This window comes from Zoogloea sp. 1C4 (genome assembly GCF_009469605.1).
Taxonomy (GTDB): domain Bacteria; phylum Pseudomonadota; class Gammaproteobacteria; order Burkholderiales; family Rhodocyclaceae; genus Zoogloea; species Zoogloea oryzae.
Genome location: NZ_SSXU01000014.1, coordinates 55,769 through 111,122 on the forward strand (window position 1 = coordinate 55,769; position 55,354 = coordinate 111,122).

Annotated in this window: 58 protein-coding genes (2 of these 58 cut by a window edge); 24 read left to right on the forward strand and 34 right to left on the reverse strand. The window is 67.9% G+C overall.

Annotation, left to right across the window (positions count from 1 at the left end; genetic code table 11):
• The 3 genes from GH681_RS16145 to GH681_RS16155 form a co-directional block, all read left to right on the forward strand.
• A protein-coding gene (locus tag GH681_RS16145) for a hypothetical protein (RefSeq protein ID WP_153162525.1) crosses the window boundary here: on the forward strand, positions 1-342 show its 3' portion. 51 nt of this gene lie to the left of the window's left edge; the window shows 342 of its 393 coding nt (coding positions 52-393); the start codon falls outside the window, past its left edge; its stop codon occupies positions 340-342.
• Positions 343-593: 251 nt separating this feature from the next.
• Entirely contained in the window at positions 594-923 is a 330-nt protein-coding gene (locus tag GH681_RS16150) for a transcriptional regulator (protein WP_153162526.1), read from the forward strand.
• Positions 920-1,327: a hypothetical protein gene (locus GH681_RS16155; RefSeq protein WP_153162527.1), complete on the forward strand. Its 408-nt coding sequence runs from the start codon at positions 920-922 to the stop codon at positions 1,325-1,327. The genes GH681_RS16150 and GH681_RS16155 overlap by 4 nt, the downstream gene beginning before the upstream one ends.
• Here the strand turns inward: GH681_RS16155 and bluB are convergent.
• From bluB to GH681_RS16220, 13 genes are all read right to left on the reverse strand, one after another.
• On the reverse strand, positions 1,316-1,981 hold the full coding sequence (gene bluB / locus GH681_RS16160) for a 5,6-dimethylbenzimidazole synthase (protein WP_153162528.1): 666 nt from the start codon (positions 1,979-1,981) through the stop codon (positions 1,316-1,318). The two genes, GH681_RS16155 and bluB, sit on opposite strands and share 12 nt — an antisense overlap.
• Positions 1,982-2,013: 32 nt before the next feature.
• Positions 2,014-3,474, reverse strand: a complete 1,461-nt coding sequence (dbpA, locus tag GH681_RS16165; RefSeq protein WP_153162529.1) for an ATP-dependent RNA helicase DbpA — start codon at positions 3,472-3,474, stop codon at positions 2,014-2,016.
• Between the two features lie 55 nt (positions 3,475-3,529).
• Positions 3,530-4,339: a DnaJ domain-containing protein gene (locus GH681_RS16170; RefSeq protein ID WP_153162530.1), complete on the reverse strand. Its 810-nt coding sequence runs from the start codon at positions 4,337-4,339 to the stop codon at positions 3,530-3,532.
• A gap of 105 nt (positions 4,340-4,444) precedes the next feature.
• Positions 4,445-5,725: a TRAP transporter large permease gene (locus GH681_RS16175; RefSeq protein WP_153162531.1), complete on the reverse strand. Its 1,281-nt coding sequence runs from the start codon at positions 5,723-5,725 to the stop codon at positions 4,445-4,447.
• Complete coding sequence (locus GH681_RS16180; RefSeq protein WP_153162532.1) at positions 5,725-6,207, reverse strand: TRAP transporter small permease; 483 nt, start codon at positions 6,205-6,207, stop codon at positions 5,725-5,727. Before GH681_RS16180 ends, GH681_RS16175 begins: the two co-directional genes overlap by 1 nt.
• Before the next feature lie 131 nt (positions 6,208-6,338).
• Positions 6,339-7,388, reverse strand: a complete 1,050-nt coding sequence (locus GH681_RS16185) for a DctP family TRAP transporter solute-binding subunit (RefSeq protein ID WP_228111940.1) — start codon at positions 7,386-7,388, stop codon at positions 6,339-6,341.
• A gap of 103 nt (positions 7,389-7,491) precedes the next feature.
• Positions 7,492-7,923: a hypothetical protein gene (locus tag GH681_RS16190; RefSeq protein ID WP_153162533.1), complete on the reverse strand. Its 432-nt coding sequence runs from the start codon at positions 7,921-7,923 to the stop codon at positions 7,492-7,494.
• Positions 7,924-7,985: 62 nt separating this feature from the next.
• A complete protein-coding gene (locus tag GH681_RS16195; RefSeq protein ID WP_153162534.1) occupies positions 7,986-8,444 on the reverse strand; it encodes an NUDIX hydrolase in 459 nt (152 codons plus the stop codon).
• A 100-nt stretch (positions 8,445-8,544) separates the two neighbouring features.
• Positions 8,545-11,247, reverse strand: coding sequence for a DEAD/DEAH box helicase (locus GH681_RS16200; protein WP_153162535.1), 2,703 nt, complete (start codon positions 11,245-11,247; stop codon positions 8,545-8,547).
• Positions 11,244-11,456, reverse strand: a complete 213-nt coding sequence (locus tag GH681_RS16205) for a hypothetical protein (RefSeq protein WP_153162536.1) — start codon at positions 11,454-11,456, stop codon at positions 11,244-11,246. The genes GH681_RS16200 and GH681_RS16205 overlap by 4 nt, the downstream gene beginning before the upstream one ends.
• On the reverse strand, positions 11,453-11,977 hold the full coding sequence (locus GH681_RS16210) for an AAA family ATPase (RefSeq protein ID WP_153162537.1): 525 nt from the start codon (positions 11,975-11,977) through the stop codon (positions 11,453-11,455). Before GH681_RS16210 ends, GH681_RS16205 begins: the two co-directional genes overlap by 4 nt.
• 2 nt (positions 11,978-11,979) lie before the next feature.
• Positions 11,980-13,590, reverse strand: a complete 1,611-nt coding sequence (locus tag GH681_RS16215) for a site-specific DNA-methyltransferase (protein WP_153162538.1) — start codon at positions 13,588-13,590, stop codon at positions 11,980-11,982.
• Positions 13,591-14,132: 542 nt separating this feature from the next.
• Complete coding sequence (locus GH681_RS16220; RefSeq protein WP_153162539.1) at positions 14,133-14,594, reverse strand: hypothetical protein; 462 nt, start codon at positions 14,592-14,594, stop codon at positions 14,133-14,135.
• Between the two features lie 374 nt (positions 14,595-14,968).
• On the opposite strand from GH681_RS16220, the gene GH681_RS16225 reads away from it, so the two are divergent.
• From GH681_RS16225 to GH681_RS16255, 7 genes are all read left to right on the forward strand, one after another.
• Complete coding sequence (locus GH681_RS16225; protein WP_153162540.1) at positions 14,969-15,385, forward strand: YciI family protein; 417 nt, start codon at positions 14,969-14,971, stop codon at positions 15,383-15,385.
• Between the two features lie 26 nt (positions 15,386-15,411).
• Positions 15,412-15,873 (forward strand): VOC family protein, encoded by a 462-nt coding sequence (locus GH681_RS16230; protein WP_153162541.1) that lies wholly within the window; start codon positions 15,412-15,414, stop codon positions 15,871-15,873.
• A gap of 1 nt (position 15,874) precedes the next feature.
• The gene (locus tag GH681_RS16235; protein WP_153162542.1) at positions 15,875-16,237 is read left to right on the forward strand and encodes a YciI family protein; all 363 of its coding nucleotides are present in this window, start codon (positions 15,875-15,877) and stop codon (positions 16,235-16,237) included.
• Between the two features lie 138 nt (positions 16,238-16,375).
• Entirely contained in the window at positions 16,376-17,209 is an 834-nt protein-coding gene (locus tag GH681_RS16240; RefSeq protein WP_153162543.1) for a DUF4440 domain-containing protein, read from the forward strand.
• A gap of 15 nt (positions 17,210-17,224) precedes the next feature.
• Positions 17,225-17,572, forward strand: coding sequence for a GFA family protein (locus GH681_RS16245; RefSeq protein ID WP_153162544.1), 348 nt, complete (start codon positions 17,225-17,227; stop codon positions 17,570-17,572).
• A 21-nt stretch (positions 17,573-17,593) separates the two neighbouring features.
• Entirely contained in the window at positions 17,594-17,995 is a 402-nt protein-coding gene (locus GH681_RS16250; protein ID WP_153162545.1) for a VOC family protein, read from the forward strand.
• A complete protein-coding gene (locus GH681_RS16255; RefSeq protein WP_153162546.1) occupies positions 17,992-19,278 on the forward strand; it encodes an RNA polymerase sigma factor in 1,287 nt (428 codons plus the stop codon). The genes GH681_RS16250 and GH681_RS16255 overlap by 4 nt, the downstream gene beginning before the upstream one ends.
• 121 nt (positions 19,279-19,399) lie before the next feature.
• Here the strand turns inward: GH681_RS16255 and GH681_RS16260 are convergent, their stop codons facing one another.
• From GH681_RS16260 to GH681_RS16275, 4 genes are all read right to left on the reverse strand, one after another.
• The gene (locus GH681_RS16260) at positions 19,400-20,107 is read right to left on the reverse strand and encodes an ABC transporter ATP-binding protein (protein ID WP_153162547.1); all 708 of its coding nucleotides are present in this window, start codon (positions 20,105-20,107) and stop codon (positions 19,400-19,402) included.
• Positions 20,104-21,324 carry an FtsX-like permease family protein gene (locus tag GH681_RS16265; protein ID WP_153162548.1) on the reverse strand — a complete coding sequence of 407 codons (1,221 nt, stop codon included), beginning with the start codon at positions 21,322-21,324 and terminating at the stop codon, positions 20,104-20,106. Before GH681_RS16265 ends, GH681_RS16260 begins: the two co-directional genes overlap by 4 nt.
• Before the next feature lie 148 nt (positions 21,325-21,472).
• The gene (locus GH681_RS16270; protein ID WP_228111941.1) at positions 21,473-22,711 is read right to left on the reverse strand and encodes an efflux RND transporter periplasmic adaptor subunit; all 1,239 of its coding nucleotides are present in this window, start codon (positions 22,709-22,711) and stop codon (positions 21,473-21,475) included.
• The gene (locus GH681_RS16275) at positions 22,708-23,202 is read right to left on the reverse strand and encodes a peroxiredoxin (protein WP_153162549.1); all 495 of its coding nucleotides are present in this window, start codon (positions 23,200-23,202) and stop codon (positions 22,708-22,710) included. The genes GH681_RS16270 and GH681_RS16275 overlap by 4 nt, the downstream gene beginning before the upstream one ends.
• Positions 23,203-23,240: 38 nt before the next feature.
• Here GH681_RS16275 and GH681_RS16280 point away from each other — a divergent pair, with 38 nt between their 5' ends.
• Together GH681_RS16280 and pxpB are read left to right on the forward strand one after the other, a co-directional pair.
• On the forward strand, positions 23,241-23,924 hold the full coding sequence (locus GH681_RS16280) for a DUF4197 domain-containing protein (RefSeq protein ID WP_153162550.1): 684 nt from the start codon (positions 23,241-23,243) through the stop codon (positions 23,922-23,924).
• A gap of 12 nt (positions 23,925-23,936) precedes the next feature.
• Entirely contained in the window at positions 23,937-24,632 is a 696-nt protein-coding gene (gene pxpB / locus GH681_RS16285; RefSeq protein ID WP_153162551.1) for a 5-oxoprolinase subunit PxpB, read from the forward strand.
• A 3-nt stretch (positions 24,633-24,635) separates the two neighbouring features.
• Here pxpB and GH681_RS16290 read toward each other — a convergent pair whose 3' ends face one another.
• Positions 24,636-25,076, reverse strand: coding sequence for a PEP-CTERM sorting domain-containing protein (locus GH681_RS16290; RefSeq protein WP_228111942.1), 441 nt, complete (start codon positions 25,074-25,076; stop codon positions 24,636-24,638).
• A 107-nt stretch (positions 25,077-25,183) separates the two neighbouring features.
• Here GH681_RS16290 and GH681_RS16295 point away from each other — a divergent pair, with 107 nt between their 5' ends.
• Entirely contained in the window at positions 25,184-26,245 is a 1,062-nt protein-coding gene (locus GH681_RS16295; protein ID WP_153162553.1) for a biotin-dependent carboxyltransferase family protein, read from the forward strand.
• Positions 26,242-27,000, forward strand: coding sequence for a LamB/YcsF family protein (locus tag GH681_RS16300; protein WP_153162554.1), 759 nt, complete (start codon positions 26,242-26,244; stop codon positions 26,998-27,000). Before GH681_RS16295 ends, GH681_RS16300 begins: the two co-directional genes overlap by 4 nt.
• A gap of 34 nt (positions 27,001-27,034) precedes the next feature.
• Here GH681_RS16300 and GH681_RS16305 read toward each other — a convergent pair whose 3' ends face one another.
• The 3 genes from GH681_RS16305 to GH681_RS16315 are packed head-to-tail and all read right to left on the reverse strand — an operon-like array spanning position 27,035 to position 29,203.
• Positions 27,035-27,481, reverse strand: a complete 447-nt coding sequence (locus GH681_RS16305; protein WP_228111943.1) for a DUF6691 family protein — start codon at positions 27,479-27,481, stop codon at positions 27,035-27,037.
• A complete protein-coding gene (locus GH681_RS16310; RefSeq protein ID WP_153162555.1) occupies positions 27,478-27,930 on the reverse strand; it encodes a YeeE/YedE family protein in 453 nt (150 codons plus the stop codon). Before GH681_RS16310 ends, GH681_RS16305 begins: the two co-directional genes overlap by 4 nt.
• 16 nt (positions 27,931-27,946) lie before the next feature.
• On the reverse strand, positions 27,947-29,203 hold the full coding sequence (locus tag GH681_RS16315) for an OmpP1/FadL family transporter (protein ID WP_153162556.1): 1,257 nt from the start codon (positions 29,201-29,203) through the stop codon (positions 27,947-27,949).
• A gap of 301 nt (positions 29,204-29,504) precedes the next feature.
• On the opposite strand from GH681_RS16315, the gene GH681_RS16320 reads away from it, so the two are divergent.
• Positions 29,505-30,791, forward strand: a complete 1,287-nt coding sequence (locus GH681_RS16320) for a Glu/Leu/Phe/Val dehydrogenase (RefSeq protein ID WP_153162557.1) — start codon at positions 29,505-29,507, stop codon at positions 30,789-30,791.
• 12 nt (positions 30,792-30,803) lie between these two features.
• Here the strand turns inward: GH681_RS16320 and GH681_RS16325 are convergent, their stop codons facing one another.
• From GH681_RS16325 to GH681_RS16335, 3 genes are read right to left on the reverse strand one after another with little or no spacing between them, the layout of a single operon-like run.
• Positions 30,804-31,373 carry an SCP2 domain-containing protein gene (locus GH681_RS16325; protein ID WP_153162558.1) on the reverse strand — a complete coding sequence of 190 codons (570 nt, stop codon included), beginning with the start codon at positions 31,371-31,373 and terminating at the stop codon, positions 30,804-30,806.
• 23 nt (positions 31,374-31,396) lie between these two features.
• A complete protein-coding gene (gene ubiE, locus GH681_RS16330; protein WP_153162559.1) occupies positions 31,397-32,134 on the reverse strand; it encodes a bifunctional demethylmenaquinone methyltransferase/2-methoxy-6-polyprenyl-1,4-benzoquinol methylase UbiE in 738 nt (245 codons plus the stop codon).
• 23 nt (positions 32,135-32,157) lie between these two features.
• Positions 32,158-32,583, reverse strand: coding sequence for a gamma-butyrobetaine hydroxylase-like domain-containing protein (locus GH681_RS16335; protein ID WP_153162560.1), 426 nt, complete (start codon positions 32,581-32,583; stop codon positions 32,158-32,160).
• Between the two features lie 180 nt (positions 32,584-32,763).
• Between GH681_RS16335 and phoB the strand changes: the two genes are divergently transcribed.
• Positions 32,764-33,471, forward strand: a complete 708-nt coding sequence (gene phoB / locus GH681_RS16340; protein ID WP_153162561.1) for a phosphate regulon transcriptional regulator PhoB — start codon at positions 32,764-32,766, stop codon at positions 33,469-33,471.
• A gap of 75 nt (positions 33,472-33,546) precedes the next feature.
• Positions 33,547-34,821, forward strand: coding sequence for a phosphate regulon sensor histidine kinase PhoR (phoR, locus tag GH681_RS16345; RefSeq protein ID WP_194271258.1), 1,275 nt, complete (start codon positions 33,547-33,549; stop codon positions 34,819-34,821).
• 53 nt (positions 34,822-34,874) lie between these two features.
• On the opposite strand, the gene GH681_RS16350 is transcribed toward phoR, so the two are convergent.
• The 3 genes from GH681_RS16350 to GH681_RS16360 all read right to left on the reverse strand — a co-directional run bounded on the left by GH681_RS16350 (position 34,875) and on the right by GH681_RS16360 (position 37,898).
• Positions 34,875-36,485, reverse strand: a complete 1,611-nt coding sequence (locus GH681_RS16350) for a hypothetical protein (RefSeq protein ID WP_153162563.1) — start codon at positions 36,483-36,485, stop codon at positions 34,875-34,877.
• Positions 36,486-36,502: 17 nt separating this feature from the next.
• Complete coding sequence (locus tag GH681_RS16355; protein WP_153162564.1) at positions 36,503-36,946, reverse strand: HIT family protein; 444 nt, start codon at positions 36,944-36,946, stop codon at positions 36,503-36,505.
• 130 nt (positions 36,947-37,076) lie between these two features.
• Positions 37,077-37,898 (reverse strand): class II glutamine amidotransferase, encoded by an 822-nt coding sequence (locus GH681_RS16360; RefSeq protein WP_153162565.1) that lies wholly within the window; start codon positions 37,896-37,898, stop codon positions 37,077-37,079.
• A gap of 115 nt (positions 37,899-38,013) precedes the next feature.
• On the opposite strand from GH681_RS16360, the gene GH681_RS16365 reads away from it, so the two are divergent.
• From GH681_RS16365 to GH681_RS16375, 3 genes are all read left to right on the forward strand, one after another.
• On the forward strand, positions 38,014-38,826 hold the full coding sequence (locus GH681_RS16365; protein WP_153162566.1) for an NAD-dependent deacylase: 813 nt from the start codon (positions 38,014-38,016) through the stop codon (positions 38,824-38,826).
• Positions 38,827-38,896: 70 nt separating this feature from the next.
• Entirely contained in the window at positions 38,897-42,253 is a 3,357-nt protein-coding gene (locus GH681_RS16370; RefSeq protein ID WP_153162567.1) for a DEAD/DEAH box helicase, read from the forward strand.
• A gap of 130 nt (positions 42,254-42,383) precedes the next feature.
• Positions 42,384-45,563: a response regulator gene (locus GH681_RS16375; RefSeq protein WP_153162568.1), complete on the forward strand. Its 3,180-nt coding sequence runs from the start codon at positions 42,384-42,386 to the stop codon at positions 45,561-45,563.
• Positions 45,564-45,575: 12 nt separating this feature from the next.
• On the opposite strand, the gene GH681_RS16380 is transcribed toward GH681_RS16375, so the two are convergent.
• The 6 genes from GH681_RS16380 to GH681_RS16405 all read right to left on the reverse strand — a co-directional run bounded on the left by GH681_RS16380 (position 45,576) and on the right by GH681_RS16405 (position 52,106).
• On the reverse strand, positions 45,576-47,873 hold the full coding sequence (locus GH681_RS16380) for an ATP-binding protein (protein WP_153162569.1): 2,298 nt from the start codon (positions 47,871-47,873) through the stop codon (positions 45,576-45,578).
• Positions 47,874-48,391: 518 nt separating this feature from the next.
• Positions 48,392-49,393, reverse strand: coding sequence for a hypothetical protein (locus GH681_RS16385; protein ID WP_153162570.1), 1,002 nt, complete (start codon positions 49,391-49,393; stop codon positions 48,392-48,394).
• 156 nt (positions 49,394-49,549) lie between these two features.
• Complete coding sequence (locus tag GH681_RS16390) at positions 49,550-50,176, reverse strand: hypothetical protein (RefSeq protein WP_153162571.1); 627 nt, start codon at positions 50,174-50,176, stop codon at positions 49,550-49,552.
• 115 nt (positions 50,177-50,291) lie between these two features.
• A complete protein-coding gene (locus GH681_RS16395) occupies positions 50,292-50,636 on the reverse strand; it encodes a hypothetical protein (RefSeq protein ID WP_153162572.1) in 345 nt (114 codons plus the stop codon).
• A gap of 241 nt (positions 50,637-50,877) precedes the next feature.
• A complete protein-coding gene (locus tag GH681_RS16400) occupies positions 50,878-51,276 on the reverse strand; it encodes a hypothetical protein (RefSeq protein ID WP_153162573.1) in 399 nt (132 codons plus the stop codon).
• Between the two features lie 497 nt (positions 51,277-51,773).
• Positions 51,774-52,106, reverse strand: coding sequence for a hypothetical protein (locus tag GH681_RS16405; protein ID WP_153162574.1), 333 nt, complete (start codon positions 52,104-52,106; stop codon positions 51,774-51,776).
• A 42-nt stretch (positions 52,107-52,148) separates the two neighbouring features.
• Here GH681_RS16405 and GH681_RS16410 point away from each other — a divergent pair, with 42 nt between their 5' ends.
• The 4 genes from GH681_RS16410 to GH681_RS16425 all read left to right on the forward strand — a co-directional run bounded on the left by GH681_RS16410 (position 52,149) and on the right by GH681_RS16425 (position 54,698).
• On the forward strand, positions 52,149-52,841 hold the full coding sequence (locus tag GH681_RS16410) for a sigma-70 family RNA polymerase sigma factor (protein WP_153162575.1): 693 nt from the start codon (positions 52,149-52,151) through the stop codon (positions 52,839-52,841).
• A 2-nt stretch (positions 52,842-52,843) separates the two neighbouring features.
• A complete protein-coding gene (locus GH681_RS16415; protein WP_153162576.1) occupies positions 52,844-53,659 on the forward strand; it encodes a cupin domain-containing protein in 816 nt (271 codons plus the stop codon).
• A gap of 104 nt (positions 53,660-53,763) precedes the next feature.
• On the forward strand, positions 53,764-54,342 hold the full coding sequence (locus GH681_RS16420) for a ferritin-like domain-containing protein (RefSeq protein WP_153162577.1): 579 nt from the start codon (positions 53,764-53,766) through the stop codon (positions 54,340-54,342).
• The gene (locus tag GH681_RS16425) at positions 54,342-54,698 is read left to right on the forward strand and encodes a cytochrome c family protein (RefSeq protein ID WP_153162578.1); all 357 of its coding nucleotides are present in this window, start codon (positions 54,342-54,344) and stop codon (positions 54,696-54,698) included. The genes GH681_RS16420 and GH681_RS16425 overlap by 1 nt, the downstream gene beginning before the upstream one ends.
• Positions 54,699-54,711: 13 nt before the next feature.
• Here GH681_RS16425 and GH681_RS16430 read toward each other — a convergent pair whose 3' ends face one another.
• On the reverse strand, positions 54,712-55,354 hold the 3' portion of the coding sequence (locus GH681_RS16430; RefSeq protein WP_153162579.1) for a D-2-hydroxyacid dehydrogenase. The gene runs 311 nt beyond the window's last position; 643 of the gene's 954 nt are visible here — the last part of the coding sequence; the start codon falls outside the window, past its right edge; its stop codon occupies positions 54,712-54,714.

A 55,354-nucleotide genomic window follows, 5' to 3' on the forward strand; every position in this document is an offset into this window, starting at 1 on the left:
GCCGGCATTCCCCCCGGTGGCGACGAGATGGCCCGCCTGCCGGTCGTGCGCTTCGGCGACACGCCGCCTGCCGACCAGCCCTTCATCCTGCTCTACCCCGCCGGCGCGCCGCTGCCGGTGGAGACGCGCATCCACGGCAGCCTGCTGCAGGAAGAAGCCCGCGGCGTGCTCACCGTGCGCACCAAGCAGGATCTGTACACCTACAAGCACTGGGCCAGCCTCGACGGCAAGACCTGGAAAGCCGGCAACCAGGTGGTCGGCGGCCACTTCGAGATCGCCGTGCCCGGCGAGAAGGACGGGCGCAATCCGGGCTCGATGCGTGCAGAATTCAATCTGAAGTGAAGGATGCCCCCCGAAGCGCCTGCGGCGCGGAGGGCCGGCTTTACACAGCCGGCCCGTTCGGCAGGCATGGAGCCATGCTCCAAGAAGTCCCTGCCTCACCCCCCCCACAGGGGGCGGGCCGGCCGCTTCGGGGCGGCCGTGCGCGTCCGGCCAAAGGCCCGTATCCCCTGCTTCCCGGGATGCAAGCGGTACCCGGCGCACCAGAAAACTGAAACACCCCAACCGACGCCCGCCACCCGGCGGGCCGCCCCATGGACAACCTCGACCCGCTCCTCCACCAGCCCCTGCGCACCCAGATCGCCGCTTTCCTGGCCGGCTGCGACGAAGCCAGCTTTTCCGAACTCAAGCGCAACCTGCAGGTTTCCGACGGCAACCTCGAATCGCACCTCAAGAAGCTGATCGCCGCCGACTACGTGAGCCTGCGCCGCAGCGAAGGCCCCGGCCGCGCCCAGACCAGCTACAGCCTCACCCCCACCGGGATGGGCGCCCTGCAGCGCTACATCCAGACCCTGCAGAAACTCCTGCCGCTCGGCACGCAACCGGCCGCCGACCCGCTGGGCGGCGTGGTTGCCGGCTCGTGAGCCGCGCCGACGTCGCGCTAAGGGTGGCCCTGCTGCCGGTGGTGATGCTGGCGGGGGTGATGTTGTACGGCCAGGCGGTGATCGTGGCGACGAAGCTGATGCCGGTGCCGGAAACCGGGCCGCTGACCATCGCAGTACAGATCAGCCAGGGATTCCTCGCGGCCACGCTCAACGCGGCGCTGGCCTGCTACCCGCTGGCCCGCCTGTATGGCCGGGCGGCGACGGGCGTGGCGGCGCTGATCGCGCTGGCGGTGGCCGCCGGCGCGCTGCACGGCAGCGGCGATGAGGCCGACGCGACGGCCCTGCTGCTGCGCGGCTGGGCGCTGCTGTGTTGCGTGGTGCTGCTGATGGGCGGCACCTGGCTGGTCGCCCGGCGCCGACTGGCCGGCGCTTCAGCCCGCTGAAGGCTCGGGCCAGACGTTCTCGGCCAGCACCGTCTCGATGGGCATGCGCTCGGCCCAGTGTTCCATCTCCAGCATCGGGCGCGGGTAGAACTGCTCCACATGGCCGATGCACAGGATCGCCACCGGGCGGGCGCCTTCGGGCATGCCCAGCAGCGCGGCCAGCTCGACCGGATCGAAGATCGACACCCAGCCCAGCCCGATGCCCTCGGCGCGGGCGGCCAGCCACATGTTCTGGATCGCGCAGGCCACCGAGGCGAGGTCCATCTCGGGCAGCGTGCGGCGCCCGAAGACATGCTTCTCGCGGCCGTCCGCCAGGGCCACGACGATCACCTCGCCAGCCTCCAGCAGGCCCTCCACCTTCAGCCGCATGAAGTCGTCCTCGCGCTCGCCCAGGGCCTGGGCGGTGGCGCGGCGCTCCACCTCGACGAGTTCGTGCATCCGCTCGCGCAGGGCGCGGTCGGTGATGCGGATGAAGCGCCAGGGCTGCATGTAGCCCACGCTGGGGGCATGGTGAGCAGCCCACAGCAGGCGATTGAGCAGCGCCGGATCGACCGGATCAGGGCGGAAGTGACGCATGTCGCGCCGCTCGGCGATGGCCCGGTAGACGCCGGCGATCTCCGGCTCGGTGAAGCGATGGGATGGGGTGTCGGCCATGATGGAAGCGATGTCTGGCGAAGGCGCGAAGTTTACTCGTCGAGCAGGAAGACGCGGACCTTCTTGCCCTTGATCTTGCCGTCGGCGAGGCGCTTCAGGGCCTGGCGGGCGATGCCGCGCTCCACCGCCACGTAGGTGGATTGGTCGTTCACGTTGATCTTGCCCACCTGGCTGGCGCTAAAGCCGGCCTCGCCGGTGAGGGCGCCGAGCACGTCGCCGGGGCGGATCTTCTCTTTGCGCCCGCCGAGGATCTGTAGCGTGACCATCGGCGGCTGGGGTACCGGCTGGTCTTCGGCGTGGAGCTCGGCGAGGGATTCCCACTGGGGCTCGAAGCCGTTGGCGCGGGCGATGGCGGCGACGCGGTTTTTCTCGGAGGGGCCGACCAGGCTGAGCGCCCAGCCGTTCTCGTCGGCGCGGCCGGTGCGGCCGATACGGTGGACATGCACCTCCGGGTCCGGCGTCACGTCCACGTTGATGACGGCTTCCAGCCCGGCCACGTCGAGGCCGCGGGCGGCGACGTCGGTGGCCACCAGCACCGAGCAGCTGCGGTTGGCAAACTGCACCATCACCTGATCCCGATCGCGCTGGTCGAGCTCGCCGTGCAGCGCCAGCACGTGAAAGCCCTGGGCGTGGAGCACGTCGATGAGATCGCGGCACTGCTGCTTGGTGTTGCAGAAGGCCAGAGTGCTTTCCGGGCGATAGTGGCGCAGCAGCAGCCCGACCGCGGCGAGGCGCTGGTCCGCCGCCACCTCGAAGAAGCGCTGGCGGATCTTGTCGGCCTCGTGCTGCTCGGGCAGCGCGATCTCCTGGGGCTGGCGCATGAACTGGCGTGCCAGGCGCACCACGCCTTCCGGGTAGGTGGCCGAGAACAGCAGGGTCTGGCGATGCTTCGGGCAGGCCTTGGCGACGTAGGCGATGTCGTCGAAGAAGCCCATGTCGAGCATCCGGTCGGCCTCGTCGAGCACCAGCGTGGCCAGCGCGTCGAGCTTGAGGCTGCCGCGGGAGATGTGGTCCATCAGCCGGCCGGGCGTGCCGACCACCACGTGGGCGCCGTGGGCGAGGCTGTCGGCCTGGGGGCGGATCGGCGAGCCGCCGCACAGGGTGAGGATCTTGATGTTGTCTTCGGCGCGGGCGAGGCGGCGCAGCTCCTGCCCGACCTGCTCGGCCAGCTCGCGGGTGGGGCACAGCACCAGGGCCTGCACCGCAAAGCGGCGGGCGTCGAGGCGCTGGAGGAGCGGCAGGCCGAAGGCCGCCGTCTTGCCGCTGCCAGTTTTAGCTTGGGCGATCAGATCGTGACCGGCCAGCGCCACGGGCAGGCTGGCGGCCTGGATCGGCGTCATGGTGTGGTAGCCGAGGCGGGCCAGATTGGCGAGCACCGCGGGCGGCAGGCCGAGCGTGTCGAAGGGCGCCGCGGCAATGGCGGCGGGGGGCGGAACGAAGCTGGGGTCGGAGCCGGAAGCGTCGTCCGGCGGCGGGAGCGGCGTGGAAGTCATGCCGGATTATCCCGCAAAGCCGCCCCGCGCGCCCCGAAACCGGCGGGGCGAGGTGTCAGTAGCCGGAACCCATTCCCAGCCGGGCGCGCTCGCGGGCAAGGCGCTGCTCCAGGCGGGCCTGTTCACGGGCTTCTTCCGCGCGATCGCGGGCTTCCTTCTGCTGGCGCTCCCATTCGGCCTTGCGGCGGGCCTCTTCTTCGGCGCGCTCCACGCTGTTGGTGATCTGATCGGCGTACTGCTTGCGCTCGGCCAGGGCCATCTCGTGGCGGCGCTCGGCCTCGCGGCGTTCGTATTCGGCGCGACGCTCGGCCTCGGCCTGCTGATAGGCCTCGCGGCGACGGCGCTCCTCGGTGGCCTGGCGGGCGATCTCCTCGTCGGTGAGATCGCCGTATATCTGCCGCCGCTCGGCCGCCGCGGCCCTGGCCTGGGCGGCGTTCATGGCGCCGTTGTCGGCCGGGGACATCTGGCGGAAGGCAAAGATGGACATGAAGATCTGGATGCCCACCGCCACCGCGAGCAGCCCGCCAATCACGGTGAGCATGGTGCGCAGGGGCGGGCGCGGCTTGAAGACGCGGGGCGGCGGCAGATCCACCGGCAGCACGCCGGCAGGCACGCCAAGCCCGGGCGGAAGCTCGGGCTGGGTGGGCGCCAGGCTGGCGTCATAGGCGGCGCGCCGGCCGGGGTCGGACAGAATCCAGCAGGCCTCCTTGACCACCTTGATCTGGTTGTCGGCGTCCACCTGGTCCATGCCGTGGGGGCCGGACTGATAGTGGCGAACCAGCCGGAGCTGGGCAGCATGGATGTCGGCCTCGGTTGCCGTGGGTGGCAGTCCGAGCAGATCGTAGAGTGTGGTCCTGGTCTTCATGGCAGGCGTGAAGGGGAAATACGCATTCCGGGCCGATTATAGCGACGTGATGTGCCGCAACTTTACGGCCCGGTGCGATTTTCTGCTACGCGCTTGTGCACTGCATTACAGATACCCCAGGTGGCGCGGCAGCCACAGGGCGATGTCTGGCACGAAGGTGACCAGGAGCATGGTGCCCGCCATCGCGGCGATCATCCACAGCACCCACGGCACGGTGGATTCCATCGTCACGTTGGCCATCCGGCAGGTGACCATCAGATTGACGCCCAGCGGCGGGTGGAACTGGCCCAGCGCCATGTTCATGGTGATGATGACCCCGAACCACACCAGATCCCAGCCGAAGTGAGTGGCGATGGGCACCAGCAGCGGCAGGAAGATGAAGTAGATCGAGATGGCGTCGAGGAACATCCCGGCAATCAGCAGCAGCAGCTGGATCGACAGCAGCATCGGGATCTCCGACAGCCCGGTGCCGAGCAGCGCGGCGGCCAGGTGGTCGAAGGTGCCGAGGGTGTTGCTGCCCCACGCGAAGACACTGGCCAGCGCCACCACGGTGAGGATCACCGACGATATCTCGGCGGATTCCACCAGCACGCCGTACACATCCTTCCAGGTGAGCGAGCGGTAGATCACCATGCCCACCACCAGGCCGTAGAACACCGCCACCACCGCCGCCTCGGTGGGCGTGAAGAAGCCGCTGCGCATGCCGCCCAGGATGATGACCGGCGCCGCGAGGCCCCAGCCGGCGTCCTTGAGGCTCTGCCAGAAGGGCGGGCGGGCTTCATCCACCTCGGCCTCGAAGCCGTGCTTCACCGACAGCGCCCAGGCCACCAGGATCAGCGTCAGGCCCGACAGGATGCCGGGGATCATCCCCGCCGCGAACAGCGCCGGCACCGACGCCTGGGGCACCAGCAGGCTGTAGATCACGAAGGCGATCGACGGCGGGATCAGGATATCCGTCGAGCCCGCCGCGGCGATCACCCCGGCGGTGAAGGAGCGCGGGTAGCCGGCCTTGAGCATCGACGGGAGCATCACAGCCCCCACCGCGGCCGAATCCGCCGGGCCGGAGCCCGAGATGCCGCCCAGGATCATCGCCACCAGGATCGCCACGATGGCGAGGCTGCCGCGCCGCTGGCCCACCAGCGCCGACGCGAAGCGCACGATGGTCGCCGCCACGCCGGCGCGCTCGAAGATGAGGCCGGCGATCACGAAGACCGGGATCGCCATCAGCGGATACTTGGCGATGCCGGTATAGACATTGGTGGGCAGCGACAGCATGCCCAGGTCGGCCGCGGCCACCACCGCCACGCCGGCGAGGCCCATCGCCACCGCCAGCGGCACGCCGGCCAGCATCAGCCCCGCAAAAAGCCCGAAGAGCAGCCAGTCCATCACTTGGCCCTCCGCAGCAGCAGCGCCACGAGGCGCAGCACGATCAGCATCGACAGCACCGGCAGCCACACCGTGTACCACCACTGGGGCACGCCCAGCGACGGCGAGGTGACCTCGAAGCTGTAGTCATCCCAGGCCATCAGCACGCCATACCAGGCCAGCAGCCCGAACATCACCAGCGAGCACAGCATCGCCAGGCGGTGGGCCAGCGGCTTGATCGCCGGCCAGCGATCGACGAAGAAGGTGATCGCGATGTGGTGGTTGCTGGCAAAGGCGTGGGACGCGCCCACCAGCGTCATCACCACCAGCAGCGCCACCGAGATTTCCTCGGTGAAGGCGAAGGAGATGTCGGTGAAATAGCGCACCAGCACGTTGGCCATGGTGAGCAGGCACAGCACGCCCATCGAGGCGGCCATCAGAAAGCGCTCGATGGCGCCGAGGGAGAACTTGCCGCCTGGGGCGGTCTTGTCGGGTGGGGACATGAGGGGGAGGGAAAATCGTGGATGGGGGGAGATCAGGGGCCGAACGATCCTGTAGGTCGGACTTCAGTCCAACAAACGCCTTGTTCAGCCCGTGATGTCGGACTGAAGTCCGACCTACAGGGGCAACCGGCTCAGCGCTTGGCGATGGCCGCTTCGGCCTTCTTCACCAGATCGGCACCGATCTGCTTGGACCACTTGTCGTACACCGGCCGGGTGGCCTGGACGAAGGCGGTGCGCTGCTCGGGCGTCAGGCGGGTGACGGTGACGCCGGCCGCCTCGATCTGCTTGAGCACCGCGTTGTCGGTGCCGGCGATGCCCTTGCGGGCCTTCTCCACGTTCTCGCGGCCGGCCTGCAGGGCGGCCTGCTTCACGGCCTCGCGGTCGGCCGGGGTCCAGCTGTTCCAGACGTTCTTGTTCACCACGAAGATCAGCGGATCAGCCACGTAGTGCCACAGGGTCAGGTGCTTCTGGCCGACGGTGGGCAGCTTGGCGCCGACGAACACCGACAGCGGGTTCTCCTGCCCATCCACCGCGCCCGAGGCCAGCGCCGGCTGCGCATCGGCCCAGCTCATCTGGGTGGGGTTGGCGCCCAGCGCGGTGAAGGTCTCGTTATAGAGCGGCGAGCCCACCACGCGGAACTTCATGCCCTTCAGGTCGGCCGGGGTGGCCACCGGGCGCTTGGAGTTCGACAGCTCGCGGAAGCCGTTCTCGCCCCACGCCAGCGGGATCACGTCGCGCTTCTCGAGCACCGCGAACAGCTCCTTGCCCACCTCGCCCTGGGTCAGCACGTCCATCGCCTTGTAGTCGGGCATCAGGAAGGGCAGCGAGAAGAGGTTGAGCTCCTTGATCTGCGGCGACCAGTTGATGGTCGAACCGATCGACATGTCGATCACGCCCTGGCGGATCGCGGTGAATTCGCGGGTCTGGTCGCCGCCTACCAGCGAGTTGCCCGAATACAGCTTGATGTTGATGCGGCCCTGGGTCTTCTCCTTCACCAGCTCGATCCAGCGCTCGCCCGCCTGGCCCCACGGAAACGCCGTGCCCAGCGTGGTGGACAGCCGGTACTCGGCGCGGTAGGCCGGGGTCTGCGCCTGGACAACCCCGCTCCCCAGCAAACACAGCGCACCGGCGGCGAGGGAAAGGACGGCAAAACGGCGACGGGCGGGGGTTGTGGGTTGCATCGAAGCGCTCCTGGTAAGGGAAAGAGGCATCGATTATCGGAGCCGGCCCGCTGCGGGGCAAGCCGCGTGCGCTGGATGCCGCCGGAAAAGCCCCCCCGCCGCCTCAGAAATTCAGCGTCGCAAAGCACCGGGCGGCGGCCATCGAGTCAAAACGCCGGCACGGCACCCGCCCGCAGCCCAAGCGGGTAAAAGCCTCGATCAGCTTATGGACTACCGGCTGATCGCCCACAAAGGCAATGCGGATCACCACGTTGCTTTCCAGCGCCACCACCGCCCGCATCGCCATGAACTCGATGTCATCGTCCAGCACGTCGATGTCGGTGGCGTCCCGGAAATCATGGATGCCATAGCGCAGGCGGCCGATCCGCTTGTCGGCCAGGATCTGCGCGGCGGACACGTCCAGGTCGTCGATCGTCACCACCCCTGACAAGCGGCGCACGACACCCGACCCCTCCCACTCCACCTCGACCAAACCCCGCCCCTTCAGCATTAACCCGATGACATGGGCGGGCAGTGTACTGAAGGGGGAAGCCACCAACAACGACAAACAAATACCCACAGCCAATAAAGGGGCTTTAATTCACCCAAAACGGGTAACTAGGCACCCCCGACCCGCCCTCGGGCCTCGGCCAGCACGCCCTTCCCCAGCAGCAGTCGACGCATGCTCGCCGCCAGCCGCAGCCCTAGCACCTCGTCATCCGCCCAGGCGAAGGCATCGATCTCGGGCAGCCGGCACCCTGTGCGCTCGTCATCGAAGAAGCTCGCGCACACGCACGCCTCCGGCCGCGTGGCCGCCGAATCGGTGCGCACCGCAAACAGATGCAGATCCTTGCCCCGGTAATAGGCATGACGCCCCAGATCCACCAGCCGCCCCGGCCCGAAGGTGAGCCCGAACTCCTCCCGCGCCTCCCGCAGCGCACACGCGATAGGCGTCTCCCCCGGATCGATCAAACCCTTGGGCAGATCCCAGTGGGTGCTCCCGGTGGAATGCCCGACCAGCAGCTCACCCCGTTCGTTGATGACCAGCAGACCGCAGGACAGAAGCGTGGAAGACATGGGAAGCGCATCGCAATGAAAACAGGCGCCCATTCTGGGGGATGAAGGCGCGGGCGGGAACGGGCAGAAGCGGCATCCCTCAGCTGCGCGGCTCGAACTACTACGTCAGCAGGCCTTCGATCCAGTCCCAACGCTTATCCCGCACCATCACAAACCGGCAGCGGCCATCGGAAAGGTTCGCCCACAGGCCACCGATCAGACGATCATCTTCGGCTGCATTCCAGCGATCGGCGCCTTTGTATTCCACTGCCAGCACGGGCCCCGGCTGACCATCTACGCCCGTCAACTGGCAGAGGAAATCCGGGTAGAAGCGCCCATCTGCCTTCTGCAGGAAGAACGCGCAGCCTTCACGTCGCACCAGATTGCGTACCCAGAACTGGATGCGGCCCTGCTGGGCAAGCATGTCCAGATGGCACGCACACTCGAACTCTTCCTTGCTGTCGAAATCCCCGATGCGGCCATAGAAGTGCTTGCGGAAATCGAAGACACCGAAGCGGCCATCGTAGTCCCGGCTCGGCGCATAGGCCTGGGTGTGAAACTCGAAAACGTACTGATCGGACACCACCACCCGGCTGGCCGCAGCTTCGCCGAACAGCGTCTGCTGAAACGCCTTTCCCACCGCCTGTTTGCGCAGCGCCCTGATGCGCGCCTCCAGCAGATTGCGCAGCAGGAACTTCTGCAGATTGGCCCGCGCCAGGGAGAACCCATCGCGACTCAGCAAATCGGCCAGCCACGCCGCCACGAAGGCCTGCTTGCTGGCATGGGTCAGCGACGGCTCGGGCAGATTCCGGCAAAGCCATGTCGCGAGCCGTAGCGCATCCCAATGCTCAGGCTGATAGACCAGCCCCAGATCGCGCTGCAGTTCCGGAAGGAACCGCGACACCACGTGTCCACTGCCATCCACATCGATCTCGCCGCCTTCCGACACCTTCAAGCCCGCGCCCAGAACGGACAGATCGTCCGCCGACGGCGCAGCGTCGTAGGGCGACAATTCCCACGGGTACTCCAGCACCTCGGGGTCGTCGAACAGCTGCAATTCGCCCTGCACGCGCAGTGCCAGTTGCGGCACCCGGAAGCGTTCGCCCAACTCTGCCGGCGTCTGGAAAAACTCGATGGCGGTCGTGCGGCTCACCTCGGCGGCCTCGACGATGGCATGGGCCGCCGACTCCGAACTGACTGATGTCTTCAGTACCTCCGCCTCGTCCTCGGTGAGGGGCGTGGTGATCGTCAGCGTATTGAGCTTGCCGTCCCAACTCACCTTGTCCCGCACCGCTTTGGGCACGGCCTTCAGGTTGGGCTTTTCCGACAAGGGCACGACCACCGGCTTCACCACCACGCGCCCGCCGTAGCCCTCAAGATCGAGCCGCGACTGCTCCGCACGAGCGGCAGTCACAAAGTCGGCCACCTCGCGCCGCTCAAAGCCGGCGCCGGCCACCAGGCGGTCGCGCAGCGCGCCGGCCGTCTCGGCAAAGTTGCGCGACACCACAAACGCGTAGGACTGATTCAGCGCCTTCGCCTGTCGGTGACTCGCCCCCGGCTGACGCAACACGCGCCCCAGCAATTGCTCGACCGCCGTCGCCGACGACAGCGACGCCATGCTCACGAGAATGTAGGCAAACGGGCAATCCCACCCTTCGGCCAGCGCCTTCTGGGTGATGACGAACTTCACCGGACAGGCGGGATCTGCGATGCCAAGTCTGAAGCCGACGTCGATCTGCTCCAGCCCCTTCTCCTCACCGGTGGCCACCACAATCTCGTCGGGCGGAATACCGTGATTGGTGATCAGTTCGTTCCGCACCCGCTCGAAATCCAGCGTCTCAACGCCGGCGCGGCGCGGCTCAGACTGGATCAGCACCAGCGGTCGCAGATAGGCGGCGCCCCCGCGACGCTCCTCGTCGGCCAACTGCTGCAACGCCTCCCGGCGGCCGATGGCGTCGGCCAGGCATTGTTGCCAGTTGGGCTCGGTCTCCAGCACCACCGGCAACTTGATCATCTCTTCCGCCTTCAGCTCGGCAGCCGAGACGCTGTGCAGCACGTTGCTGGGCGTGCGCTCCATGTCCGGGGTAGCCGTCAGCTCCATCACCCCGCTGGGGCGAAAGCGCGCCAGCATGTCGAAGGCCAGCTCGGTGCGGCTGTTGTGGGCCTCGTCCACCACCACAAACGGCCGGCGCAACCGCAGCACGTTTGCCAGCGAATACGGCACCGTGCGTTCGCCGCCCTCGCCGTCGCAAAGCAACGCATCGCGCTGATCCGGCGACAGGTTGTCGAAGTGATGCATCAGCGCCCCGCTGCTCTGATACACCTTGCGGCATTCCTCCTCCTCCACCTGGAAGGCCTGCCGTGTCGCCACGATCACCGTGGTCGATGTATCCAGCGTGGCACGGGTGACGCTCTTCGCCTCCTCCAGATCCATCACCGTGACCGGGCCGGCCTCGCGCAGGGCGATGTGGTACGGGTGCTTGCGATCCTTCAGCGCCTTGATCGTCTGCTCGCGGATCGGCTTGCTCGGCACCAGCCACAACACCACGCAATGTTCGCTGCGCAGCAGATGGGTATTGACCAGCGCCACGCTCTTGGCCGCCAGCCAGGTCTTGCCGCCGCCGGTGGGCACCCGCAGACAGAAATACGGCATGTCGGCCGGAAATCCCGCCAGCGGGTTGTACGGATTACCGCGCCCCCACAGCCGCTCGGTGGTGGCGGTAAAGGCGATCGACGCCGACGGCAGCTCATGGCAGGCCTTGAAATAGGCCTCCACGCTTTCCAGCACCTGCTGCTGGTAGGTCTTGGCAGCAAACGCGGTCATGGGGCTTTTCCGTAGGGCACGGCAGGCTCTTGCACGCCGGGCGTGCCGGCATCCGGGCGGATCGTCTCGATCACGCCACGGCGGCTCACCACAATGGCGGTGCCGGTCTGGCGGGCAAGTTCCCGCGCGCGCTGGGCGGCGCGTTGCAGGGCCTGGGACGACAGGCGCAGGTCGGCGTCGCGGGCGTTCTCGATGGGTTGCTTGTTCATGGCTTCTCGCTCCAGTCCAGCAGCAGCGGGGTGCTGCCGGCGTTGTCGTACAGCGCCCACGCATCGACCAGCGGGGCGTACAGGTGCTCGAAATTGTGCAGCCCGGCCGCAAAGCGGCGGCGGATGGTGGCTTCCGGAATGTCGTGGCCGCCCTGCAGCACCCGCTGGGCCACGCGGGCGATGGCCTCTTCGGGGCTGTCGAGCTTCAGGAAGATCAGCTTCACCGCATAGCCCGCCGCCTGCCAGGCCTGGATGTGGGGCGCGTAGCCACGCCCCGACAGGGTGGTTTCAAAAGCAAAACTCTCGCCGGCGGCAAAGTGCCGTGCCAGCGCCTGCAGCATCAGCCGCCCGGCCTGCACCGCCGCGGTGTGCGGCGCAAAGGGGGCCAGGCCGGCGGCGATGAGATCAGCATTCACGAACACCGGGCAGCCTGCCTCGTTGGGCAGAAACTCCCGGGCAAAGGTGGTTTTGCCGGCCCCGTTGGGCCCGGCGATGATGATGATCTTGCGCCCCGGCTCCACGCTCACAGCTCCAGGGCGTAGGGGGTCTGCTTGAAGGTGATGCCTTCCCGGGCGGTGCGGCTGCCCAGGCGGTTGGCCGCGGCGTAGATCACCCTGGGGCCGGCGAAGGGCGGCAGCACGTCGAGCACCGGGCCGGTAAGCACGTTGCCGCCGGCCACCGACTTGTCCTTGAGGATGCCGTTGTACAGCAGATAGATGGCCCGCCCTTCATGCACGCCCAGCAGGGGGCTGTCGGCGCTGCCGGTGTAGCCGCTGCCGGTTTCGGCAAACCACACGAATTCGGCCAGCTGGGCAAAGCGCACGTCGCTGCGGATCTGGCCGTCGGCGTCGAACAGGGGCTCGGCAGACAGGCGGCAGAACTGGAAGCCCCCGCCCAGGCCCGCCACCGCCTGCCCCTTGGCGTTGGTATAGCCCCCCGCCACGCGGCGGACGCGCTGGGTGGTCACGTCCTCGGCGATCTTGCTGTCCATCTCAACCAGGATGAAGCGACGATTGCCGCCATCCTCGGCGTTCTGCTTGAGCACGGCGTGGCCGGTGGTGCCGGAGCCGGCGAAGGAGTCGAGGACGAGGGAGTCTTTGTCGGTGGCGATCTGGAGAATTCGCTCAATTAGACGGCTGGGTTTTGGAGTAGCAAAGTACTCATCAAAGCCAAAGTCGTTCAACTCCACTTTGGCTTCTTGATTGTGACCAGTTTCATCTGGGGTCCAGAAACTTCTGGGAACAACCATTTTTGCGTTGCTCAGAAATTTCTTCAGCCGAGGTTTCTCCGAAGTTCCATCAGCCCCCCAGTAAATCATGCTGTCCGCAACATGCTGAAGGTGCGTCTTCTGTTCGTAAGCCCAAACACGCGTCTTGCTAGGCCAAATCTCTTTTCCGGTATTCGGCTGAATGATCGGGTAGTAGAGGTTGGGACGCTCGTCAGCCGTTTTTGCGCAGGTGTAAGCCGACGAGTTCCAACTACCGCGAGGATCGAAATCTGGATTTCGGTAGTTATCCATCTGCGCCGACGTCATGGAAAGCCGATTGGGACGCCAAGTATCAACGCGCTTCGCGTAGACCAGGATGAAATCCAGATCACTACTGAAGTACTTAGCATCGTTTGCAGGCGATACTCGCTTGTGCCACGAAATTGAAGTGACAAAGTTCCCCGCCCCGAAAATCTCATCCATCAACAACCGCAGCGACGCCACCTCGTTGTCGTCGATGGACACAAAGATCGCCCCATCCTCCCGCAGAAACTGCTTCAGCAGCACCAGCCGCGGATACATCATGCACAGCCAGCGGTCGTGGCGGTCGAGGGTCTCGCCTTCCTTGCCGACCACTTCGCCCAGCCATTTGCGGATTTCGGGGCTGTTCACGTTGTCGTTGTAAACCCAGCCTTCGTTGCCGGTGTTGTACGGGGGGTCGATGTAGATGCACTTCACCTGCCCGGCGTAGCGCGGCAGCAAGGCCTTGAGGGCATGAAGGTTGTCGCCCTGCACGATGAGGTTGCCGCTGTCACGCCCTTCCCCATCGCCGCAGGCAAACGCCGGCACCGGCTCGAGCAGGCGGAAGGGCACTTCCTTGTGGTGTTTGACGACGGCGTCCTTGCCGATCCAGTTGAGCGTGGGCATTGCGGTGATCCGTTGATTACGGGGCGCGCTGCCGTGGGGGCCGCGCCCGGGTTCGATGCGGGCATTCCGGGCCGGGGCGGTGCGCTGCTCGCCAGGGCCGGGAACGAGGTCGGGAATGTATCAGGTGCACGGGCCCGGCGGGGCGCGGGGCCAGCGGATTGGGGTGGCCGGATTTCAACTCAACATGGCTTTTTGACCAACCCATAGCGCAAGCCCATTTCCCTGTAGGTCGGACTTCAGTCCGACAGCGCAGCTTGAGCAGGCAGGGGTTGTCGGACTGAAGTCCGACCTACAGGGGGCGCAAGTCGCAGTCCCTTGCGCGCAAGGGGATTTCATTCAACCGCAAGCAACGGGCGCTCGTGCGCGAGTCTCGACCGCTTGCCCGCAAGCAAAAATCACTTGCGCACGAGTGATTGCGGCTTGCGGGCGATTTCCAGTTGCTTGCGTGCAAGTGATTTCTGCTTGCACGCGCGTGGCTGCAGCTTGCGCACAACGGATTTTCAGTTGCGCGCAAGCGATGAGCGCTTGCACGCGAGCCGCCATCAGTTGCCGGCGGCCTTGGGCGGGCGACGGGTGTACCGCACGCTCATGCTCTCCCGCAGCCCATCCAGCCCGGCGCTCTTGCCGCCCATCTTCATGTAGCCGTAGCCCTCCAGCGCGGCGTTGATGATGTCGCTGCCGAGGGCCATCTCGGTGCTGTCCACCTTTTCGAGCAGCTCGCGCAGGCGCAGGAAGCGGGGGCGCATGAGGTCGAGGTCGGTGATGTCCTGGCGCAGGTCGGCCACGCTGAAGCCGGGCGGGATGAGCTTGGGGTTGTCTTCAAGCACCACCGCGGCCTGGCGGCAGAAGGCTTCGCTCTTGTCGCCCATCTTGTTGAGGTGGCGGATCTCATCGGGGGTGAGCACCACGAGGCGGGCAAACCGCGCTTCGAGGGTGTCGAGGGCCTTGTCGATGGCGGTGATGTCCTCGGTGCCGAGGTCGAGGGAGACGAGATTCTGGGTCATGGGGGGGCGTTCTCCGGTAGCGGAAGGAAGTCGGACGCGCCGGGCGTCCGGCGCGGGCCGGATTCTAGCCTCAAAATAGATAACTTGCATAAGCCTTATGGATATTCAGGTAGGTCGGGTTAGCCCGCAGGGCGTAACCCGACGCGCACCTGCGACAGGATGTCGGGTTACGCCCTGCGGGCTAACCCGACCTACGCGACTTACCAGGCAGGGGATGTCGGACTGAAGTCCGACCTACAGGGCCTACAGGGATGCGGCCGCCCGATGCCGCAGCAAGCCGGATGAAAAATATTTCTGCCACCCTGTCGATTCCGCCCGCGGTCATCCGTCGTGGTGATGAAGCCGCAATCCGCGGCGCAGTTAAGGAGAACCCCATGCGATTCATGATCATCGTGAAGGCCACCGCCGAGAGCGATGCCGAGACCACTCCCGCGCCGGACGAGGCGCTGCTGGCGGCCATGGCGGCCTACCACGAGGAACTCGCCCGGGCCGGCGTGCTGCTCGATGCCTCCGGGCTCAAGCCCAGTTCGCAAGGCTGGCGCATCCGCTACGATGGAAGTACGCGCAGCGTGATCGACGGGCCGTTTGCCGAGACGAAGGAACTGATCGCCGGCTACACCCTCATCCAGGTTCGCAGCCGCGAGGAGGCGCTGGAGTGGAGCCGGCGCTACCCCAACCCGGCGGGCGAGGGCATCGCCACCGAGATCGAGGTGCGCCCCCTGTACGAGCTGGAAGACTTTGCCCCGTCCGATGCCATCGAGCGCTTCAAGACCATCGGCCTGCCCGAATGACCGGCGCCCACCCCAAGGAGACAGCCATGACCCAAGCCATCCCTCCCGGCATGACCGCCGTCACGCCCCACCTGGTGTGCCGCAACGCGGCGGCCGCCATCGAGTTCTACAAGCAGGCCTTCGGCGCGGTGGACTGTGCCCGCCTGCCCGCCCCCGACGGGCGGCTGATGCACGCCCTCATCACCATCGGCGGCGCCGCGGTGATGCTGGTGGATGAGTTTCCCGAGCAGGGCTGCCAGGGCCCGCTGGCCCTGGGCGGCTCGGCGGTGACGCTGCACCTCTACGTGGCCGATGTGGACGCCACCGTGGCCCAGGCCGTGGCCGCCGGCGCCACCGTGACCATGCCGGTGGCGGACATGTTCTGGGGCGACCGCTACGGCCGGCTGCTTGATCCCTTCGGCCACCACTGGTCGGTCGCCACCCACAAGCAGGATCTCACCCCCGAGCAGATCACCGAAGGCTTCAAGGCCGCCTGCGGAGGCCAGTGACATGCCCTTCATGCTGCTGATCAACGAAGTGCGCGGCCGGCGCGCCGCCACCCCCAGCGACGAGGCCCACCGCCGCTACGACGCGATGATGGCCTTCGGCGCGGGCCTCGCCGAACGCGGCGTGCTGATCCGCGCCGAATCCCTGCGCCCCGACGATCACGCGGTACGCATCCGCCGCCCCGCCCCGGCCGCGGCCCTGGCGCTGGTGGACGGCCCCTTCGCCGAGGCCAAGGAGATGGTGGGCGGCTTCTACCTGCTGGATGTGGCCACCCGCGACGAGGCCGTGGCCATCGCCCGACAATGCCCGGCGGTGGATTTCGCCACCGTCGAAGTGCGCGAATGCGCCCCCTGCCACGTGCTGTAAACACCCGCCCTGTAGGTCGGACTTCAGTCCGACATCGAGGCTTGATCCGGCAGTCGTGTCGGACTGAAGTCCGACCTACAGGTCTGTTGCACGGTGCAGGCCGCCCTTAGAACCCTCCATTGCCCCAAGGACCCCGCCATGAACGACGAATCCCTCATCCGCGCCAGCCTTACCGAATGGCAGCAGGCCTTCTGCCGCAAGGACGTGGACGCCCTGATCGCCCTCTATGCCCCGGGCGCCGTGCTGTTCGACGCCATCCCGCCCTTCGTGGACGACGTGGCCGGGATGCGCCAGAAGATCATCGGCTGCCTGCCCTACTTTCCCGACGACACCCGCATCGAGACGCGCAACCTCAGCGTCACAGTCGGCGCCGAGCTCGCCAGCGCCCATTGCCTGTGGCACTTCACCCAGCTGCCGCCGGGCCACCCGGCCGGGCGGCACTGGTTCCGCAGCTCCACGGTGTGGCAGAAGCAGCCCGATGGCCGCTGGCTGATCCTCCACGACCACTGCTCCGCCCCCTTCAACCCCTACACCGAGCGCGCCGTGCTCTCCCCCGACGCCCAGGCCGCGCTGGATGCCGCCCCCGAAAGCTGCGGCAGCGGCGCCAACCCGGTGGGCTGGTTCGAGATCTACGTGGCCGACATGGACCGGGCCAAGGCCTTCTACAGCGCGGTGTTCGGCTTTGAATTCACCCGGCTGGAGAGCCCCATCGACCTGTGGGCCTTCCCGATGCAGTCCATCGGTTCGGGCGCCAGCGGCGCGCTGGCCAAGATGGACGGCTTCGGGCCCGGCGGCGGGAGCAACGCCGTGCTGGTGTACTTCAGCTGCACCGACTGCGCGGTGCAGGCCGATCTGGCGGCCCGGCATGGCGGCGAGGTCATCAAGCCCAGGTTCGCCATCGGCGCCTACGGCCACATCGCCATCGTGAAGGACAGCGAGGGCAATCTCATCGGCCTGCACTCGATGGCCTGACCCCGGGAGAAAACCATGCGCTACACAGGAAGCTGCCACTGCGGCAAGGTCGCCTTCGAGGTGGAAGGCGAGCTGAAGGAGGTGCTCGACTGCAACTGCTCCATCTGCCAGAAGAAGGGCGCGCTGCTGTGGTTCGTGCCACGGACGGCGGTGAAGATGCTGCCCCCCGACGCCAACCTCAAGACCTACACCTTCGGCCCGGCGCGCATCAAGCACCGCTTCTGCCCCGAATGCGGCATCCACCCGCTGGGCGAAGGGGCGATGCCCGACGGCACGCCGATGAGCGCCATCAACGTGCGCTGCCTCGATGGCGTCGATCTGGCCGCGCTGCCGGTGCGCCACTTCGACGGCCGCTCGATGTAAGCCCTGCCAACGGAGGCCATCATGGTCGACCAGCTCTTCATCAACCTGCCGGTGGCGGACCTGCCGCGCAGCATCGCGTTCTTCACCGCGCTGGGCTTCACCATCAATCCCCAATGGACCGACGACACCGCCGCCTGCGTGGTGCTGGGCGACAAGCACTGCCTGATGATCATGGTGGCGGATCGCCTCGCCACCTTCACCCCCAAGCCGGTGAGCGACGCCCACACCGCCACCGAGGTGCTCAACTGCCTGTCGCTGCCCAGCCGCCAGGCGGTGGATGACATGGTGGCAGCGGCGCTGGCCCACGGCGGAACCACCTGGAAGGCGCCGGAGGACCACGGCTTCATGTACGGCCACGCCTTTGCCGACCCGGACGGCCACATCTGGGAGCTGGTCCACTTCACCCCGCCGCCAGCCCAGTGAGCGACGCCGACACCCGCCGGGCCATCGAGGCCATCTGGCACCTCGAGGCCGCCCGGGTGATCGGCCGGGCGGCGCGGCTGGTGCGCGACGTGGGCCTCGCCGAGGATCTTGCCCAGGACGCGCTGGTGGCCGCCCTCGAAACCTGGCCCCGGGACGGCGTGCCCGCCAACCCCGCCGCCTGGCTGATGACCGCCACCCGCCACCGGGCGCTGGATCACCTGCGCCACGCCGCCCTCGCCGCCGGCAAGGCCGGCGAGATCGGCGCCGAGCTGGATTTCCAGCACGCGGCGGCGGCCGACGATCAGCTTGAGGCCATCGACGCCCGCCTCGACGACGACATCGGCGACGACCTGCTGCGCCTCATCTTCACCGCCTGCCATCCGGTGCTCCCGCCCGAGGCCCGCTCGGCGCTGACCCTGCGGGTGATGGGCGGCCTCACCACCGACGAGATCGCCCGCGCCTACCTCAAGCCCGAGGCCACCATCGCCCAGCGCATCGTCCGCGCCAAGCGCACCCTCGCCGCCGCCCGGGTGCCTTTCGAGGTGCCCCGGGGCGCCGAGCGACAGGCGCGGCTGGCATCGGTGCTGGAGGTGATCTACCTGATCTTCAACGAAGGCTACGTGGCCACCGCCGGCGCCGACTGGATGCGCCCGGCCCTGTGCGACGAAGCCCTGCGCCTGGGCCGCGTGCTGGCCGGGCTGATGCCCGACGACAGCGAGGTGGCGGGCCTGGTGGCGCTGATGGAGATCCAGGCCTCGCGCCTCGCCGCCCGGGTGGGGCCCGACGGCCAGCCGGTGCTCCTGGCCGACCAGGACCGCCGGCGCTGGGATCGCCTGCTGATCCGCCGCGGGCTGGACGCCCTGGCCCGCGCCGAAGCCCTCGCCAGCCACGCGGGCCACCTGGGCCCCTACGCCCTGCAGGCCGCCATCGCCGCCTGCCACGCCCGCGCGCCGCGGGTGGAGGACACCGACTGGGCGCGCATCGTGGGGTTGTACGACGCGCTGGCGCAGCTCGTCCCGTCGCCGGTGGTGCGCCTCAACCGGGCGGTGGCGGTGGCCCGCGCCTACGGGCCCGAGGCCGCGCTGGAGCTGGTGGATGAGCTCGCCAGCGAACCGGCCCTCGCCCGCTACCACCTGCGCCACGCGGTGCGCGGGGATCTGCTCGCCCAGCTCGGCCGCGGCGCAGAAGCCGCAGTGGCTTTTGAAGAAGCCGCCCGCCTCACCCACAACGCCGGCGAACGGGCGGTGATGCTGCGAAGGGCGGCAGAGGCGCTGGGAGGCTGAGCCCAACCACCCCTGTAGGTCGGACTTCAGTCCGACATCCCCTGCCTGGCGAATCTCCTCTGATCAACCCGTGTTGTCGGACTGAAGTCCGACCTACAGGACGACCTACAGAAGCAGGACCTTACCCACCCGCCGGGCCGTCTTCGGCGATGCGCCCATCCACCAGCCGCACGATGCGGTCGCAGCGGGCGGCGAGGCGCGGGTCGTGGGTGACGATGAGGCAGGCGCAATTGGCCTGGCGGTTGAACTCGCGCAGCAGCGCGAAGATCTCGTCGGCGGTGTGGGTGTCGAGGTTGCCGGTGGGCTCGTCGGCGAGGATCAGCCGCGGCTTGAGGGCCAGCGCCCGGGCGATGGCGACGCGCTGCTGCTGGCCGCCGGAGAGCTCGGCCGGCTTCTTGCGGGCGTGAGCCTTGAGGCCCACCGCATCGAGGAGCTGCAGCGCGGTGGCCTCGGCCTCGTCGTCGGGCCGGCCGCGGGCGATGATGGTGGGCATCATCACGTTCTCCAGCGCGCTGAAGGCCGGCAGCAGATGGTGAAACTGGAACACGAAGCCGATGCTGCGCCCGCGAAGCTGGGTGATCTCGGCTTCGGAGAGCGTGGCGGTGTCGCGCCCGGCGATGGACAGCCGCCCGCCGGTTGGCCGCTCCAGCAGCCCGATGATGTTGAGCAGCGTGCTCTTGCCCGAGCCCGACGGCCCGATCAGCGCGGCAAACTCGCCCTCGGCCAGCGCAAAGTCGATGCCGTGGAGCACCTCGGTCTCGACCGGCGTGCCGACGTTGTAGGCCTTGGTGAGGCCGGCGAGCTGGATGACGGGGGCAATGGCGCTCATGAACGGATCGCCTGCACCGGGTCCATCCGCGAGGCACGGCGGGCGGGGATGAGGGCGGAGGCGAGGCCGACGACGGTCGCCACCAGGGCTGCCATCGCGATGAAGCGGGGTTCGAGCTGGGCCGAGAACAACGGCGAGCCGTCGGCGTTGCGGTAGATGCGGGAGAACACCTGAAGCAGCGTGAAGGCCAGCAGGCTGCCCACCACCGAGCCCACCGCCCCCACCAGCGCGCCCTGGATCAGGAAGACCTGCAGGATCGCCGAGCGGCTGGCGCCCATCGCCCGCAGGATGCCGATCTCCTTCTGCTTCTGCACCACGCTCACCACCAGCACGCTGGCGATGCCCAGCGCCACGATGATGGTCACGAAGCTGCGGATCAGGTTGTTGGACACCGTCTGGTTGCGCAGCGCGGCGAGCAGCTGGGCGTTGGTGGTCATCCAGCTATCCACGGTGAGGTTGGTGGCGGCGCGCAGGCGGTCGGCGACGGCCTGGGCCTCGAAGATGTCAGCCACGGTGAGATCCAGGTTGGAGATGCCGCCGGGCAGGTCGAGCAGGCTCTGGGCCAGCGGCAGGGTAACGAACACCCAGCGGCGGTTGAGATCCTTGTTGCCGATGTCGAACACGCCGCCCACCACCAGCAGCTCGTCGCGGCCGTTGGGCAGCATCACCCGCAGCTTGTCCTCGAGGCCGATGCCCAGATCCTTGGCCAGCTCGCTGCCGATCACCGCCCGCGGGCCATCCACGGCAAAGCGGCCGGCGACCATGTATTCCTCCATGCGCACGATGCGCCGGTAGCGCTCGGCATCGACGCCCATCAGCGCCACCGACTTGTTGGCCTGCCCACGCACCGCAAAGGCCGGCCCGGTGGCCACCGGCGACACCGCGGTGACGCCTTCCATCCCCGCCGCCAGCCGGGCGATGTTCTCCCACTGGTCCACCGAGCGCAGGCGCTGGGCGCGGGGTTCGATCACCGTGGCGTAGCCGTCGGCGTCGATGGCGCGGCGGTTGGCTTCTTCGAGGGGGCGGATCACCACGTGGGCCTGGCTGCCCAGCACGCGGTCGACGATCTGCGCCTGGAGCTGGGTGATGAGCTGGGTGAGAAAGACGATCACCGCCACCCCGCCGGTGGTGCCGGCGAGGATCAGCAGGGTCTGCATGCGCCCCTCGCGCAGGAAGCGCAGGGCGACCATCGGGGCAAAGGGCAGGCGGAATTTCATTGCGCAGCCACGCCCAACGACCCTGTAGGTCGGACTTCAGTCCGACAACACCGCCACGCCGACCCACCTGCAACGCCAATCGCGTCGTGAGGCAGATGTCGGACTGAAGTCCGACCTACAGGCTGGCCTACAGCTGCAGCACACCCCGTCACTTGGTCATCCCTTGCGGAACCTGCAGGCCGCCGACCTTGGGTTTCCTCGGCGGGCGCACGCGCACCTTGTCGCCTTCCAGCGCGCCGGAGGCCGGCAGGATGGCCTGATCGCCGTCGGCAAGGCCGGAGGTGATTTCCACCTGGCCGATGCCGGCAAGGCCGAGGCCCACGTCCACCCGGGTGGCGACGCCGTCGCGCACCGCCAGCACCCACGGGCGCGGGCTGTCGGCCTCGCGCACCGCCTCGGCGGGCAGCACGAGGGTGGAATCCTTGTGGCCGGTGACGGTCTCGACGGACACGGTCATATCGGGCCGCAGGAAGGCCGGCGGCTTGCCGACCCGGAAGCGGATCTCCACCGTGCCGCGCTGGGGGTCCACCGCCGGGGCGAGGTAGTACAGCTCGGCATCGAAGGGCTGGCCGGGGAAGGCATCGGCCACGCCGCCGGCCTTCTGGCCGATCTTCAGGAAGCGCAGGTTCTTCTCGTCCACCGTGGCGTAGATGCGCGTCTCGCCGGCGTCGGCGAGCTCCAGCAGCACCTTGCCGGCGGCGGCCACGTCGCCCGGCTCGGCCTTGCGGGTGAGCACGGTGCCGGCGGACGGCGCCGTGAGGGTGAGCAGCGCGGCGCGGGCCCTGGCGTTGGCGAGCTGGGCGCGGGCCTGGTCGACGCGCGCCCGGGCGGCTTCGCGCTCGGTGCCGCCGGGCACCTGGGCGGCCAGCTGGGCGCGGGCGGCATCCACAGCGGTGGCGGCATTAGCGGCGTTGCGCAGGGCGTCGTCCACCTTGGACTGGGCATAGAAGCCCTGGGCGACGAGGCGGCGGGCGCGCTCGGCCTCGGCGTTGGCGACCTTCAGGTTGGCTTCGGCCTGGGCGAGCTGTTGGGCGGCCACCGGCTGGCCGAGTTTCTCCACCTGGGTGAGGCGCGCCTCGGCCTCGACGCGGGCGGCCTCGGCCTGGGCGACCAGCGCGGCGGCATCGTCGGCGCGTAGCCGGGCCAGCACCTGGCCGGGCACCACCACGTCGCCTTCGCGGACGGTGATCTCGAGCACCGTCGCGGCGATCGGGCTGCCGATGGCGATCCGCGCCGGCGTGGCGATGCGCCCGGTGGCGACCACCGACTGGGTGAGCGGCGCGGTTTTGACCACCGCCACATCCACGTCACGCCCGCGGGGCCACAGCACCGCCACGGCAATGGCGCCGGCCGCGGCCAGCGCCAGCATCAGGCCGCGGGCCTTCACGCCGGGTCGGCCAGCAGTTTGTCGAGCAGGGCGTGGAGCTTGGGAAAGTCCGGCGCACCTAGGTACTTCTGGACCACCCGCCCCTGCTTGTCGATGAGGAAGGTGGTGGGCGTGAGGCGCACGTCCTCGAAGCCCTTTGCAGCGGAACCGTCGGTGTCGAGGGCGACCTTGAAGGGCAGGGCGTTCTTGGTGGCGTAGTTGCGCACGTAGTCGGCCGGGTCGTAGCTCATCGCCACGGCGACGGTCTCGAAGCCCCGTGGGGCGAACTTGTTGTAGGTGTCGACCAGCTGCGGCATCTCGGCCACGCAGGTGGTGCAGGTGGTAGCCCAGAAGTTCACCAGCACCACCTTGCCGCGCAGGGCGGAGAGCGGGGTGGTCTGGCCGTCGAGGGTCGTGAAGCGCACGTCGGGGGTGGCGGGCTGGCTGCATCCGTCAAGGAATGCAACGAGCAGCACAGGGGCGACGAGGCGCGTGATAGCCTTGAGAAACATCTTTTTGTTACCGCGTTCGGCTTAGAGGAGGTTTTGCGATGCGTGCGATTCTGAGAGCTTTGGTGCTGCTTGTCATCTGTTCCCAGGCCTGGGCGCTGAGCCTGGCCGACCTCACCGACAAGGACGCCTCGGGCGGACTCAAGGAGGCCCTCGTGCAGGGTGCCGGCAAGGCCGTTGGACAACTGGGCGCCGACGGCGGTTTCCTCAACAACCCGAAAGTGAAGATCGGCCTGCCCGATAGCCTCGCGCCCCTGGAGGCCGGCCTGCGCGCCATGGGCCGCGGCAAGGATCTGGACGCCCTCATCAACAACATGAACCGCGCCGCCGAGCAGGCCGTGCCCAAGGCCAAGGCGCTGCTGGTGGATGCGGTGAAGAAGATGAGCGTCGAGGACGCCAAGAAGATCCTCTCCGGCGGCGACGATGCCGCCACCCAGTATTTCCGCGAGAAGACCTCCGCCCAGCTCACCGAATCCTTCCTGCCCACGGTGCGCGAGACCACCAGCAAGCTGGCCCTGGCCGAGCAGTACAACAAGCTCGCCGGCAAGGCCGGCGCGTTTGGCCTCGGCAAGGGCGACGACCTGAAGATCGAGAACTACGTGACCCGCAAGGCGCTGGACGGCCTCTACCTGATGATCGCCGAAGAAGAAAAGGCCATCCGCAAGGATCCGGTCGGCGCCGCCGGCAACCTCGCCAAGAAGGCCTTCGGCGCGCTCGGCCAGTAAGCCGCAGGGGCCATGCCCGACGCCGCGCCACCGTCGCCCGTCCGCCTGCTGCCGCTGGGCGACGCGGCGCTCACCGTCGAGTTCGGCTCGGCCATCGCCGACCCGATCCACGCCCGCGTGCTGGGCTTTGCCGGGGCGCTGCCGGCGCTGGCCGAACGCCATCCGGGCATCGTCGAATGGGTGCCCACCTTCCGCTCGGTGACGATCCATTTCGACCCGGATCGGGTCGATGCCGCGCAACTCGAAGCCGACCTGCTGGCCCTCGCCCGTGAAGGCCACGAAGCCAGCGCCAGCGGCACCACCTGGACGCTGCCGGTGTGCTTCGACGCCGACTGCGCACCCGATCTCGCCGACGTGGCCGCCGCCAGCGGGCTCACCCGCGAGGCGGTGATCGAGCTTCTCTGCGCCACCGAATTCAAGGTTTACATGCTGGGCTTCCTGCCCGGCTTTCCGTACATGGGCGGCCTGCCCGCGCCCCTCGAGATGCCCCGCCTCGCCACGCCCCGCCTCAAGGTGCCGGCCGGCTCGGTGGCCATCGCGGGGCGGATGGCGGCGGTCTATCCGTGGGACAGCCCCGGCGGCTGGCGCCTCGTCGGCCGCACCGCCACCCGCCTGTTCGACCCGGAAAACCCCGATCGCCCGGCCCTGCTGGCCGCGGGCGACCGGGTGCGCTGGCAGGCGGTGGGGCGCGACGCTGTGGCCTGCTGACGCTCAGACGCCCAGCCGGCGGCGACGCAACAGCCCGGCCAGCCCAAGCCCGGCGAGCGCGAGGGTGCCCGGCTCGGGGATCGCGGTGATCTTCAGGAGGTAGTCGTTGCCCCAGCCGGTGAAGGCGTCGGAAGCGTTGATGAAGGTCAGCGTGATCGGGAGCGACTCGAAGCCGCCACCACTCAGCGCGCTGGCATTCGAGTCGGTGAGGATCGTCGTCACCGTGCCCAGGAAATCATCGAAGAGGATGTCCTCTTCGTACAGCGTCAGATACAGTTTGATCGGCAGGTGGCTGAACGCCGTCGGATTGAGGTCCGTCACCGAAAACGTGACCGTCACATTGTTGCCGCTCTCGGCGTAGCTGACGTTCGTCAAGGTGGGGCCGGCGCTGGCAGCGGTCGTCGCCAGCGCCAGCGACACCGCCGCGGCAAGTTGCTTCATCATGATTTGTATCTCCCTGAATGTCATTCGGCAGGCGTTTTCCGGCCGAAGGGGTTCGATACCCCTACTTGCAGCGTAGTCATTCAGAATTCTGACCGCCCAAAACAACTGTGAATTGCAGCAAGCACCCGACTACGCTCCACCTCGAATCCCCCGGCCTCGGCGTGTCGATCCAGGACCGCGGCCGCGTGGGCCATCGCAGCATCGGCGTGCCGGTTTCCGGCGCGCTGGATCCGCGGTTCCTCGCCGCCGCCAACGCGCTGGCCGGCAATCCGCCGGACGCCGCCGGGCTGGAAGTCCTGCTCGCCGGGCCGCTGCTGCGGGCCACGGGCGGGCCGGTGCGCGTGGCGCTGGCCGGTGAGATGGACGCCCGGCACATCGACGCCGCGGGCGAACGCCGGCCGGTGGCGGCCTGGTCGACGGTCACCCTGCAACCCGGCGAGCGGTTGCAGGTGGGCAGCCCGCGGGGCGTGGGCTACCTGGCCGTGGCCGGCGGCATCCTCACCCCGCCCCAGCTGGGCAGCCGGGCGACCTACGCCCGCGCCGGGCTCGGGCTGCTGCCCGCGGCGCTGCCGTGCGCGGCCTTCGCCGGCGACGCCCCGGAATGGACCGCGCCGGCGCCGCTGCTCCACCCGGACGGCCCGATCCGGGTGATCGCCGGGCCGCAGATCGATCACTTCGACGCCGACGTGCAGGCCCGCTTCAGCGCGGACACCTTCACCGTCACCCCCGAGCGCGACCGCATGGGCCTGCGCCTTGCTGGCCCCCAGTTGCAGCACAACGCACTCGGCGCCGACATCGTGTCCGACGGCGTCACCCCCGGCACCATCCAGGTGCCCGCCGACGGCCGCGCCATCGTGCTGCTGGCCGACTGCCAGACGGTGGGCGGCTATCCCAAGCTGGCGGCGGTGATCCGCGCCGACCTGCCGCGCCTCGCCCACCTGCAGACGGGCGACGGGCTGCGCTTCCGCTTTGTGGATGCCGCCGAAGCGGCCGCCGCCCGCGCCGAAGCCGCCCGCCGGCTGACAGAATGGATCGCTGCCCTGCGCCCCCGGGGCACGGCCGGCACCGACAGCGCCGCCCTCCTCGCCGCCAACCTCGCCGGCGCGGCGATCCGTGGCGACGAAGACGACATCGAACCCCAAGCCTTCACCGCAAGCCCCACCCCATGACCCGCACACTCAACCTCAACGCCGACCTGGGCGAGAGCTTCGGCGCCTGGACGATGGGCAGCGACGCCGAGCTGCTCGCCATCATCGACAGCGCCAACATCGCCTGTGGCTTTCATGCGGGCGATCCGCTGGTGATGCGCCGCACCCTGCAACTCGCCAAGGCCGCCGGCACCGGCATCGGCGCCCACGTGGCGTTTCCGGATCTGCAGGGTTTCGGGCGCCGCCCGATGACGATCCCGCCCGCCGAGCTGGAGGCGATCATCCTCTACCAGCTGGCCGCCCTCGACGGCATGGCGCGGGTCGAGGGGCTGGCCCTGCGCCACGTGAAACCCCACGGCGCCCTGTCGAACATGGCCTGCGCCGATGCCGCGCTGGCCCGCACCGTCGCCAGTGCCATCAAGGCCTACAACCCGGCGCTGATCCTCCTCGCCCCGGCGCTGTCCGAGCTCTACAAGGCGGGCGAGGCCGCCGGCCTGCCGGTGGTGGCCGAAATCTTTGCCGACCGGGCCTATCTGGACGACGGCAACCTGGTGCCGCGCAGCCGGCCCGAGGCGATGATCCACGGCGCCGCCGCGTCCCTCGCCCACGTCTCGGCCATGCTCGACGAGCAGGCGCTGATCTCGGTGAATGGCAAGCGCCTGCCCACGCCCATCGGCTCGATCTGCGTGCACGGCGACGGCCCCGACGCGGTGGCCACCGCCCGCCATCTGCACGACGAACTGATCCGCCGCGGCTATCAGCCGGCGCCGCTGTAGGCCCTCAGTCGGGCCGCTGGCCCGTCGTCACGGGTCAGTCTGCCTTTCGGGGGCCGCGCACCCACAGCCCGATCAGCATGCCCGCAACCAGCGGCAGCGCCGCCAGGCTGCCGGCACCGACGGCCACCACTGCCGGGCCGGGGCAGTAACCTGCCAGCCCCCAGCCGATGCCGAACAGCGCGCTGCCCACCAGCAGGCGCCGATTCACCGGCCGGTGGCCCGATGCGTGGAAGGGCTCGCCCGATGCGCTGCGCCGGGTACGCCGGCCAAGGAGCAGGCCGAGGCGCGCAACGCCGATGCCGCCCACCATCACCAGCGCGAGGGACGGGTCCCAGGCCCCGGCCAGATCGAGAAAGCCCAGCACCTTGGCCGGATTGCTCATGCCCGCCACGATGAGGCCGACGCCGAAGATGAGCCCGGCGACGAGCGCCCCCGCCAGCGGGATCAGGGGATTGCGGCCGGAAGCCGCCGGGGCGCTCACAGCCCGACCCCGATGAGGTGGCGGGCGATGAACACCACCGCAAAGGCCGTGCCCATGAACACCGCCACCGCCGCCAGCGAGCGCGGCGACAGCCGGGCGAGGCCGCACACCCCGTGGCCGCTGGTGCAGCCGTTGGCGAGCCGCGTGCCGATGCCCACCAGCAACCCGGCCACGAACAGCCGGATCACCTCTGCGCTGCCCTGACCGGCCGGCGCAAACTCGCCGATACCGGGCGCCACCCAGCCGAGCACCGCCGGCGCCGCCAGCAGCCCCGCCACGAAGGCGAGGCGCCAGCCCCGGTCACCCGGCCGCCAGCGCAGCCCGCCTAGGATGCCGCTGATGCCCGCCACGCGGCCATTGACCAGCCACAGCACGCTGGCCGCCAGGCCGATCAACGCGCCGCCGGCCAGGGCGCTGCCAGGCGTGAAAGCCGTCCACGCGATGCTCATACCAATCTCCATCCGCTTACAGCGCCCATGTGTAACCCACCGTCAGCACGTCCTCGCGCAGGTGGTTGCTGGCCTCACCGCCACCAAAGCTGGCCGGGATCGACCCGTCGCCCGACACCGTGACCTTCGGCGCCCGGGTGTAGGCCGCGCTGAGCTCGCCCCCGGCCAGCCGGTAGCTGGCGCCCAGGCTGAAGTGGTTGCGCACCACACCCGGCGCCAGGATGTTGAAGAAGGTCTGGCTGGACGGCACCGGCTGCTGGGCCCGGCTCGCCCCGGCCCGCAGGGTGAGCCGCTCATCCACCGCATAGGTGGCCCCCAGCTTGACCACCGAGATGTCGTTCCAGCCGAAGCCGGCGCCGTTGTCTGCGCCCAGCTGGCCGCCGCTGAACAGCACCGACAGCGGGTTGCCCACCGACCTGACGCCGCTGTACTCGATGCGCTGCCAGTCGGCCGCCAGGGTCAGGGCCGGCGACGCCTGCCACGCGACGCCGACGCCGTAGGAGGCGGGGATGTCGAAGCCACCGTGGCCCTCGAACAAGCCCTTGTAGCGGTCGAACTCGCTCATCTGGATGCGCGACGACCAGCTCGCGCCCAGCCGCACGGTCGGCAGCACCTCGCCGATCCAGCCGAGCTTGAGACCCCAGCCGGTGGCGCTGTCGTGGCCGCGGTCGGTCACCGAGCCCGGGGCCGACGACACCGCGGCGTTGTCGAAGGGCGACAGGCCCCGCGCCGCGAAGCGCTGGTAGGCGAAGGTCACCGCGGCGCCGATGGCATGCCCCGGCGCCGGCCGGAAGGCCACCGACGGGGTGACGAAGAGCTGCGCCAGATCGATGCCGGCCTTGCCGGTTGCGCCGTAGGCCGCAAACGGGTTGCGGCCATAGTCGGTGTTCATCCCGCCGTTGCCGTACACCGCCAGCCCCAGCGCCAGCTCCGGCGACACCTGCCGCGCGTAGCCCAGCCCGGGGATGAAGAAGTTGCGCTTGCCGTTGGCGGAATAATCGCCATCGGCGCCATAGGCGTTGCCGTGGATCGAGGCGCCGCGATCAGGACGGAACAGCGAGGCCTCCACATCCAGCCGGTTGCCGACGAAGGCCGTGCCAGCGGGATTGGCGGCCGCGGCCAGCCCGTCCTGGGGCAGGGCGATGCCCACGCCAGCCACACCCTGACTGCGCACGCCGTAGCCGTGGGAGAAATATCCATTGGTTGCCGCAGCCGCGAGGGGCCAGCCGACGACGGCCAGCCCGACGAGCAGGGCCGGTGTTACGAGTTTCATGGCGAGTTTTCCTATCCGGAGAGATGTTGGGATCGAAGGCGGGCTGCCGGCGCCGGAACATCCCGCCGGCAGCCAGCCCTTTGGCCAGACCTTACCGGCGCCCCTTGGCCGGATGAACCAATAAAACCTTCGATGTTTTGCAGCAGCAGCCGAAATTGTTCTGCAGGAATTCCGTTAAAGCTGCACGGGCGCGGTATTGCGACACGCCCCCATGCCAGACTGATGAAACCAAATGGCGCAGCCCGCAACCAAAGCACAGAGCAGCGATCAGCGCCAATCAACCCGCCGGAGATCCACAACCATGGACAACGTGGCCCACATCCCGTCCTACCTGTCGGCCGAGCATCTGGGGCCCTGGGAAACCTATCTGGTCCAGATCGACCGGGTCGAGCCCCACCTGGCTGCCGACCTGCGCCCGCTGGCACCCATCCTCACCCGGCCGAAGCGGGCGCTGATCGTAGACGTTCCGATCCGCCTCGACAACGGTGAAATGGCACATTTCGAGGGTTATCGGGTGCAGCACAACCTCGCCCGCGGCCCCGGCAAGGGCGGCATCCGCTACCACCCGGACGTGACCCTCGCCGAGGTGATGGCCCTGTCGGCGTGGATGACGGTGAAGAACGCGGTGGTGAACGTGCCCTTCGGCGGCGCCAAGGGCGGCGTGCGGGTCGAACCCAAGACGCTGTCGCTGGCCGAACTGGAGCGCCTCACCCGCCGCTACGCCAGCGAGATCAACATCTTCCTCGGGCAGGACAAGGACATTCCGGCGCCGGACATCAACACCAACGAGCAGGTGATGGCGTGGATCATGGACACCTTCTCGATGAACGAAGGCAAGACGGCGATGGGCGTCGTCACCGGCAAGCCGGTCAGCCTGGGGGGCAGCCTCGGGCGCAAGGACGCCACCGGGCGCGGGGTGTTCGTGACCACCGTCGAGGCGGCCCAGCGCATCGGGATGAGCATCGCCGGCGCGCGGGTGGCAGTGCAGGGCTTCGGCAACGTGGGCGAAGCGGCGGCGCGGCTGTTTGCCGATGCCGGCGCCAAGGTGGTGGCGCTGCAGGATTCCACCGGCTCGATCCACAACCCGCGCGGGCTGGACGTGCGCGCGGCGAAAGTCTGGAGCCTTGCCCATCACACCCTCATCGGCGCCCCCGATAGCGAACCCATCGACAACGCCGACTTCTGGGGCGTGGACGCCGACATCCTGGTGGCGGCGGCGATGGAGAACCAGATCACCACCGCCAACGCCGGCCGCATCCGGGCCCGCCTCATCACCGAAGGGGCCAACGGCCCGACCAGCCCGGAGGCCGACCTGATCCTCCAGGAGCGGGGCATCACGGTGATCCCCGACGTGCTGGCCAACGCCGGCGGCGTGACGGTGAGCTACTTTGAATGGGTGCAGGACATCAGCGCGTTCTTCTGGACCGAGGAGGAGATCAACGCCCGCCTCGACCGGATCATGCGCGAAGCCTTTGCGGCCGTGTGGGATGCGGCCCGGGCCAAGGGCATCGCGCTGCGCACCGCAGCCTTCGTGCTGGGTTGCGAGCGCGTGCTCGCCGCCCACCAGATGCGCGGGCTGTACCCCTGAGCGGGGCGCGGCCTAGCGGGTTTCGAGCTTCTTGAGGCGCTTTTCGAGGCGGGCGAGGTCGTCGCGCAGGGCGGCGGTGTCGCCCGCCAGATCTTCAAGGGCGGCCTTCTTGACCACCAGCGGCTGCTCCTCGCCGAAGTATTCGACGAGGTTCTCGACCACGTTGCGGGCGGCCTGACGATGCCAGGCGGCCACGTCGCGGGCGGTGTTCACGGCCCGGTGGGCGGCGATGTCGCCGATGAGCCGCGACAGCGCCTCTTCGCCGTCCCAGCGCAGCTTGCGCAGCACGAAGCCGAGGGCGTCGGCAAAGTCGGCGTTGCCGCTGATGCGGATGTCGGCCATCAGCGCGTCGGTGCCGCCGATGGCCTTGGGCAGGGACGCCAGCGGGAGTTCGAGGGTCACGTCGGGCTCGGGCGTGGCGGATTCGGTGAAGCAGCCGCCGCCGTCGATGCCCAGGCTGAGGACGAAGGGCCTGACGTGGAACACCGCCGTGCGGCCGGCAAAGGGCGCCAGCCGCTCCCGCGCCCAGGGCGCGTCGGCGAGCAGGTGGTTGAGGCCGGCAATGGCGGGCGAAGCAAACATCTCGTGTCCTGCGCTGGAAGGTCTCAGAGCTTGTAGCCGCGGTGCAGGGCGACGACCCCGGCGGTCATGTTGAAGTATTCGACGCGGGCGAGGCCGGCCTCTTCCATCAGCGTCTTGAGGGATTCCTGATCCGGGTGCATGCGGATGCTCTCGGCGAGGTAGCGGTAGCTGTCGGCGTCGTTGGCGACCTTCTCGCCCATCATCGGCAGCAGCTTGAACGAGTAGAAATCGTAGGCCGGGGCGAGGGGCTTCCAGACCTTCGAGAACTCCAGCACCAGCAGACGGCCGCCGGGCTTGAGGACGCGGCGCATCTCGGCGATGGCCTGATCCTTGTGGGTCATGTTGCGCAGGCCGAAGGCCACCGTGACGCAATCGAAGTGGTTGTCGGGGAAAGGCAGCTTCTCGGCGTCGCACTGGGCCACGGGGAGCAGGAAGCCCTTGTCCACCACCCGGTCGCGGCCGACGGAGAGCATCGCGTGGTTGATGTCGGTGAGCCACACCTGGCCGGTGGGGCCGACCTTCTTGGCGAAGGCCAGGGACAGGTCGGCGGTGCCGCCCGCCACGTCGAGCACCTTGTCGCCGGTGCGCACGCCGGCGATCTGCACGGTGAAGGCTTTCCAGAGGCGGTGCAGGCCGAAGGACATGAGGTCGTTCATCACGTCGTAGCTGCTGGCGACGGACGAGAACACGCCGCGGACCTTGCTCGCCTTTTCGGATTCGGCCACTTGCTGGAAGCCGAAGTGGGTGGTCTTGTCGTTCATGATCGGAGTCGGGAATCGGTTGTTCAGTGGTGGTGACCGCAGCCACCGGCCTTGGGCGCGGGCGGCGGCAGGTCGGCCGGGTCGCGGCTGCCGCCTTCGGTCTCGAGGCGCAGCAGGTAGGTCTGCCACAGCTCGTCGCGGCGCTCGCCCAGGTCGTAGAGGTAATCCCACGAATACAGGCCGCTTTCGTGGCCGTCGGAGAACACCGGACGGATCGCGTAGTTGCCCACCGGCTCGACGCGCTGGATCTCGACATCGCGCTTGCCCAGCTGCAGGACTTCCTGGCCGGGGCCGTGGCCGCGCACCTCGGCGGAAGGCGAGTACACGCGCAGGAATTCGTAACTCAGCTCGAAGCGCTTGCCGTCGTCGAAGGCGATTTCCATGATGCGCGAAAGCTGGTGGAGCTTGATCTCGGTGGGAAGCGGATCGTCCTTGTGAAGGCCGGCCATGGGAGGCTCCGTCATCAAAAAATGTTCAGCCTGCAATGATACGCGAAGGCGCTTCCTTCGCCCTCCCGCCAGCGCCATCTGGCGCGCCGGATCACGCATTTCAGCCAGATGACCTGTCATGAAAAGGTAAAATAGCTGCAATAGACTGCCGGCGTCCCAGTGATTCCCACCGAGGTTTACATGCCCGCCACGATCCTGCTCGTCGAAGACGAGCCCGCCATCCAGGAACTGATCGCCGCCAACCTGATGCGTGCCGGCCACCATGTGGTGCGGGCCGGCGATGCAGAAACGGCCCAGCGCATCGTCCGCGACGCCCTGCCCGATCTGATCCTCCTCGACTGGATGCTGCCCGGCATGTCCGGCGTCGAGTTCGCCAAGCGCCTGCGCAGCGAGGAACGTACCCGCAGCATTCCGCTCATCATGCTCACCGCCCGCGGCGAAGAGACCGACAAGGTGCTGGGCCTCGAATCCGGCGCCGACGATTACATCACCAAGCCCTTCTCGCCCCGCGAGCTGGTGGCCCGCATCAAGGCCGTGCTGCGCCGCCGCGCCCCGGAAACCACCGAAGACGCGGTGGACCTGGGCGGCCTGCGCCTCGACCCCGCCACCCACCGGCTGGCCGCCGGCGGCAACCCGATCACCCTCGGCCCGACCGAGTTCCGCCTGCTGCACTTCCTGATGACCCACCCGGAGCGGGTGCACTCCCGCGCCCAACTGCTCGATCAGGTGTGGGGCGACCACGTGTTTGTCGAGGAGCGCACCGTCGATGTGCACATCCGCCGCCTGCGCTGCGCCCTCGAACCTTCCGGCCACGACAGCCTCGTGCAGACCGTGCGCGGCAGTGGCTACCGTTTCTCCACCCAGCAGGAAGCAGCATCGGTGCGATAGCCCGTGACGGAAAATCTTGCAGAAGGGGTCGCTGCAGTCCGACCCATCAGTTACATCCGCGTTGCAGTTTTGTCCGTGCTGGTCGCCATCGCCATCGTGGCGACAGCGACGGGCTTCTTTTTCGGCGCCATCGCCGGGCTGCTGGCGTTCTCGGCGCTGCTGCTCGCGGCCGGCGTCTATCACATCAACAACCTGTTCAAGCTGGTGCGCTGGCTACGCACGCCGGTGGAGCAGGCGGCTCCGCTGCCCCGCGCCTTCGGGCTGTGGGACAACGTGTTCGCCGAGGTCAATCTGCGGGCGCGCACCGCCTCGCGCCGCCAGGAACGCCTGTCCGCGGCCCTCGAACGCTTCCGCGAAGCCAGCCAGGCGATGCCCCACGGGCTGATGTTCCTGTCCGACACCAACACCATCGAGTGGGTCAATCACCAGGGCGAGCAGCAGTTCGGGCTCGACCAGACCCGCGACCAGGGCGCGCCGGTGACCAACATCGTGCGCCAGCCGGATTTCGTCCGCTACCTGAAGGAAGGCAACTACACCGAGCCGCTGACCGTCACCCTCGGGCGGCCCACCAGCCGCACGCTGATGGTCCATGTGGTGCCCTTCAGCGAGGACATGCGCCTGCTGCTGTCTGAGGACATCACCCAGGGCCAGCGCCTGGAAACCATGCGGCGGGATTTCGTGGCCAACGTGTCCCACGAGATGCGCACGCCGCTCACGGTGGTGATGGGCTTTCTCGAAACCCTGATTGACGGGCTCGAGGATCTGGAGCCGGACGACATCCGCCACTACCTGGGCCTCGCCTTCGAGCAGGCCGGGCGGATGCAGCGGCTGATCCAGGATCTGCTCACCCTGTCGGCGCTGGAAAGCGGCGCCCCGGTGGCCCACGAAGAGCCCGTGGACATCGTGGCGCTGCTGGAAGAGGTGTACCAGGAGGCGTCGGTGGTGTCTGCCGGCCGGCACACCCTCGACCTCGAATGCCCGCCCAAGGCCCACCTGCTGGGCAACGCCAAGGAGCTCTACAGCGTGTTCGCCAACCTGGCGATCAACGCGGTGCGCTACACCCCGGCGGGCGGCCACATCCGCATCAGCTGGCGCCAGCGTGGCGCGGTGGTGGATTACAGCGTGGAGGACGACGGCATCGGCATCGCGCCGGAGCACATCCCGCGCCTCACCGAACGCTTCTACCGGGTGGACCGGGGCCGCTCCCGGGAGACCGGCGGCACCGGGCTGGGGCTGGCGATCGTCAAGCACGTGCTGAGCCGCCACCAGGGCGATCTGCTGATCGACAGCGAGCCCGGCCGGGGCAGCCGCTTCACCGCCAGCTTCCCCACGCGCCGGCTGGTGAATTGACACAAAAAAGGGTGAGCCGCGGCTCACCCTTTTTGTTGGGCGATCGCCCGGCGTCAGACGTTGACGACCTCGTAGGTGGCCTGGTCGAAGTTGGTGCCGCGGGCCACCAGGTTGGTGAGCCGGACCTGGCGCGATTCGCCCTGATGCAGCTCGATCACCCGGTCGGCGTGGAACCAGCCGCCCGGCAGGACGATGGTCGCCGGGGCGCGCATCGCTGCGATCTCGGGCAGCATGAAGGCCTGGGAGAAGGGCTCGTTGGCGTTGATGTTCACCCCGGTCGGGCGCACCGCCACGGTGGACGGCAGGCCGGCCAGCAGATGGATGCCGGCCATCAGCGTGCCGTCGGGTTCGTACATCAGCCAACTCACCTGGCCCAGCAGATACTGGCTGCCGTCGCTCGGCTTGATGCCCACCAGCTGGTGGTGCTCGATGCGCTGGCCCGGGTGCTTGCGCTGGATGCGGAAGCCCGACACCGAATGATCGACCGTCTGCCAGTCGTCGAGGCCGAAGCCCCGGCGCAGCACCTCGGCTTCGGGGTTGATGACGTCGGGCACCTCGTCGTCCACCCGGGCGCCGAAGGTGATCACGTTGATGTCGTAGCGGCTGCCCATGGTCTGGCGACGGTTGGGCGGTGCGAATTCCTTGCCCGAGACCAGCAGGCAGATGCCGTCCCAGTGGGTGCAGATCTTGTTGCCGCCCTTCTTGCTGCGGCGGGGGAAGCGTCGGCCGGCGGCCGACATGCCCCACGGGCGGTAGAGCGACACCAGCAGGCGCGCGCAGGCGGGCTGGGAGCAGTCGTCACCGAGGCCCAGCGAGGCCGGCGTGGTGCCCTGCTTGAACTCGGCGAGCATGGCCTTGATCTGGGTCGCCAGCCGGTGACCGTCGAAACGGCGCATGCCGGGGCGGGCGCCGATCAGCGCGATCGGGCGCAGGCCGTGGTCTTCGGTGAGGTCGAGGCCATAGGCGCGGGCGTCGTCCTTCTCCCAGCTGGTCTGCATGATGCAATAGGGGGCGAAGCGCTGGGCCCAGCGGCAGATCCAGTTGAGCTCGCGCTGGTTGCGGCCGTAGGGGTTGGTGAGGTCCACCAGCAGCAGCGCGATGTAGGCCTCGTCGGGGCTCTGGGCCTTCCAGGTGTTGTTGAGGGGGTCGATCACCCGGCTGTGGGTGATGCCGGCCCGTTCGGCCTCGAGGAAGGCGGCATGCACGGCCTTCCAGGCGCCCGGGGGTTCGGCCCGGTGGGCGCGGAAATATTCGATGATGACCTGGCCGAGATACTGGATGCGGCGCTGGGCGAGCAGCGGCCACTGGGCGCGGAACTCGTCGCTGCCGCTGCCGCTTTCGGCGAGGCGGGCGTAGGCAGTGCTGAGGGCCGTCCACAGGCGCACCACCTGGCGCAGGGTGGCGTCTTCCTGGCTGTCGGGCGGCAGCGGGTGGGCCGCGTAGCGCGACGACATCTCGTGCTGGACGAAGGTGATCGTCTGGCGGGCGGATTCGAGGACTTCGAGCTGTTCTTCAGGGCCGAGGGGGCTGGCCAGCAGGCCTTCGAGCATCCGCACCAGGGTGGCGTGGCTCTCGGTCGCGTTGAGCGTGTGCAGGTTGCGCAGGAGCTTGCGGTACTGCTCGACACTGCGCAGATCGGGATAGGTTTGTGGGCTGTCCGCCATGGAAGGATTCTCCGGGTTCAGCCGGCAAGATGCTCGGCAATGGCGTTGCGCACGGCCAGGGCGAGACGCGCGTCATCGACCACGGGCGCCGGCGAACTGCCGCCCTTGCGCTGGACAACACCCCACACCGGCTGCGGGAAGTGGCGATCGTCGAGATAACGCGGTATCAGGTGCCAGTGTAGATGCGGAACCACGTTGCCGAAACTGGCGAGGTTGATCTTGTCCGGGCTGAAACATTCCCGCAGCGCCACCTCGACAGCCATCAGGATGTTGAAGCAGTGGCGCTGCTCGGCCGGCGACAGGTCGCTCATCTCGGCAACGTGCTCCTTCCAGATCAGGCGGCAGTAGCCGGGGTAATCCGGATCGTCGACGCGGATCACGCGGCAGCTGGCGTCCTGCCAGAGGACGTTCTCCCGCTCGGGGAAGCACAGGGGGCAGTCTTGTGGGGCGCTGGTCGGCATGGGTGGGTGAGGGCCGCGTATTTACAGGATATCCGGCGATTCTAGCCCGGATGGATCACAAAAGATCATCGACGATTCTTGCATCTTTAATTTGCAAAATTTGAGTTTTTTACCAATTTTGACATCAGCATCATCCGCAGCTCGCCGGCCCGCTCCCGGTGAAGGCGACGGTGCCCGCCGGGCCCGCATCCACCGGCTCGCCATCGACGAAGAGCATCAGCGTGCCGGGCGCGATGGTGATCCAGGATTCGTTGTCGGTAAGGGGCGTGGTGGCCACCACGGCCACCCGGTCGCCGGCGGTGGTGAGCTCGCTGAAATCCACCGTGATGTCCTGATCCTTCAGGTGGGCGCTGGCAAACGGGGCCTTGCGCACGATGTAGGCGAGCCGCGAGGCGCAGTGGGCAAACAGGAAGGCGCCGTTGGAGAGCAGGAAGTTGAATTCGCCGTGGGCGCCGATCTGGGTGGCGATCTCGCGCACGGCGGCGAAGAGCTCCGGCAGCGGCGGCTCGCCTTCGGGGAAGCGCGCCTGCAGGGTTTCCATCAGGTGGCAGAAGGCGAGCTCGGAATCCGTCTGCCCCACCGGGCGGAAATCTCCGCGCAGCTCGGGCGCGAAGCCCTTGAGGTTCCCGTTATGGGCAAACACCCAGTAGCGCCCCCACAGCTCGCGCTGGAAGGGGTGGGTGTTCTCCAGGGTGACGACGCCCTGGGTGGCCTTGCGGATGTGGGCGATGACGTTGAGGGAGTGGATCGGGTAGCTGCGCACCAGCTCGGCCACGGGCGAGGCGCTGCTGGCCTGGGGGTCGAGAAACAGGCGCACCCCGCGGCCCTCGAAGAAGGCGATGCCCCAGCCGTCCCGGTGGACGTCGGTGAGGCCGCCGCGGGCCTGAAATCCGGCGAACGAAAAGCAGATGTCCGTCGGCGTGTTGCAGTTCATTCCAAGTAGCTGGCACATGATGGAGATCGAGTTGGCCGCCAGGCCCTTGACCCCGATGCCGGGACGCTCAGAATGGCGCCTGAACTTCCCGCGCGGGGCTGCCGTAAGCGGCTTCAAACCTACGGATACAAAAATGACAAGCCTAACCTTAGCCGACTACGCCGACCAGATCGCTGCCGCGGGTCGCCTGCTTTCGACCGCACGGCGCATCCTGTTCATCACCGGCGCCGGGCTGTCGGCCGATTCGGGCCTGCCCACCTACCGGGGCGTGGGCGGATTGTACGAAGGCGCCCTCACCGACATCGGCCTGCCCATCGAACAGGCGCTCTCCGGCGCGATGTTCGCCCGCCGCCCGGACATCACCTGGCACTACCTGTCGCAGATCGAATCGAGCTGCCGCGGCGCCCATCCCAACGCCGGGCACTTTGCCATCGCCCGGCTCGAGGCGCTCCACGGCGGCGTCACCGTGCTCACCCAGAACGTGGATGGCTTTCACCTGGCCGCCGGCTCGCGCAACGTCATCGAGATGCACGGCACCCTGCGCCGGCTGCGCTGCATCGACTGCGGCCGCGCCCGCCACGTGGACAACTACGCCGGGCTGGCGATCCCGCCCGACTGCCCCCACTGCGGCGGCGTGCTGCGGCCGGACGTGGTGCTGTTCGGCGAGAGTCTGCCCGACCAGGCCGTGCATCGCTTCGAGCAGGTGCTCAAAGCGGGGCCGGACCTCATCATCTCGGTGGGCACCGGCAGCGGCTTTCCGTACATCGCCGGGCCAGTGGTGTGGGCCATCGAGAACGGCATCCCGACCATCGAGATCAACCCGGGCGGCACCCCGCTTTCCGAGCGCGTCAGCTTCCGGTTCCGGCTGCGCGCGGCCGAAGCGCTGCCGGCGCTGCTCGATGCCGCCGGCTACAGCCTCGACAGCGGCCGCGACGCCGCCGGATAGGGCTCGACTACGGGTTTCGCGCATCGCCACATGCGCCTAGAATCGCCGGTTTCGTCCTGCCGGTGCCACCTTGGAACTCGCCCGCCTCCTCGCCCAGATCGATGACACCCTGCTGGGCGAACTGTTCTCGGCCAACGCCCTGACCCGCGCCCGCGGCTACGTGGGGCGGGTGCGCAACCTCGAGACCGCCGGCAACCAGATCCAGGCCCTCGTGCAGGGCACCGAGCCCATCCCCTACCGGGTGACGGTGCGGGTCGATCGCAAGGAGTTCTTCGGCAAGAGCAGCGTCGAGCTCACCACCCGCTGCACCTGCCCGGTGGGCAACCGCTGCAAGCACGCCGCCGCGGTGATCCTCGCCGCGCGCCGCCCGGGCGCGTTGGTGGACAAGCCCCGCGCCGAGATCCTCAACTGGGCAAAAACACTCCGTGAGCGAGTCGACAAGGCCACCGCCCCACGCAAGGCGGCCACCGCCAAGGAAGGTATCTTCTACCTGTGCTCGGCGTGGCTCACCGAGGACATCGAGTTCAGCCTGCTCAAGGCCCGCCTCGGCCCGAATGGCGACCCGGTGGGCGCCATCGGCGAGTGGTACAACTACGAACAGGCACTCCTCAAGCCGCCGTCCTTCGTGCGCGACGAGGACATGCAGGTGTTCCGCCTGCTGCGCGAGACGAGCCGGCGCGGCGGCGGCTACGGGCGCCCGGCCCTGCGCGGCACCGAAGGCCGCGAACTGCTCGAAGCCGCCCTCGCCACCGGCCGCACCTGCGTGGCGCTGGACGACAGCGGCCGAATCAGCCCGATCGTCGCCGGACCGGCCCGGCCGGGGCTGCTCGAATGGGCCCCGGTGGATGGCGGCCTGAAGGCCCGGCTGGTGGTCGAGCCCGCCGCCCAGCTGGTCATCCGCACCGATCCGCCCATGTACCTCGACGCCACCCGCGGTGAGGCCGGCCGGGTCGCCATCGACGGCGGCGCGGCGATCAACGAGGTGCTCGCCCTGCCGCCCCTGTCGACGGTGGAGCTACCCGTGGTGGCCCGCGCCCTGTCCCAGGTCGCGCCCGATCTGCCCGCGCCCCAGCAGCCCGGCGCCGCCGCGCTGCCGCTCCTCGACGCCCCCTGCCAGCCGCTGCTCCACCTGCAGACCCTGCAGTGCTGGAGCTGGCGCAAGCACCGGGGCTACGGCGTCGACTTCGCCGGGCGCAACTACGACGTGGCAGTGCCCGCCTTTGCCTACGGCGAGGCCCGCTTCGAACCCGGCTCGATCCACGACGTGACCGCCCTGCCCGACGGCCGCGCGGTGCGCGTCAAGCGCGACCCGACCCGCGAAGAGGCCGCCTGGCGGGCGCTGCTTGGCGCCGGCTTCCAGCCCGTCAAGCCGGCCTGGCTGGTGACCACCGGCCCGCGCCCGGAAGGCATGCTGGGCCTGGAGAGCGAAACCCACTGGAGCCACTTCTTCACCCTCACCGCGCCGGCGCTGCGGGAGGCCGGCTGGCGGATCGACTGCCCGAAGGATTTCCGCCACCGGGTGCTGACACCCACCGACTGGCACGTGGACATCGCCGACGCAGACACCGACGAAGGCGAAGGCAACGGCTGGCTGCAGGTGTCGCTGGGCATCGAGGTGGACGGCCGGCGGATCGACCTCGCGCCAATGCTCCACGCCGTCTTCAAGCAAGACCCGCGCTGGCTCGACCGCAAGCAGCTCGAAGCCATCAGCGACGACGCCCGGGTGCTGGTGCAGCTCGACGAAGGCGAACGCGTCGCGCTGCCCGCCGGGCGCATCAAGCCCCTGGCGCGCACGCTGGTGGATCTCTTCGACAGCCCCTCTGCGAGCATCAAGGTGTCGCGCTTCGACGCCCCACGCCTCGCCGAAGCCCTGGGCGAAGGCTGGCAAGGCGACGCCCAGGCGGTGCTCGACAAGATGATCGAGCGCATCCGCGGCGCTGGCCAGATCGCCCCGGTGGCCGCGCCCGAAGGCTTCGCGATGGCCCTGCGCCCCTACCAGCTGGAAGGCCTCGCCTGGCTGCAGCACCTGCGCGCCCACGGCTTCGGCGGCATCCTCGCCGACGACATGGGCCTCGGCAAGACCGCCCAGACCCTCGCCCACCTGCTCACCGAGAAGCACGCCGGCCGGCTCGACAAACCCGCGCTGGTGGTGCTGCCCACGTCGCTGGTCTTCAACTGGCAGCGCGAGGCCGAGCGCTTTGCGCCGCAGCTTCGCGTGCTCAACCTGCGCGGCACCGGGCGCGCTGCCAATTTCGAGAAGATCCCGGCCCACGACGTGTGCCTCACCACCTATCCGCTGCTGTGGCGGGATCGGGAGCAGCTTGCCGCCCACGCCTACCACTCGCTGATCCTCGACGAAGCCCAGACGGTCAAGAACGCCGCCAGCCAGGCCGCCCAGGTGGTGCGCACCCTCCGGGCCGAGCACCGCCTGTGCCTCACCGGCACGCCCCTCGAGAACCACCTGGGCGAGCTGTGGAGCCAGTTTGATTTCCTGCTGCCGGGCTTCCTGGGCGACACCAAGGATTTCGCCGCCCGCTGGCGCACGCCCATCGAGAAGCGCGGCGACACCGTGCGCCGCGAGATCCTCGCCCGCCGCATCGCCCCCTTCATCCTGCGCCGCCGCAAGGAAGAGGTCGCCAAGGAGCTGCCGCCCAAGACCATCGTCGTGCGCAGCGTCGAGCTCGAAGGCCGCCAGCGCGATCTGTACGAAACCGTGCGCGCCACCATGGACGAGCGCATCCGCGACGAGATCGCCGCCCGCGGCTACGCCCGCAGCCAGATCGTCATCCTCGACGCCCTGCTCAAGCTGCGCCAGGTGTGCTGCGACCCGCGCCTCATCCACACCGACGCCGCCGCCAAGGTGAAGGAACGCGCCAAGCTCGACCTGCTGATGGACATGCTCCCCGAGCTGGTGGAAGAAGGCCGCAAGCTGCTGCTGTTCTCACAATTCACCACCATGCTGGGCCTCATCGCCGCTGAACTCGACGCCCGCAAGATCCCCTACGTCACCCTCACCGGCGACACCACCGACCGCGAAACCCCGGTGCGCCAGTTCCAGGACGGCCCGGTGCCCGTCTTCCTCATCAGCCTCAAGGCGGGCGGCGTGGGCCTCAACCTCACCGCCGCCGACACGGTGATCCACTTCGATCCCTGGTGGAACCCCGCCGTCGAAAACCAGGCCACCGACCGCGCCCACCGCCTCGGCCAGACCAAGGCGGTGTTCGTCTACAAGCTGGTGGTCGCCGGCTCCATCGAAGAGAAGATCCTTGCCCTGCAGGAAAAGAAAGCCGACCTCGCCGCCGGCATCCTCGCCGAGGATCACGAAGGCACGGTGAAGTTCGGCGAGGACGACATCCGCGCCCTGCTGGCCCCGCTGCCCGAGGTCAAGAGCGAGGCGAAGAAGCCCGGGCGGCCACGAGAGGGTTAACCGCACTCATGAACCGCGCCTGACAGCCGATATCACCGTGGGCGCGACGCATCCGTCGCGCCCACGGTGATTCAGGCGGGAGGACCGGCGCGCATCCGCGCCCCCGCATCAGTTGAAGTGGGGATTTGCAATGTTTCGAACGCTCAGCGTAAGAAAACAGCTGTTGGCGGTGGCGGCGGTGGTGGTCGCCTTCTTTTTCTACCTCGCCTCCATCGTCTGGGAAGAGACGCAGACCATCACCGAAGCCGCCGACGGCATGGGCCAGGGAAAGGACGTGATCGCCGACGTGATGCCGCCGCCGCTCTACGTGCTCGAAGCCCAGCTTGCCGCGCTCCAGCTCCTGAATGCCTCGCCCGAGCAACACGAATCCCTGTTCAGGACACTGCAGGATCTGAAAGCCGTCTATGACGAGCGGAACGCCTACTGGACCACCCGGGCGCTTGACCCGACGGTGAAGGCGGCGCTCCTGAGCACCCAGAAGGAAACCGCCGACGCCTACTGGGCGCTGCGGCTGGGCGACTACGCCGCGGCCGCCCGCGCCCACGACACAGCCCGACTGGAAGCGCTGACGCCGGATCTCTGGCAGCGCTACCACACCCACCGCAGCGCCGTGGACGCCACGGTGCGGCTCGCCACCCAGTACGCCGATCACACCGCGGCAGGCCTCGCGCAGACGGCCGCCGATTCGCGCCTTTACGCCTCGGTGCTGACCCTGCTGGGCGCGCTGGTCGCCGGCGCGCTGATGCTCGTGAGCGCACGTTGCATCCTGTGCCGCCTGGGCGGAGAGCCCCTGGCCATGCAGAAGGCGGCGCGCCAGTTTGCCTCGGGCGACCTCACCGCCGTCCTGGAGCCCGAATGTGGCGGCGAGGACAGCCTGGCCGCCTCCCTCGTCCTCCTGCGCGACAACCTGCGCAACACCATCAAGATGCTGACGGAGGAGCGGGCGCGGCTGCGCACCCTGCTCAACACCCTCCCCGATCTGGTGTGGCTGAAGAGCCCGGATGGCGTGTTCATCGCCTGCAACGAGAAATTCGAGCGCCTCGTGGGGGCCGGCGAGGCCGACATCATCGGCCACGTGGACCACGACTTCTTTCCCCCGACGCTGGCCGACGCCTTCCGCCAGCGCGACGCCGAGGTGATCGCCAGCGGCCAGCCCAGCGTCACCGAGGAGACCGTCACCTACCGGCACGACGGCCACGAGGAGATTCTCGAAACCATCCGCACGCCGATGCGCGACGCCGCCGGCCGCCTGATCGGCGTGCTGGGGCTGGCGCGGGACATCACCCACATGCACCGGCTGATGGACGACCTGACCGCGGCGCGCCTCGAAGCCCAGCGCTCCAGCCGCGCCAAGAGCACCTTCCTGGCCAACATGTCCCACGAGATCCGCACCCCGATGAACGCGATCATCGGCATGGCCGATCTGGCGCTGGCGACCGAGCTCAGCCGCAAGCAGTTCAACTACATCAGCAAGGTCAAGGTGGCCTCGGAGAGCCTGCTGAACATCATCAACGACATCCTCGATTTCTCGAAGATCGAGGCCGGCAAGCTCACGATGGAGAAGTCGCCCTTCGTCCTCGACACCCTCTTCGACCAGCTCTCCGGCGTCGTGGCGCTGCGCGCCGAAGAGCAGGGCGTCGAGCTGCACTACGACATCGGCGACGATTCGCGGGTCCTCGAAGGCGACCCCTTCCGGCTGGGCCAGGTGCTGATCAACCTCGTCACCAACGCGGTGAAGTTTTCCGCCGGGGGCACCGTGCTGGTCAAGGCCGATACGGTGGCCGTGGGCGACGACGAGGTGGAGCTGCGCTGCTCGGTCGCCGATCAGGGCATCGGCATGAGCCCCGAGCAGGCTGCCAGCCTCTTCCAGCCCTTCACCCAGGCCGACTCGTCCACGACCCGCCAGTACGGCGGCACCGGCCTCGGCCTGTCGATCAGCCGCCAGCTGGTCGAGCTGATGGGCGGGCAGATCCGGGTCGAGAGCGGGCTGGGCCAGGGCAGCACCTTCCAGTTCAGCGCGCGCTTCAAGACCCTCGGCCCCGACCGCCGCCTGGGCATCGCCCAGTTCGGCGCCCGCCTCGCCGAGCACGCCCACCGGCCCGTCCTCATCATCGACGACAACCCCATCGCCTGCGCCATCCTCGAACGCATGATCAGCCAGCTCGGCCTGCGCACCGAGGTGGTCATGAGCGGCAGCGACGCGCTGAAGAAGATCGAGCTCGAATCCCCGCCCGACTACCTGATGTTCCTCGTGGACTGGCGCATGGCCCGCCTCGACGGCGTCGAGACGATCCGCAAGCTCAAGCGCCGCTACCGCAGCCTGGGCCGCACGGCGCCGCCGATGATCCTCGTCACCGCCTTCAGCCACCACGAGGAGATCGACCAGATCAGCAGCGAGATCGACGGGCTCCTCGCCAAGCCGGTGAGCGCCCGCCACCTCTACGTCGAGATGGCCCACTGCCTGGGCCTCGCCGACGACGCCCCCCACGACGGCGAACGCCGCCAGCCGCGGGTCGCCAACTGGTCGCGGTTCCGCAACCTGGACATCCTTGTCGTCGAGGACGTGGAGGTCAATCGCGAAGTCATCGGCGAACTGCTGGCCACCTCCGGGCTGGTGGCGCGCTTTGCCAAGGACGGGCAGGAAGCGCTGCTGGCCGTCGAGGAGCGCTGCCCCGACCTGATCCTGATGGACATCCAGATGCCGGTGATGGACGGCTACGCCGCCACCCGGCGCCTGCGGGAGATTCCGGCCTATCGCGACGTGCCGATCATCGCCCTCACCGCCAACGCCCTGCTCGACGAACAGGAGAAATGCCTCGCCGCCGGGATGAACGCCCACGTGGCAAAGCCGGTGCGGATGGACGCCCTGTACGACGAGATGGCCCGCTGCCTGCCCGATCACGAGCCCGGCGACCCGCTGGAGCATGACGCCCCCGGCGACGCGCCCGCCGCGCCGCCTGCCCACCCCGCCGTGCCCGGCATCGACGTCGCCGTGGGCCTCAGCTACGTCAAGAAGATCGACCTCTACCGGCGCCTGCTGGCCAAGTTCCGCGACACCACCGGGCGCCGCTTCGAGCCCGACTACACCCGCGCCCTCGCCGCCGACGACTGGGAAACCCAGGCCCGCCTCGCCCACTCAATGAAGGGCGTCGCCCAGACCCTGGGCGCCTACGACCTCGGCGAGGCCGCCGCCGCGCTGGAGGTAGCCGTGAACCAGCGAGACCGCCAACGCGTCGCCGAGCGCTTTGCCCTCACCCGGGAAGCCCTGGGCGTGGTCCTTGCCGGGCTGGAAGACCTGAAGGACTGGTAAGCCGCGGGGCGATCACGGCCCCGCCTGGCTGCCCAGCCACTTCAACAGCGCTTGGTAGAGCCTGTCGGGATCGACGGGCTTCGACACGAAGTCGTTCATGCCCGCCTCCCGGCAGCGCGCCTCGTCCTCGACAAAGGCATTGGCCGTCAACGCCACCACGGGAATGCGCTCGCCGCCATCCAGTTGCCGGATGATCCGGGTCGCCGTCACCCCGTCCATCCTGGGCATCTGCATGTCCATGAGGATCAGGGCGTACGTCCCCGCCGGCGCGCTGCGGACCATGGTCACGGCGACTTCGCCGTTCTCTGCCAGGTCGCAGACCAGGCCCGCGTCCTCCAGAATTTCCTGGGCAACCAGCTGGTTGATCTCGTTGTCCTCGGCCAGCAGGATGCGGGCCCCGGCAAACTTCTGCTGCAACTGGGCAACGACCTCGCTTTGCGGGGCGAGGTCGGCCTCATCGCACGCCTGGCTAGCCTTCTTCAGGCTTGCCGTGAACCAGAAGGTGCTGCCTTCACCCAGCACGCTTTCGACCCCCGCATCGCCGCCCATCAGCTGCGCCAGCCGACGGGCGATGGCCAGCCCGAGCCCGGTTCCGCCGTAACTGCGCACCGTCGAGGTATCGGCCTGTTCGAACGGCGTGAACAAGCGGCCCAGGGCCTCGCGGGAAATGCCGATGCCCGTGTCGATCACCTCGAACCGGATCTGGATCGACTCGTCCTCCTCGTGCTGCCGGAGGGTCCGGATGGTCACCGAACCCGTCTCGGTGAACTTCACGGCGTTGCTGACCAGGTTGAGCAGGGTCTGGGTCAGGCGCGTCAGATCGCCGAGCAACTGCTGCGGCAGCAAATCCACCTCGGTCCTGAGCTGGATGCCCTTGGCCTTGGCCGATTCCGCCACCATCGAGCACACATTGACGGCCAGCACGCGCACATCCACCGGCTCTTCCGACAGCTTGATCTTGCCGGCCTCGATCTTCGAGAAATCCAGGATGTCGTTGATGATGCCCAGCAGATGCTTGCCGGCCGCCTCGATCTTCACCAGCTTCTCGGCCGTATCCGGCTCCTGGGGCTTGCGGCGCAGCAGGCCCGAGAGCCCCAGGATCGCGTTCATCGGCGTCCTGATCTCGTGGCTCATGTTGGCCAGGAAGTTTCCTTTCGCCAGATTCGCCGCCTCGGCGGCCCGCTTGGCATCGGTCAGGGCCGCAGTACGCTCATCGACCATCGCCTCCAGGTGGTTCCGATGGCGCTCCAGCTCCGCTTCCGCCACCTTCAGCTTCGTCACATCCACCGCCACCCCCACCCACAAATCCCCCTGCGGGCCGGGAATCGGTGCCGAACGCACGTGCAGCCATACCTGCCGCCCGTCGGCAGCGTTGAACAGCAGCACGCCCGAATACTGCGTCCGCTCGCGCATGCAGTACGCCTCGTCCTCCCGGTAGCGGGCGTAGGAATCCGGCGCCATCAGGGCAAACAGCGGCTCCGCATCCTCCATCAGGTCGGCCGCATGGAGCCCGAGCATCTTCTCGATCCCCGCGCTGATGTACCGGAAACCCCGCCGGCCTTGCCGCAGCTCGAACTGATAGACGAAACCATCCGGCAGGTTGTCGCTGAGGGCGCGCAGCTGCGCCTCGCTCTCCCGCAGATGGGCCTCACTCTCCGCGTGTTCGTGTTCGATGCGCTGGGAATTCATGCTGATGAGGGTCAGCGTCACCAGCTGCACGGTCAGGATCTGCGCCAGCGCGTAGAAGCTGCCAAAGCCCTTCAAGGCCTCGAACGCCGTGCTGGTGTTCGGGTCGATGAACTGCTGGCCGATGCGCACGAACGAAAGGACGCCATACACCACCAGCCACACCGCCAGCATCACGTCGTTCGACCCGAAGTACTTCGGCCGGAACCGCAAGGTGAGGGCCGCCGTCGTCAGGCTCAGGATGCCCGTCAGGGTGCAGTAGATGAGGATCCGCGTGTCGAGATGGGCCGGATCCAGGCTGAAATAGCCGAACACGCACAGGAAACCCAGCGCGAACAGCGCCTCCCAGCGATAGCTCACCTTCAGCCCGCGAAAGATCACCATGCCGCGCAAGAGCAGCACCAGGCCACCCAGCAGCAGCCCGTTGCGCATCACCGCCACATACCAGACCTTCGGCAAGGCCCCGGGCACCAGCATCGCCGCCCCGAGGGCCAGACACGCCACCCCCACCGTCCAGAAACCGAAGCCCGGATACGTCTTGCGGGTGCGCCAGGCCACGAACATCACGAGCGCCGCCGCCGCAGAAAGCAGCGCGTTGGTACTCAGCAGGGTGGCTGTATCCATCGGGTGCACCTATCTTCTGATCGAGCCGCAACTCGACGGACCAATCCGGAACCTCGCCGCATCCCGGCCCGCACCAGCCGGGTTTCCTTCAACGGAGTGGATACGCCGGCACGCTGATTGGTTCTCGCCACCACGCACTTCAGCCACGCGGCAAGGAGGCTTAACGGCAGCAAGCGGCGGTGCCTTACAGGAAAGGACCGAAATCGCGAGAGGTAGGGCGGCGATGCCGGTGCTGATACCGTCTTCACGTAGCCCGCGGGTGGAAGCCCGCCGTCGAAAACCAGGCAAACGACCGCGCCGCATGCATCCTCGCCGAGAATCACGAATGCACGGTGAAGTTCGGCGAGGACGACATCAAGGCACCTCTGGCGCCGCTGCCGGAGAAGGGAACGGGGATGGAGAAGAAGGCAAGGAAGTAGGTCGCTTGTTGCGGCTCAACCCGACGTCTCGCTATTCACTAACCCGCAGAGTCGCGGCAACTACCTGACTCACCCCAAACCAAACCGTGACAGTGCGCATCACAGCAACTTCTCAAGCTTTGCCGAGACAATACCAAGAATAATCGAGAAAACTGAACTGACAGCAATCTTTCGAAAGACAGCAGCTTTTCTGTTTTTATAATCAGAAATAAGATTAGCGTCCCCCTTGTTTAGTTTCAAATAAGAAAGAACCGGAAAGCTATCGACTGCCTCTTCAAGAAGAGTACCTACAGCTCCAGCGAGAGGAACGAGAATCAAGGCCCCACCCGCGTACACAACGAAAAATCGCGCCCAGACATCTGGCTGCGCCGACGAACCAAAGTACGTTGGAATGGCCTGAAAGGCAAACCACGTTATGAGCGACCCAACGCTCAACTTGGCGACCCCAGGAATATACTCGGACCATCGTCTCAATTTATTCAGCCAATAAATTGGTGGAGATTTCTGACAACCTCTAATCCACTCATCAAAAGCTTCAACAAACCCTCTCGCTATTACGTAATCAGCGTAATCAATAGTAACTTCAGCCGTATTTACCGCGACAAATGCAGCAAGCCGTCCCCTCATGAAGGGAGGAGCCTCCTCATCAATTTGCTTAAGCAGCGCCACCCTGGATGCCAGACGAATTGAAACCGTATATTCCTGAGGCCTCCTCAATCCATAAGGAATAATAGAAAAACTATATTTCAGCACGAGATTGACGGTAGGACTAGCTGTACTAGAATTGTATGCACGGAACCGCTCAAAGGAGGTGAATTGCTCTTTGCGCTCCATTTCGTGAAAAACCGATACGACTTCATTGCTAGCTACAATTTTGTGAACATCACACAATTGCTGAATTTTTATATTCAGTTGCTCAACATCAGAAAAATCAATCAAAAGATTATCCGAATAGCGTTTTCTTATCTGCTCTGTCCGGCCAGTTACTTGGTGATAAATATCCTGATACGTCTTTAGAGTTACATTCCCCCCAGTCTCGCCAACTTGAATAACACCGAGATTTTCATCTCCATTATCCGAATGCTCGATTAACTCACCCATTTAGAGACTCCAACTATTAACAACGTCCATATGAAATTTCATCAACTGCACTTTGAATATAAACCCGTCGACCTACGAAAGGACTTCCCCCCCTCCGACCGGGAAAGTCCTTTCGTAGGTCGATCTCTGACGTGGGTATGGCGGTCAGAACCCCCCTCAAAACCTCCACGTCCCCTCCACGATATACGCATCACTCACATGCGCCCCCGTGTGCATGTGCCAGCTTCTGGCCCATCTGAATTCAATCTCGGCGTTTTCCGACAGGTCGAAGCTCGGCCCCAGCCTTAGCTTGTGCAGATCGTGGCCCTTGCCGGCTTCGATGGCGCGTTGGTGGCGGTAGCCGAGCATGAGTTCGACGGGGCCGAGGGCGTAGCGGAAGCTGGGTTCGGCGTACCAGTAGAAATACTTTTCATCGCCCTGCACGGCGTGGCCGGCGAGGGCGCGCAGGACGAGGCGGGAGTCGGGGCCGAGGGTGAAGTTGTGGCGCAGGCGGAGGGCGAGCTTGCGCTCGGTGCTGCGCTCGCCGCTGTCGTGTTCGTGGGCGCCTTCGATGAGGGCTTCGACCATGTGCACCCACGGGTTGTCGAGCGTGATGCCCGGCACGAGGGTGAGGCTGCGGCTTTGCCAGGCGTTGCGGGCGCCGTTTTCCAGTTCGTATTCGATGCCGAGCTTGGCCTTGCCGGGTTCGTTCTCGTCGGCCGGGGCGATGCCCGGCCATAGCAGCAGGGCCAGGCTGGCGACGGCCGGGGCGAGTGCGCGCCAACCTGAGTGCAGATGCGTCATGGGTTTCCGTTTCCGGGCCGGGCTGCCCGCTGTATGTCGAGCGCGGCGCCGGGGGCGGCCGCTACCTGATCAGGCCATTGTAAGAGGGAACGGAAACAGTGCGCCCTGGATGGTTCTAGTGGAGGGTTGGTTTGTCGCGGGGCGGGGCGATGGCCTCCAGGCCAGCGTCGCCGTCGGGACTGTCTTCAGCGCTGCGGCTGCGCACACTGACAAAGCGGCCTTCGCGCAGGGCTTTCAGGGCTTCGTCACGCGTTTTGCGGGCGGCCTCATAGGCTTCTTCGATCTCGCGTTCAGCCTCCTGAGCGACAAGCATCTCTTCGTAGGCGACGGTGAGGGCGTCGATGCTGGCTTGGAGTTGGGCACGCTTTTCGGGGGGCATGGCCTGAAGGCGGTGTAACAGCTCGATGTCTTCCTCGATCTGCTCGTCGGTGGGCGCCTCAATGGATTTGGGCTTGGACATACGTCCTCCTGGGGGGTGGAACACGACGGGTGGCGGGGCTGCGCAGGCTCGGCACGACGAACGGTGGCGCAGGTGTGCGCCATCGGCGCCAACCACACCCCGGCGGGTGGGCGAGTGGTGGTTCACCTCGGGCTTTACGGTGATACGCCGCGCACGGAAATCAAAAAAAACGGCGGCGTAACGGCCGCCGTTGCCAAAAACCGCCCCGCGCCAAGGAGTAGGTACGCGAGGCAGCACGGACTCAGTGGTTGCCGGGCGCGGCGCTGGCGTCGCCGTCGGCCTTTCTGGCGGGGCTGCTGTGACGGGCGTAATCGGACTTCTTCTTGATGCCCAGCGACGCCAGCTCGTTGGAGCTGACCCCATAGATGACGCGCACTTCGTTCTTGGCGCCGAGGATGACGTTGCGCAGGGCGCGGCGGCCTTCCATCACGGCGTCGCGGGCGGCGGCGAGGGCGTTCTCGGCCAGCAGCACGTCTTCTTCGGCGGCGAGCAGCTCGTTGTAGGCGGCGGTGGCGGCCTCGACGCTGTGGGCGGGGTTGTGGGGGGTGTAACCGGGGATGGCCTTGAGGGCGAGATAGGAATCGATGTCGGCGTCGGCTTCCTGGGCGGTGACCCGGGTGTCAGGCTTGATGTTGGACATGCTGCCTCCTGTGGCGGATGGGGTGGTCTGGACGCATCTACAGTACAGCGATGTTAAATCAATATGCCATTTACAGTAAAGACCAATGTACTACCTGTACGCCATTTTAATGATCTGCGGGATGGATCGCCGGGTGCGGATGGCCGAACACTGCCCCGGCGGCCGACGAAAGCCTGCCGGGGCATGAGCACCCACTGGGGGCCAGGGACGAAGAGGCGGCAGCGGCAGAAACGCAGTTTCGGCGCCTGAAACGGCGTTGCGGGGGCAAGAAACTCGATTTCGCGGTCTGAAACCGAGTTTCAGGCGCTGAAAGCACGATGATGGCGCCCGAGACCTTCTTTCAGCGCGTGAATCATGGTTTCTGGGCCGGGAAACATCGATTCACGCGCTGAATCGGAGTTTCTCGGCGCAAAGATCAACATTCTTCCGCTGTATTTGTGGTCTTCGCGCAGAACCGTCGGGGGCTTGCGTGCCGCACCCGACGCCGTGCCAGGCGATCAGGGCGCGAGCTGGCGCACGAGCCGGAATCCACCGCTGGTGAAGCGCATGTCGGCATACTCTCGACCGCGGTTTGCCAGGCGTACGACATCGGGGGTGCTGCCCCGCATGGCCCGCCGGACTTTGGTGAAGCCCGTCTCCCAGACATTGCCGTGCGTGTCGTACAGGGAGAACTCGTTGGGGTAAAGCGGGCGGACGGGCAGGGCGCCCTCGCCCTCGCGCGGACGTTCTTTTTGCGGCGCGCTGCATCCGGAAGCGGCCGGGCTGCGTATCCTTGATTGGGAACGCGGAAGCCGGGCAGACCAGCCCGCCGCGATGGCCAGACGGGCCATGCAGGACGATGCCGCCGGCACCGGCAGGAAGGAGCACGAGGCATGATCGACGACATTCAGCCGGCCTTTGCGGCTGAGGCAGCAGCCCTGAACCCGGGCTTGCTGGAGGCCGCGGACGAGACGAGCGGCAGCGGCAGCGCGGATCTGTGGTCGGCGGCGCCGGACACCGCCGAGCTGGTGGCGCTGATCGCGCGCATCCAGCGGGAGGACGACGCCGCCCTGGGCGCGCTCTACGACCGGACCAGCGGACGGGTGTATGGGCTCGCTTTGCGCATCGTGCGCACGCCTGCCGCCGCCGAGGAGATCGTGGAGGACGTGTTCTTCCAGATCTGGCAGCAGGCGGCGCGCTACGACCCGGCCCGCGGCCGCCCGCTGGCCTGGATGCTCACCATTGCCCGCAGCCGGGCCCTGGACTACCTGCGCCGCGCCGATCCGGCCACGCTGCACCCGGAGCCGGAGATCCTGATGCGGCCCGACGACGCCGACGAAGCCGCCCTCAATCCGCAGAACCTGCTGTCGGCGTGCCGCAACCACGCCCTGCTCCACGCCGCGCTGGCGGCCCTCGATCCACTGCCCCGGCAGCTGCTGGCCCTGGTGTTCTTCCGTGGCCTGACCCACGAGGAAGTCGCCGAGCAGGCCGGCCTGCCCCTCGGCACCGTCAAATCCCACGTCCGCCGCGCCCTGCTCAGCCTGCGCGGCACCCTGGCCGCCACCATGGACCGGAGCCTGACCTGATCATGGACACCAAACATCTGCTCGACCCCGATGACCCGACCACCGCCCGCGAGGTGGAGGACGGACTGCTCGAATCCCTCGGTCCGGTGCACTTTCCGCCCAAGCGCGCCGAGGCGGTGAAGCTGCGCCTGTTCGACCGCATTCGCGCCAGCCGCGAGGCCGGCAAGGACTTCATCCGCATCCGCTTTGACGAGGGCGAATGGGAGAGCCTTGTGCCGGGCGTACGCGTCAAGCGCATGCAGGGCGATCGCCGCGCGGCGCTGCTCGAACTGCAGCCCGGTGCGGCGATCCCCTTCCATCGCCACCATGAAGACGAAGAGTGCGTGGTGCTGCGCGGGCGGGTGGAAATGGGCGAGATCAGCGTCGGCCCGGGGGACTACCACCTGGCCCCGTCGGGCAGCCGACACGGCATCGTCCGCTCGGCCGGGGGTGCGCTGATCTACCTGCGCGGCACGCCCATCGGCCATCCGCTGGCCCTCGCCCGGGACATGATCACCGCCCTGCTGCCCGGCGAGGACGTCGTGCCGATGACGATCCCGCGGGATGAAGGGCCGTGGGCGCACCACGCGCCGGGGGTGGATCTCAAGCTGCTGCGCGAAGAGGGCGGTCGCCGCTCGATGCTGCTGCGCCTCGAACCCGGCGCCCGGGCCGATCTGGCCTTCGGGGCGGCCGACGACTGCCTGCAACTGGAAGGCGAAGTCAGCGTGGACGAGGTGCTGCTGCGGGCCGGCGATTTCGGCCGTCCCGCAGGCGCCGGCAGCCAGCGGCGCGTGACGAGCGCGACCGGCGGGCTGATGTTCATGAGCTGCGCCGGCTGAGGGGTGGTGGCGACGCAAATAATGTCGTCGCCGCCTGCATCCGGATGCCGATCGGGTGCGTAGAGAGGTTGAAGCACCCCTCAACCCCCCCAGGAGATCCGATCATGACCACCCTTCTCGTTCCGGCCCGCCGCAGCTTCCTGTCCTCGTCCGGCAAAGCCACCCTCTCCGTCGCCGCCATCGCCCTGCTCGCCGGGCGCGCCGATCTCGCCTCGGCCGCCGCCGGCGACGCCGCCAGGGACGTGGACATCCTCAACGTCGCCCTCGGCCTGGAGCACGAGGCCATCAACGCCTACCAGCTGGGCGCCACCAGCGGCCTGCTGCAGAAGCCGGTGCTCGACGTGGCGGTGCTCTTCCAGTCCCACCACAAGAGCCATCGGGACGCGCTGATCACCACCATCGAGAAGATGGGCGGCAAGCCGGTGGCCGAGAAATCGATCAACGATTACGCCAAGGCGCTCAACGCCGCATCGCTGACGAGCCAGGCCGACGTGCTCAACCTGGCCGCCCGGCTGGAAATGGGCGCCACCAACGCCTACCTGGGCGTCATCCCGGCCTTCAAGGATCACAACCTGGCCCAGATCGCCGGCCGTCTGGCTGCCGACGAGACGATGCACTGGACGGCCCTCACCAGCGCGCTCGGCCGCCCGCTCCCCACCAAGGCCCTCAGCTTCGGTGCGTGATGCGCGCCCACCACGTGGCCCTGACCTGCCTGGCCGTGCTGGCCACGCAGGCCGGGGCGGACGAAGCCCTCGACGCCAAGGCGCTCTACGAAGCCCGCTGCGGCGGCTGCCACGCCCTTGATGCAGACCGGACCGGCCCCCATCACGCCGGCGTGTACGGCCGCCGGGCGGGCAGCGTGGCGGGCTTTGCGTATTCGCCCGCGCTGGCGGGCTCGCGGATCGTCTGGAACGAAGTGACGCTGGAACGCTGGCTGCGGGACCCGGAAGCCCTGATCCCCGGCCAGCGCATGAACGTCCGGGTGAGTGACCCGGCCGAGCGCCGGGCGATCATCGGCTATCTGCGGGCGGCGCGCTGAGCCGGCCGGGGTTTCACGCCACGCGATTGACCGGCTCGCCCCGGGCGAAGGCTTCGATGTTGTCGATGAGCTGGTCGGCGAGGGTCTGCATGGCCTCGCGGCTGGACCACGCCACGTGAGGGGTGAGGATGAAGTTGCCGGCTTCCAGCAGATCGGGCGCGAGGAGCGGGTTATCCACCGGTGGCTCGACGGTCAGCACGTCGAAGCCGGCGCCGCCAATCTGCCGGGCGCGCAGGGCGTCGGCCAGGGCCTCTTCATCCACCAGCCCGCCCCGGGCGGTGTTGATGAGGAGCGCGGTGGGTTTCATGGCTGCCAGCTCGGCCGCGCCGATGAGATGGCGGGTGGCGTCGGTGAGGGGGCAGTGCAGGCTGATCACGTCGGCCTCGCGGATCAGCTGCTCGAAGGGCAGGTAGCCGGGGCGACAAGTTTCGGCGCCCTTGTGCTCGCCAAACACCACCTTCATGCCAAAAGCCGCCGCGATGCGCGCCACGCCCTGCCCCAGGGTGCCGCTGCCGAAGATGCCCAGGGTCTGCCCGGCGAGATCACGGATCGGGTAGTCGAAATAGCAGAACTGCTCGCTCCGCTGCCAGCGCCCCGCCGCCACCGAACGATGAAACGGCCCGATCTGCCGCGCCAGCGCCAGCAGCAGCGCAAAC

Excerpts from the sequence above, each read along its gene's own strand:
- GH681_RS16420 (WP_153162577.1), top strand. The coding sequence starts at position 53,764 with ATGACCACCCTTCTCGTTCCGGCCCGCCGCAGCTTCCTGTCCTCGTCC.
- GH681_RS16180 (WP_153162532.1), bottom strand. The coding sequence starts at position 6,207 with ATGTCCCCACCCGACAAGACCGCCCCAGGCGGCAAGTTCTCCCTCGGC.
- GH681_RS16385 (WP_153162570.1), bottom strand. The coding sequence starts at position 49,393 with ATGGGTGAGTTAATCGAGCATTCGGATAATGGAGATGAAAATCTCGGT.
- GH681_RS16265 (WP_153162548.1), bottom strand. The coding sequence starts at position 21,324 with ATGAAATTCCGCCTGCCCTTTGCCCCGATGGTCGCCCTGCGCTTCCTG.
- GH681_RS16260 (WP_153162547.1), bottom strand. The coding sequence starts at position 20,107 with ATGAGCGCCATTGCCCCCGTCATCCAGCTCGCCGGCCTCACCAAGGCC.
- GH681_RS16325 (WP_153162558.1), bottom strand. The coding sequence starts at position 31,373 with ATGTTTGCTTCGCCCGCCATTGCCGGCCTCAACCACCTGCTCGCCGAC.
- GH681_RS16245 (WP_153162544.1), top strand. The coding sequence starts at position 17,225 with ATGCGCTACACAGGAAGCTGCCACTGCGGCAAGGTCGCCTTCGAGGTG.
- GH681_RS16405 (WP_153162574.1), bottom strand. The coding sequence starts at position 52,106 with ATGGCCCGTCTGGCCATCGCGGCGGGCTGGTCTGCCCGGCTTCCGCGT.
- GH681_RS16395 (WP_153162572.1), bottom strand. The coding sequence starts at position 50,636 with ATGTCCAAGCCCAAATCCATTGAGGCGCCCACCGACGAGCAGATCGAG.
- GH681_RS16375 (WP_153162568.1), top strand. The coding sequence starts at position 42,384 with ATGTTTCGAACGCTCAGCGTAAGAAAACAGCTGTTGGCGGTGGCGGCG.
- GH681_RS16300 (WP_153162554.1), top strand. The coding sequence starts at position 26,242 with ATGACCCGCACACTCAACCTCAACGCCGACCTGGGCGAGAGCTTCGGC.
- bluB (WP_153162528.1), bottom strand. The coding sequence starts at position 1,981 with ATGGCCGACACCCCATCCCATCGCTTCACCGAGCCGGAGATCGCCGGC.
- dbpA (WP_153162529.1), bottom strand. The coding sequence starts at position 3,474 with ATGACTTCCACGCCGCTCCCGCCGCCGGACGACGCTTCCGGCTCCGAC.
- GH681_RS16225 (WP_153162540.1), top strand. The coding sequence starts at position 14,969 with ATGCGATTCATGATCATCGTGAAGGCCACCGCCGAGAGCGATGCCGAG.
- GH681_RS16410 (WP_153162575.1), top strand. The coding sequence starts at position 52,149 with ATGATCGACGACATTCAGCCGGCCTTTGCGGCTGAGGCAGCAGCCCTG.
- GH681_RS16275 (WP_153162549.1), bottom strand. The coding sequence starts at position 23,202 with ATGTTTCTCAAGGCTATCACGCGCCTCGTCGCCCCTGTGCTGCTCGTT.
- pxpB (WP_153162551.1), top strand. The coding sequence starts at position 23,937 with ATGCCCGACGCCGCGCCACCGTCGCCCGTCCGCCTGCTGCCGCTGGGC.
- GH681_RS16360 (WP_153162565.1), bottom strand. The coding sequence starts at position 37,898 with ATGTGCCAGCTACTTGGAATGAACTGCAACACGCCGACGGACATCTGC.
- GH681_RS16185 (WP_228111940.1), bottom strand. The coding sequence starts at position 7,388 with ATGCAACCCACAACCCCCGCCCGTCGCCGTTTTGCCGTCCTTTCCCTC.
- GH681_RS16215 (WP_153162538.1), bottom strand. The coding sequence starts at position 13,590 with ATGCCCACGCTCAACTGGATCGGCAAGGACGCCGTCGTCAAACACCAC.
- GH681_RS16350 (WP_153162563.1), bottom strand. The coding sequence starts at position 36,485 with ATGGCGGACAGCCCACAAACCTATCCCGATCTGCGCAGTGTCGAGCAG.
- GH681_RS16365 (WP_153162566.1), top strand. The coding sequence starts at position 38,014 with ATGACAAGCCTAACCTTAGCCGACTACGCCGACCAGATCGCTGCCGCG.
- GH681_RS16380 (WP_153162569.1), bottom strand. The coding sequence starts at position 47,873 with ATGGATACAGCCACCCTGCTGAGTACCAACGCGCTGCTTTCTGCGGCG.
- GH681_RS16220 (WP_153162539.1), bottom strand. The coding sequence starts at position 14,594 with ATGACCCAGAATCTCGTCTCCCTCGACCTCGGCACCGAGGACATCACC.
- GH681_RS16390 (WP_153162571.1), bottom strand. The coding sequence starts at position 50,176 with ATGACGCATCTGCACTCAGGTTGGCGCGCACTCGCCCCGGCCGTCGCC.
- GH681_RS16310 (WP_153162555.1), bottom strand. The coding sequence starts at position 27,930 with ATGAGCATCGCGTGGACGGCTTTCACGCCTGGCAGCGCCCTGGCCGGC.
- GH681_RS16170 (WP_153162530.1), bottom strand. The coding sequence starts at position 4,339 with ATGAAGACCAGGACCACACTCTACGATCTGCTCGGACTGCCACCCACG.
- GH681_RS16400 (WP_153162573.1), bottom strand. The coding sequence starts at position 51,276 with ATGTCCAACATCAAGCCTGACACCCGGGTCACCGCCCAGGAAGCCGAC.
- GH681_RS16320 (WP_153162557.1), top strand. The coding sequence starts at position 29,505 with ATGGACAACGTGGCCCACATCCCGTCCTACCTGTCGGCCGAGCATCTG.
- ubiE (WP_153162559.1), bottom strand. The coding sequence starts at position 32,134 with ATGAACGACAAGACCACCCACTTCGGCTTCCAGCAAGTGGCCGAATCC.
- GH681_RS16290 (WP_228111942.1), bottom strand. The coding sequence starts at position 25,076 with ATGATGAAGCAACTTGCCGCGGCGGTGTCGCTGGCGCTGGCGACGACC.
- GH681_RS16315 (WP_153162556.1), bottom strand. The coding sequence starts at position 29,203 with ATGAAACTCGTAACACCGGCCCTGCTCGTCGGGCTGGCCGTCGTCGGC.
- GH681_RS16150 (WP_153162526.1), top strand. The coding sequence starts at position 594 with ATGGACAACCTCGACCCGCTCCTCCACCAGCCCCTGCGCACCCAGATC.
- GH681_RS16195 (WP_153162534.1), bottom strand. The coding sequence starts at position 8,444 with ATGTCTTCCACGCTTCTGTCCTGCGGTCTGCTGGTCATCAACGAACGG.
- GH681_RS16250 (WP_153162545.1), top strand. The coding sequence starts at position 17,594 with ATGGTCGACCAGCTCTTCATCAACCTGCCGGTGGCGGACCTGCCGCGC.
- GH681_RS16235 (WP_153162542.1), top strand. The coding sequence starts at position 15,875 with ATGCCCTTCATGCTGCTGATCAACGAAGTGCGCGGCCGGCGCGCCGCC.
- GH681_RS16280 (WP_153162550.1), top strand. The coding sequence starts at position 23,241 with ATGCGTGCGATTCTGAGAGCTTTGGTGCTGCTTGTCATCTGTTCCCAG.
- GH681_RS16200 (WP_153162535.1), bottom strand. The coding sequence starts at position 11,247 with ATGACCGCGTTTGCTGCCAAGACCTACCAGCAGCAGGTGCTGGAAAGC.
- GH681_RS16415 (WP_153162576.1), top strand. The coding sequence starts at position 52,844 with ATGGACACCAAACATCTGCTCGACCCCGATGACCCGACCACCGCCCGC.
- GH681_RS16240 (WP_153162543.1), top strand. The coding sequence starts at position 16,376 with ATGAACGACGAATCCCTCATCCGCGCCAGCCTTACCGAATGGCAGCAG.
- GH681_RS16205 (WP_153162536.1), bottom strand. The coding sequence starts at position 11,456 with ATGAACAAGCAACCCATCGAGAACGCCCGCGACGCCGACCTGCGCCTG.
- phoB (WP_153162561.1), top strand. The coding sequence starts at position 32,764 with ATGCCCGCCACGATCCTGCTCGTCGAAGACGAGCCCGCCATCCAGGAA.
- GH681_RS16230 (WP_153162541.1), top strand. The coding sequence starts at position 15,412 with ATGACCCAAGCCATCCCTCCCGGCATGACCGCCGTCACGCCCCACCTG.
- GH681_RS16335 (WP_153162560.1), bottom strand. The coding sequence starts at position 32,583 with ATGGCCGGCCTTCACAAGGACGATCCGCTTCCCACCGAGATCAAGCTC.
- GH681_RS16425 (WP_153162578.1), top strand. The coding sequence starts at position 54,342 with ATGCGCGCCCACCACGTGGCCCTGACCTGCCTGGCCGTGCTGGCCACG.
- GH681_RS16175 (WP_153162531.1), bottom strand. The coding sequence starts at position 5,725 with ATGGACTGGCTGCTCTTCGGGCTTTTTGCGGGGCTGATGCTGGCCGGC.
- GH681_RS16355 (WP_153162564.1), bottom strand. The coding sequence starts at position 36,946 with ATGCCGACCAGCGCCCCACAAGACTGCCCCCTGTGCTTCCCCGAGCGG.